We start from the raw sequence: 54,818 nt of genomic DNA, 5'->3' as shown, positions 1-54,818 counted from the left end.
CAATCTCCTCGCGGCGGTGATCGCCACCCCGGTCATCGGTAGGCTCGCCGACCTGCACGGTAAGCGTCCGGTGCTGATCGGTGTGCTCACCGTCGTCCTCGCCGGATCTCTGCTCGCGGCGCTGACCCACTCGTTGCTGTGGCTGATCGTCGGCCGGGTCCTGCAGGGCGTGTCCTACGCACTGTTCCCCATCGCGCTAGCCGTCCTTCGTGACGAGATGCCACCTCGCAAGCTCGTGGGGTCGATGGCCGTCCTGTCCGGCACACTCGGCGTCGGCGGTGGATTCGGACTGGTGTTGACCGGGCTGCTGACGGCCAACGGCGCCGACTACCACCGCGTGTTCTGGCTCACTGTTGCGATCGTCGTGGTCGCGCTCGCGATCGCCTGGTTCGGCGTACCGGCGCGCCCGAGAACCAGTGGCGGCACCGTCGACTGGTGGGGCGCTGCACTGCTCGCGGTGACGCTGCTTCTGCTGTTCCTCGCCCTGACCCAGGGCCGCACGTGGGGGTGGGGTTCGATTGCCACCATCGGCTGCGCGGTCGTCGGTGTATTCGCGGGGGCCATCTGGTGGAACTTCGAGAAGCGCGCCGGCGAGCCACTCGTCGCACCCCGCATGCTCACCCACGGACCGTTGCTCGCCACCAACGTCGCCACCCTGTTCGTCGGTATCGGGATGTTCGTCAATTTCCTCGCCTGCTCGTACTTCGTGCAGACACCGCGAGCCGTGGCCGGCTACGGCTTCACTGCGAATGTTCTCGAAGCGAGCGTCGTCTATCTGCTGCCCGGCGCGGCGGTCGGAGTAGTCGCAGCCGTCGTCAGTGGCCGCCTCATCCGGTCGTTCGGGCCGCGCCGCGTACTGATCGCAGGCGCCGTGATCGGACTGATCGGATTCGTCTTCGTCGCACTCGCCCACGATCACACCTGGCAGCTGATCACCGCAGGCATCGTCATCAACATGTTCGTCAGTCTTGCGTTCGCAGCCCTGCCGAACCTGCTCATGGCCGAGGTCAGCGCAGCGGACACCGGGGTGGCGAACAGCGTCAATTCGATCGTCCGGACAGTCGGTACCTCGATTGCCAGCGCGACGCTGTCGACTGTCCTGGCCATGTTCACGATCGACGGGACCGCCGTTGCCCGCGAAAGCGTCTACACCGCAGCCTTCGTCGCAGGCGCGGTGGCCTGCCTCGTCGTCGTACTCGCGGCCTTGGCCATCAGGAGCACCCCCGCTGCTCGGGAATCGGTGCGAGTTGCCGAGTCCGAACCGACCACCACGTCGAACATACCGGTATGACGCACTGCCGACCGCCTCACAGCAGCCTGACAGGTGACACCCTCCTCCGACCAGGACACGGACCGTCCATCCGCTGGTCGAGGCCCCTGGCAGAAAACTCGTAATCTACTGGGAGTCAACGAATCTGCCTTTCGGGTGACCTCATACGTACCTAGTGTCGTGGAGGTACGAACACCGACGAGAGGCACACCTGATGAACACCAAGAAGATTCTCACCCGCGCAGCAGTCACCGGAGCACTCGTGGCGGTTCCACTGGTCGCGGTAACAGGTACGGCGTCGGCCGATCCGCTGCGCTCGGACGGCGACGATCGCGGCCACAGCGATCAGCAATACCAACAACCCGATCAGTTCCGGTTGCCCGAACTCTTTCCGCAGGCACCCGCCCCACAGCTGCAGAACCCGGCACCGAACGTGGTCCCCTTCGACTTCTTTCAGGGCTTCGCACTACCGACCACGGGTTCGGCGTTCTGAGTGCTGCGCAGTGGTGTGGTTGAGTGCCGCCTGGGGCACTCAACCACACCACTGCCGTAGGCACTACAGCGTCAGGTTGGAACCCGAGGCCTGGTCGAACACCGAGATCTTCGCCGGGTCGAACCACAGTTCCACCTGACCGCCCTCGGCGGCCTTGGATTCGGCTGCCAGACGTGCAACGACCTGTGCGCCACCGAGATCGGCGATACCCGCATCGGCCGCAAGCTCCTGCAGCTCGCTGGACTCGACCTTGGCGCCCTTCAACGTGAAGTAGACGTACTTGTCGCTGCCCATCGACTCGAGTACGTCGACGGTGGCGGTGAAGGTGGCACCGCTCATCTTCTGGTAGCCGTCGATCAGCGCTGCGTCCTCGAAATGCTCGGGGCGAATGCCGACGACCACCTCGCGGCCCGGGTTCTTGGCCTTGATCGCATCCATCCGTTCGAGCGGGATGTCGATCTCACCGAGCGCGGTGGATACGCCGTTCGAGGTGAGCTGTCCGGGAACGAAATTCATCGAGGGCGATCCGATGAAGCCGCCCACGAACAGGTTTCGCGGCTTGTCGTACAGCTCCTGGGGAGAACCGATCTGCTGCACCAGCCCGCCGCGCAGCACCACGACGCGATCGCCGAGGGTCATGGCCTCGGTCTGATCGTGCGTCACGTAGACGGTGGTGGTGCCCAGTCTTTTCTGCAGCCGCGAGATCTCGGCGCGCGTCTGCACGCGTAGCTTCGCGTCGAGGTTGGACAGCGGCTCGTCCATCAGGAAGGCCTTGGGTGTGCGAACGATGGCGCGGCCCATGGCAACTCGCTGTCGCTGACCACCGGAGAGGTTCGCCGGCTTCCGGTCGAGGTGCTGACTGAGGTCGAGGATCTTGGCTGCCTCCTCGACCTTGGTGTTGATCTCGGACTTCGAGAGCTTCGCCAGCGTCAGAGGGAAGGCGATGTTCTGCCGCACCGTCATGTGCGGGTACAGCGCGTAGGACTGGAACACCATCGCGATGTCGCGATCCTTCGGTGCACGCTCGTTGACCCGCTCCCCCGCGATGCGCAGCTCGCCCGAGGAGATGTCCTCGAGTCCGGCGATCATGTTGAGGGTGGTGGACTTTCCGCAACCGGACGGCCCGACGAGAATGATGAATTCGCCGTCGGCGATGGTGATGTCGACGTCGCTCACCGCAGCTGCGCCGTCGGGGTAGAGCTTGGTGACTTTGTCGAGAACTATTTCGGCCATGACGGTTATCCCTTCACTGCGCCGGACGTCAAGCCCGCCACGATACGTCGTTGGAAGAAGAGCACAAAAATGATGATCGGGATCGTGATGACGACTGCTGCCGCTGCGATCGACCCCGTGGGCTCCTCGAACTGAGAGCTACCGGTGAACTGCGAGATGGCCGCCGGGACGGTGACCGAACGTTCCGTTGCCGTCAACGAGATGGCGAGCAGCAGGTCGTTCCAGGCGAAGATGAACACCAGAATCGCGGCGGTGACGATGCCGGGGGCGGCCAGCGGGGCGATGACCTTGCGGAACGCCTGTGCGGGCGTCGCGCCGTCCATCTTCGCCGCCTTTTCGAGCTCCCACGGAATCTCGCGGAAGAACGCCGAGAGGGTGTAGATCGCCAACGGCAACGCGAAGGTGATGTACGGGATGATCAGTCCCGGCCAGGTGTCGAACAGTCCCAGCGAGCGGGAGATGTCGAACAGCGGTGTCACCAGCGAGATCTGGGGGAACATCGCGATCAGCAGCGCCGCACCGACGAGCGCCTTCTTGCCTGGGAAGTCCAGGCGAGCAACGGCATACGCGGCCATCGTGCCGATCACCACGGCGATCACCGTGGTGATCAGTCCGATGCCGATGGAGTTGACCAGCGCCGAGGTGAACTGATTTGTCGAGAAGATGCCCTTGTAGTTCTCCAGCGTGAACGAGCGCGGGATGAAGTTGCCGTCCGCGATGGTGGCCGTCGACTTGAACGAGAGGCTGATGATCCACAGCAGCGGAACCAGTGCGTAGAGCAGGACGAGGACGTTGACTACCGTCCAACCGACCTTCTTGCGAGGCGTAACAGTGGTCATTACTTGCGGCCTCCGTCGTCGGATCCCGGTGCCGAGGCACCGAACAACTTGATGAACACGAACGCGATGATCGCGACGCAGAAGAAGATCAGGATGCTGATCGCCGACCCGAGTCCGAGGTTGAACGCACCGAACAGGTTGTCGTAGCCGAGAATCGAGACCGATCCGGTTTCGTTGCTACCTCGGGTCAGGACGTAGATGTTGTCGAAGATGCGGAATGCGTCCAGGGTGCGAAAGAGCACGGCGACGAGAATGGCCGGCTTCATCAGCGGGATCGTGATCCGCATCAGTCTGGTCCAACCACCGGCTCCGTCGACCTCGGCGGCCTTGAGCAGATCGTCGGGCACCAAAGCCAGACCGGCCAGCAGCAGCAGCGCCATGAACGGGGTCGTCTTCCAGACCTCGGCCAACACCACGATCGCCAGTGATGGGAACTGTTCGGTGAGCGGGGCACTACCGTCGGGCAGCAGATTGGCGAGGTAGCCCGTGCCGGGAGTCCACGCGTAATACCAGCTGTACGCGGCGGCGACGGTCACGATGCCGTACGGGATGAGCACCACGGTGCGCACCAGTCCGCGACCGAAGATGGTGCGGTGCATGACCAGAGCCACCGCTAGACCGAGGATGAACTCGATGATCACCGAGATGATCGTGATTCCTACGGTGACGCTGAATGCCGTCCACCAGTACCCGTCGGAGAGCACCGTGACGTAGTTGGAGATGCCGACGAACTCACGATCCTCGGGGAACGCGAGGTTGTACTTCTGCAGGCTGAGCCAGAACGCGTAGATGATCGGATAGCCGGTCACTGCGATCATCAGAATCGCTGCAGGTGCGATGAGCAACAGCCCCAGCCGCCGTTCGGCCTTCTTGCCGTCGGAGACGTTCTTCAGGGCTGCCTGCTTGTCCTGAGGCTGCGGCTGGGGCTCTGAATCGGTAGGAGCACTCATGGAATCAACCCTTCGGAATTGACGGCCTTGGTGACCAGATCTGCGAGCTTGTCCACGTCGGCTACCGGATCGATGTCCTGCGGCGGGTTGAGCGCATCGGTCAGCAGAATCGAAATGCTCTGGTAGGCAGGCGAAACGGGTCGGACTGCGGCCGACTCGATGGAACCGAGCACCCCTTCCCACGCGGGATAGACGGACTGGAACTCAGGATCGGAGTACAGCGACTTCAGCACCGGCGGTACACCGCCGTTGACGGCGTTGTTGCGCTGGTTCTCTTCGTTGGTGAGGCACTCGACGGCCTCCCACGCGAGATCCTGATGCTGGGTGGTCTTGGCGACGCCGATGTTGAACCCACCGATGGTGACCTTGGCGGGCTCGCCCGGATTCACCTCCGGGTACGGCGCGCTGCGGAAGACCTCGGCGATGCGGGCGTCCTGTTGATCAGCGGGCACGTTCGCGAGATCGAGGAACGAGACGGCACCGGCGATCGCGTTCTCCTTCAGACCGGGCAGCACGAACGGGTAGTTGACCTGGAAGGCCATCCGTCCCGATTCCATGCCGAGACGGGCCGTGGCCTCGTCGCTCTGGGAGACCGACGGGTCGTGGCCGTCGGCTGTGGCCACCCGCTTGATGATCTCGAGAGCCTTCTCGGTGGCGGCACGATGCTCGGGAGTGTCGTTGAGCGTCACCGTCGTTCCGTCCTCGGCGACGACCGAACCACCGGCGCTCTCGAGCAGCGAGTTGAACCAGACCATGAAGCCCTCGTACTGCTTGGCCTGGACGCCGATCTGGGCGGGCTTACCCGCGGCCGCGTTGGCTTCGGCCTCGTCGATCAACTCGTCCCACGTCTGTGGCGGGGTGCCGCCCGGCACCTCGTCCGGCCGGTACCAGAGCAACTGAGTGTTCGAGTTGAGCGGAACGGCGTACAGCTGGTCCTGCCATTCCGCGGTGGCCAGCGGTCCTTCGAGCGTGGAACCGTCGCGCAGCTTCGCGGACAGGTCCTCCGGGACGGGCAATGCCCATCCGGCTTCGGCGAATTCGGCCGTCCACACCACGTCGAGCGTCATCAGGTCCAGCGTCTTGTCGTTTCCGGCGAGACGTCGCGCGAGCTGCAGACGCTGATCGTTCGCACTCTTGGGAAGCGTCCGCTGCTCCACGCGGTATCGACCGTTCGAGGCATCCGAACACACCTGTGCCGCAGCGGCGTACTGCTCTGCGCCGTCTGCGGCGGTGTAGAAACTCAGAACCGGAACCGAACTGTCGGACGAACCACACGCTGCGAGCAACGGACTCGTGACCAGAGCCGCTGCCGCCAACACCCCTATTCTCGTCGCTCTTCCACGCCTACGACCACGATGTCTCGGCACTTTCCGCCTCCGTACGTTCAATTACTCGCGCAGCACACTGTGTGGGACTGCCGTGCACGAAAGAAACGTAACCGAACTCACTGGCATAGAGGGCGATTTGGGGCTATTCCGTTACCTGTCGGTTGCCTGGTCGTCCACCAGGTGTGATCAGATCGACAGTTTGGCGAGCAGGTCGCGTGCTTTCTCCGCCGTTCGAGGCTCGCAGAGGACGTCGTATCGACCCGCCACCAACTGCATGCTCGACGCGAAATCTCGCTGCCCCTTGGTGGCCGCGTACGGAATGGATGCCGAGATCAACCCGAAGATGATGCCGCCGCCGACGCCGATGAGCAGGGCTCCGAAGATGTTCTCGCTGAAGATGCCGAGCACCAGGCCGAGGAACACTCCCAGCCACGCACCCGAAACTATGCCTCCACCAATGACTTTGGGCCACGTGAGGCGGCCGAGGACGCGTTCGACCTGCATCAGGTCGACGCCGACGATCGTGACGTCCTGCACCGAGAACTCTTCGTCGGAGAGATAGTCGACGGCGCGCTGCGCCTCGGCATAGGTGGGGTACGAACCGATGGGCCAACCGGAGGGCGGCGTCGGCAGTCCCTGCCCTGGGCGACCGGACTGAGAGAGGGGATTGGTCATGGCTCCATTGTGCCCCGAAACGGACACCCGGCACACCCGTCGTGCAGGTTCACGGAGTTCGATGTGAGGTCAGGAGGTGGGCGGCTCGAACGTCGTCGTGCGCGTCAGGCCGGCCGCGCGACCCTTCGCCGAGACGACCAGCGCCATCTTGCGGCTCGCCTCGTCGATCATCTCGTCGCCCAACATCACCGCACCGCGAGCGCCGCCCGCAGCGGAGGTATGGAACTCGTACGCGTCGAGAATCATCTCGGCCTTGTCGTAGTCGGCCTGCCGCGGCGCGAAGATCTCGTTGGCGGCCTCGATCTGCGTCGGATGCAGTACCCATTTACCGTCGAAACCGAGGCCTGCCGTGCGGCCGGCCGCCCGACGAAAGGCGTCGAGATCGCGAATCTGCAGGTACGGGCCGTCGATCGCCTGCAGTCCGTGAGTTCGTGCGGCGAGCAGAATGGTCATCAGAATGTGGTGATAGGCGTCGCCGGTGTCGTATCCCACCGGCTGTTCGCCGACGACGAGGGTGCGCATGTTCACGCTGGCCATCAGATCCGCAGGCCCGAACACCAACGTCTGCACCCGGGGGCTCGCGGTCGCGATCTCGTCGATGTTGCGCAGGCTGCGTGCACTCTCGATCTGCGGCTCGATCCCGATCGCCCCGACGTCGAGGCCGTGTTCCTTCTCGAGCTGAGTGAGAAGAAGATCCAATGCCTGGACGTGCGCGGCGCACTCGACCTTCGGCAACAGGATGGCGTCGAGGTTGCGGCCTGCACCCGAGACGACGTCGATGACATCGCCGTACGTCCACTGCGTCGTCCAGTCGTTGACGCGCACGACCTTGATCTGATCGCCCCAGCCATCGGAATTCAGAGCATCGACGATGCGAACCCGAGCCTCGACCTTCGCGATGGGGGCGACCGCATCTTCGAGATCGAGGAAGATCGCGTCGGCAGGCAGACCCTTGGCCTTGGCGATCATCTTGTCCGAACTACCCGGAACGGCCAGTACCGATCGCCGTAGGCCCGACGCATTCACCGCAGCACAACCCCTGTCTGATTCATGTTCTGTATTGCCCAGCCTCTAACCTTGCCATCATGGCAGCACTGAGCAAGGTATTCGCGGCCAGGCTCGCGGGCCTGGGCGTCCTGGGCCCCGACGGCGAATCGATCGGCCGGGTTCGCGACGTGGTCATCTCGATGCGCGTCGGCAGAGCGCAACCGAGAGTTCTCGGCCTGGTGGTCGAATTGGCAACTCGCCGAAGAATTTTCGTGCCGATGCTCCGCGTGACCAGCATCGAGCCCAACTCCGTTCAACTCACGACCGGTAACGTCAGTCTGCGTCGATTCACCCAGCGCGCCAACGAGATCCTGGTGTTCGCGCAGATCCTCGACTCCAAGGTGCGCGTCGACGACCCCGAGCTGGACGAGCTGCACGACGCCGATTCGATCGTCGTCGACCTCGGTATCGAGCTCACCCGAACGCGGGACTGGGTGGTGGCCCGTGTTGCTGTGCGCAAGCAGCGTCAGCGGCTCGCGCGCCGCGGTGCGATCCACGTCGTGGACTGGCAGCACGTGCAGGGGCTCACGCAGAACGAGCTGTCGATGCCCGATCAGGGTGTGGCGCAGCTGCTCATGCAGTTCGAGGATCTTCGCGCAGCCGATGTGGCGAACGCGATGCGCGAGCTACCCGTCAAGCGCCGCATGGAGGTGGCGCGAGCTCTCGACGACGAGCGGCTCGCAGACGTCGTTCAGGAGCTGCCCGACGACGATCAGGTGGAGTTGATGCACTACCTCGGCGTCGACCGTGGTGCCGACGTGCTCGAGGCCATGGACCCGGACGACGCCGCCGACCTCCTGGGCGAGCTGCCCGAGACCGAAGCGGAATCGCTTCTGCGCCTGATGGATCCGGAGGACTCCGCGCCTGTCCGTCGCCTGCTCGAGCACTCCCCCGACACCGCAGGCGGTCTGATGACCCCCGAACCCGTCGTTCTCACCGCGTCGACGACGGTGGCCGAGGCTCTGGCTAGGGTGCGCAACCCCGACCTGACGCCTGCGCTGGCCTCCCTGGTGTTCGTCGTGCGTCCCCCGACCGCGACGCCGACCGGGCCTTACCTCGGCTGCGTCCATCTGCAGCAGCTACTACGAGAACCCCCGGCGAGCCTGGTCGGCGGAGTGGTGGACAGCGCTCTTCCGCGGTTGTCCCCCGACGACAGCCTCACCGCCGTGACGCGATACTTCGCAACGTACAACCTCGTCTGCGGCCCGGTGGTCGACGACGAGGACCACCTGGTCGGGGCCGTGACTGTGGACGACGTCCTCGATCACCTGCTGCCCGAGGACTGGCGAGATCAGGAAGTGGCCGGACAGTGAAAGAAACAGCACGCCAGAGAATGGACACTCCGCGCGGATCGCGGATGTTCAACGTCAATCTCGACTTCGATCTCGGCAAGTCGGGCGAGAAAGCCGCCAGATTCCTCGGTACCGGGCGCTATCTGGCTATTCAGACCGGCATCGTCATCGTCTGGATCTTTCTCAACGTCGTTGCGGTCAATCTGCAGTGGGATCCGTATCCGTTCATTCTGCTCAACCTCGCCTTCTCCACTCAGGCTGCGTACGCCGCGCCGCTGATTCTGCTGGCCCAGAATCGGCAGGACGACCGCGACCGCGTCTCCCTCGAGGAGGATCGCTCCCGCGCCCAACAGACCAAAGCCGACACCGAATTCCTGGCCCGTGAACTCGCTGCACTGCGCATCGCCGTCGGTGAGGTCGCCACCCGCGACTACCTCCGCCGCGAACTCGACGAGATCAAGGCTCTTCTCGAGCAGGCAACGGGTCAGCCGGTCACATCGCCGAAGAAAGCACGTAAGAAGGCAGCCGCGCGGGTGCAGGACGACGGCGGTCTGCCGGACGCGTCCGACAACGATCCGTTGCCCTGACCGCACGGCATCGCCGCTGATAACAGCCCGATAACAGAACAGTCTCGAATCAGGTACCCTCGATCCCGGTCATCAGCTCGGGCCCCGGACGTCGTCCGGGGAAATCAGGAGGTACAGCACGCGTGGGTCGTCACAGAAAAGCATCGACTTCCAAGGTTCGACGGAATTCGGTGATTGCTCTGGCAGGTCTCGCCCCCGCAGGACTCGTCACCGCCGCCACCAGCGCCGGAGCCACGGAATACATTCCTTTCGTCAGTGCGAAAACCTCGCCTGCTGCGCAGGAATCGAACTCGGTGGTCGAGACTCCGCAGCCGATCACCCAGGACCAGCAGGCGCAGCCGGTGGCTCAGGCCGAGCTTCCGGTACCGGCACCGGTCCCTGCACCCGCACCGGTCCCTGAGATCCCGCCCACACCGGAGCTCCCCACCAACCTGGCCGTCAGCCCCATCGCGATTCCGGTGGTCAACGTCGCCGCCTACAAGAACGCCGAGCGGATCCTGGCCCAGCAGCAGCCCGGCTGCGGCATCAGCTGGACCGTCATCGCCGGCATCGGCCGCGTCGAGTCAACCCACGCCAACAACGGCAAGGTCGACGACTCGGGCGAACTGCACGAGCCCATTCTCGGACCGGTTCTGAACGGCACCCTCGCCGGCAATCAGGTGATCCGTGACACCGACGGTGGCGCACTCGACGGCGACACCCAGTACGACCGCGCAGTGGGACCGATGCAGTTCCTGCCCTCGACGTGGAACCTCTATCACGCCGACGGTAACGGCGACGGAGTCTCCGACCCACAGAATCTGTACGACGCAGCCCTGGCCACCGGCATGTACCTGTGCGACGACGGCACCAACATGCGTGACCTGGGATCCACCACCAGAGCGATCCTGCGCTACAACAATTCGATGGCCTACGTGGCGAACGTGCTGGCATGGTCGGCCGGGTACGCCACCGGCATCGTCCCGTCGTCGGACCAGCTACCGCGCATTCACTGATCGGGTGTCCGCGCCTGCCCTGCTGTCCATCGACGCAGTGCCCACCGCTTAGCATGAGGCAATGGCTGTACTGACCGAATCCGACGTTCGGACCGCGCTGACGAAGGTCATCGACCCCGAGATCCGCAAACCCATCACCGACCTCGGGATGGTCAAGAGCATCGATGTATCCGCCGACGGTTCCGTCGGTGTCGGCATCTACCTCACCACCTCGGGCTGCCCGATGAAGACCGAGATCAGCGATCGCGTCAAGAATGCCGTCGCCGACGTCGAGGGTGTGGGCACCGTGACAGTCGAACTCGACGTCATGAACGACGAGCAGCGCACCGAACTACGCAAGTCCCTGCGCGGCGATTCGGCCGAGCCGATCATCCCGTTCGCGCAACCCGGGTCCCTGACCCGCGTCTACGCGGTGGCGTCGGGCAAGGGCGGCGTGGGCAAGTCGAGCGTGACGGTCAATCTCGCGGCATCACTGACTGCTCGTGGACTGTCGGTGGGTGTGCTCGACGCCGACATCTACGGCCATTCCGTGCCTCGCATGCTCGGAAACGACGCGCGGCCGACACAGGTCGAGAAGATGATCATGCCGCCGCAGGCGCACGGCGTGAAGTTCATTTCGATCGCTCAGTTCACCCAGGGCAACACTCCGGTCGTCTGGCGTGGACCGATGTTGCACCGCGCGCTACAGCAATTCCTGGCCGACGTCTTCTGGGGCGACCTGGACGTATTGCTGCTCGACCTTCCCCCCGGCACCGGAGACGTGGCAATCTCTGTTGCACAACTCATTCCGAGTGCCGAGATCCTCGTGGTCACCACACCACAGCAGGCCGCGGCCGAGGTTGCCGAGCGAGCCGGAGCCATTGCTCTGCAGACCCGCCAGCGCGTCGCAGGCGTCGTGGAGAACATGTCGTGGCTCGAACTGCCCGACGGCACCCGTATGGACATCTTCGGATCCGGTGGCGGACAGGACGTATCGGACAGGCTCACGAAAGCTGTCGGTGCCAGCGTTCCTCTGCTCGGCCAGATCCCCCTGGACACTGCCGTCCGCGAGGGTGGTGACGCCGGGATGCCGATCGTATTGAGCAACCCGGAATCGCCTGCGGCACAAGCCTTGGAGGCGGTAGCGGCGAAGTTGGCAGTCCGCGAACGTGGACTTGTCGGAATGTCGCTCGGAATCGACTCGGCTCGCAAGTAGTAGAAACGACGGTTATACCCGACAAACGACGTCGGGAACAGGGTCGAAGCCTTAGGATTTGCCTTCAATCCTACTGTCGATAGAGAGTGGCCTTCATGAAGAAGCCGCATCGGATCAGGCCGGTCGTCGTTCCGGTTCTGATCGCCCTGATGATGACCCTGCTCGGATCACTGCTCGGTCCTGGCCTGGCATCCGCACAACCCGCCCCGCCCGCGCAGAACTACTCGATCGCGACCGACACCACGTTCGCACCGTTCGAGTTCCAGGACGAGAGCGGCAAACTCGTCGGAATCGACATGGACCTGCTGGCCGCGATCTCGGTGGATCAAGGCTTCGACTACACCGTCGAGCAGGTCGGTTTCGATACCGCGCTCCAGGGCGTCACCAGCGGCCAGTTCAACGGAATGATCGCCGGCATGTCGATCACCGACGAGCGCAAGGCCACCTTCGACTTCTCCGAGCCGTACTTCGATTCCGGTGTCCAGATGGCGATTCTGGATTCCAACGACGAGATCACGGGCTACGAGGATCTGCGCGGTAAGTCCGTCGCAGTCAAGAACGGCACCGAGGGCGCGACCTTCGCCGCGTCGATCGCAGATCAGTACGGCTTCACCATCCGCAGTTTCGACGACTCGGCCACCATGTTCGAGGAGGTGCGCACCGGAAACTCGGCGGCCGCCTTCGAGGACTACCCGGTGCTCGCCTACGGCATCACCCAGGGCAACGGATTCAAGACCGTCACCGAGAAAGAAGCCGGTGCCAGTTACGGATTCGCCGTCGCCAAGGGCACCAACGCGCAGTTGCTGGAACAGTTCAACACCGGGTTGGAGAACCTACGCGCCAACGGCCAGTACGACCAGATCCTCGACACCTATCTCAATGCCGACGCCTCCACCGCAGACACGTCCATCCCCGGCCTGATCGCCAGCAGCTGGCAGTTGCTGCTCAAGGGCTTGTGGCTGACCATCGTGTTGACCGTCATCTCCATCGCCATCGCATTGGTACTCGGCGGAATCTTCGGCCTGTTCCGCGTCTCGACCAACATCGTGCTCCGCGGAATCGGCACCACCTACGTCGACATCTTCCGTGGCACACCGCTTCTGGTGCAGGCATTCTTCATCTACTTCGGTGTGCCCGCGGCACTGAACTTTCAGATGTCGGCGTTCACCGCGGGCATCATCACGCTCTCGCTCAACGCCGGTGCCTACATGGCCGAGATCGTCCGGGGCGGCATCCTCGCCGTCGACAAGGGACAGATGGAGGCCTCGCGCAGCCTCGGCATCAGTTACCTCAAGTCGATGCGAAAAGTGGTGATGCCACAGGCAATTCGCACGATGATCCCGTCGTACATCAACCAGTTCGTCATCACACTCAAGGACACCTCGCTGCTCTCGGTCATCGGCCTCGCCGAGCTGACGCAGACGGGTCGCCTGATCATCGCTCGTAACTTCGAGTCGTTCAACATGTGGCTCATCGTCGGCGTCCTGTACTTCATCATCATCATGGCTCTCACCAAGCTGTCGAACCGGCTCGAGAAGAGGATCAACAAATGAGCACCGAACTGACCAAGGACCTGCCGGTCGACAGCGGTTCCGGAACCAAGATCTCCATCAAGGGCCTGCAGAAGGCGTTCGGCGACAACACGGTTCTCAAGGGCATCGACGCCGAGATCGCCAACGGTGAAGTGGTGTGCGTGATCGGGCCATCCGGCTCCGGCAAGAGCACGTTCCTGCGCTGCCTCAACAAGCTCGAGGACATCACCGCCGGATCGGTCGTCGTCGACGGCACCGACCTCACTGCCAAGAACGTCGACCTGGACAAGGTCCGCCAGAACATCGGCATGGTGTTCCAGCACTTCAATCTGTTCCCGCACATGACCGCCCTCGAGAACGTCATGCTCGCGCCCGTCGAGACCAAGAAGATGTCGAAGTCGCAGGCGAAGGAGTCGGCTGCGAAGTTGCTCGAACAAGTCGGCCTGTCCGAGCGCGCCGACTACAAGCCGGCCAACCTCTCGGGCGGGCAGAAGCAGCGTGTCGCCATCGCGCGAGCATTGGCCATGAGCCCGTCGATCATGCTGTTCGACGAGGCCACCAGCGCACTCGACCCCGAGATGGTCGGCGAAGTACTGCAGGTGCTGCGCGACCTCGCCAAGGGCGGCATGACGATGGTCGTCGTGACCCACGAGATGGGCTTCGCGCGTGAAGTCGCCGATCGAGTGATCTTCATGGCCGAGGGCGTCATCGTCGAGGAGGGAACCCCCGACGAGTTGTTCGGGAACCCACAGAGCCCACGTACTCAGGACTTCCTGAACAAGGTGCTCTAGCCCGCTCGCTCTCCCGGATTGCCGCCGCCCGCCCCACCCGCTACCCCCGTCCCGGATCAATGCGCCTTTGTTGCACTCAGAGCGACTGAATCCCACATTCATCCCGGGGCGGGAGGGTGGTACCAGCAATCGGGGTGGCCCGAAGGCCGGCTGAGGGGTGCGTCTACGTGGCGTCGGCGTCGATCGGCGGAGTCTCGCCCGCCGCCAGTTTCGGCGCGTCCTTGCTCATCGACACCCCATTCTGCGGAGTACCGGTCTGCGGCGTCGGTCCGCCGAGGTTCTTCGGCTTGGTGTCGAAGGGCTTGCCCTTGAAGGTGTCGTCCAAGGGGTTCTTGAAGATCGAATCGTCGCCGTCGAGCAGGTGCTTGGTGATCACCGCACGCGGCGTCATTCCCCGGAGCTGGTTGAGGTCGGCGAGTGGTTTACGGAGGTCCTCGAAGTCGGTACCCAGCTCGTCCTTGAGCTGCTGACTCGCGCCGTTGGCGTAGTCCTTGACCTGGCGGATGGACTTGGTCACCCAGCTGATGGCACCGGGAAGGCGATCCGGGCCGAGGATGACCAGAGCTGCCACGAGGAGAATGAGGAACTCTGACCAACCGATGTTCGCGAACACGCCTGCCAGCCTACGTCGTCAGTCCGAAACCGGCGTGACGGAGACGTCCACCAGCCGTCCCGAACGCACGAGTTGCACCGGGACCGCTTGGCCGATCGTGGTCTCCTGCACCGCGACCACCAGTTCGTCCGCATCTCCCACGGTGCGGTCACCGACCTTGGTGATGACGTCCCCTTCGACGATTCCGGCCTGCTGCGCCGGGCCGTCGGTGCGTACGTTGGCGACTTCGGCACCGGCCGAGGTGTCGTTGATGACCGAGCGGGCGTTGATGCCGAAGTCCGGATGTCTCATGACGCCGTCCCGGATCAGGCTCTGAGCCACCTCGGTGACCTCGTCGACCGGAATCGCGAAGCCCAAGCCCACCGATCCGCCGCTTTCGCTTCGGATCGCCGAGTTGATGCCGATGACGCGGCCCTCGAAGTCGATGAGCGGGCCACCGGAGTTGCCGGGGTTGATGGCGGCGTCGGTCTGTACGGCATCGATGACGGCGTCGGTGTCGGTGCCCTCACCGGACAGCGCGACGGGACGGTCGAGGGCGCTCACGATGCCCGAGGTGACCGTCTTGTTCAATCCCAGGGGCGAGCCGACGGCGATGACGTCCTGGCCGACGCGAACGTCGCCGGAACTACCGAGCTGGGCTTCGGTGAGGTTGCCCACTTCGGTCTTGAGGACGGCGAGGTCGGTTTTGGTGTCGCGGCCGACGATGCGGCCGGGCACCTTGGTGCCGTCGGAGAAGGTGACTTCGAGTGTCGAGTTGTCCGGGTCGGACGCGGCAAGGGAGATCACGTGGTTGTTCGTCACGATGTAGCCGTCACCGCTGATCACGACGCCAGAGCCGGTGCCCCCGGTCTCCCCGAGCGTCACCTGGATCGACACGACGGACGGCAGGACCGCGTCGGCGACCTTGCTGATCTGACCGCGCGGGATGTCGTCACCGCTGGACTGGGTCAGAGTCACCTTCTGGCTGGTCAATGCGCCGGTCACCTCGGCGGTCAGGCGACCGAACAGACCGCCGACCAAGCCGATGACCAGTGCGAGGACACCCAGTACGACGAGAGCTCGGACCGATACCGACCGTCCGAACAACACGTCTCGCACACCGAGCTTGGTTCCGGGAGGAAGCACGGGAGGGGGTGGCGTGTCGACCGCTGCGTTGCCGAGAGACACCCGTGACGCGGGATCACGCCATGGATCGGCCGGCTCCGACGCAGCGGTGTCGCCGTCGTTGTCGGCGTCGGGATCACGCTGGAGCGATTCCTGAGCGTCTTCCGGACGTCCGAATGCCTCGGCGAGGATCGGATCGGGTGGTCGCACGGATACACGCGACGGCAATTGCTCGCCTGGGCGGCGCGGCGAGAACGAGCCATCGACGTCGTCGGGACGTCCGAACACAGAGGCCGACACCGGATCGACGGAGGGCCGGTACACCGGACGCGGTGGCAACCGTGGACCTTCCGGACCGTTCTGCGCGGCCTCGAAATCCGACGGGTCGGTGCCTGCGGTCTCGGTGCTGGTCGAATTCGATGTCACGCGTCCGGTTACCCCTCGCATACGTCGGTGTGAGAGTTCAGTATCACTCGAGCGGTCGGCTCGGCTCGATGCAGGTGAGTAGTCGTCGGGCAGATCTCGGTGTGGTCAGCGTCGGCGGCGACGCACAGCAGCGACGGACGACATGAAGGTTCGCTTGGTGTGGGCCGGCCGATCCTCGCCCGCGCAGGACGGTATCTGACTGAGTAGGCCGAGCAGCGAGTGCGGCATCGACATCTCGCCCGCCCCGCGCAACGCTTTGCGCGCCTGCTGCTGTGCCTCGACCTCGGCAGCGCATTCCGGGCATTCGGCGAGGTGGTGGGCAGCACGAAGGTATGCGGGCATCCGCAATTCGCCGTCGACGTACGCCGCAACGGCCTCACTGGCCAGATGTTCGGTGGAGCTGAACTGCCGGGGCTTGCGCGCCTGCGTCATCCAACCCTCCTCGTAGCTAGTGGACACTTGCGTGACCGGAGTCGACCTTCCCGTGCACTCGAAGGTACTCGCGTAGCGCCTGGCGTCCACGGTGAATGCGACTGCGGACCGTTCCGAGCTTGACGCCCAGTGTCGCGCCGATCTCTTCGTACGACAGTCCTTCGATGTCGCACAGCACGATTGCGGCGCGGAACTCCGGTGCCAGCGAATCGAGGGCAGACTGCAGGTCGGGGTCGAGCCGCGCGTCGTGGTAGATCTGCTCGGGGTTGGGCCGGTCGGAGGGGACGCGGTCGTAGTCCTCGGGCAGCGCCTCCATACGGATGCGGCTACGGCGACGGACCATGTCCAGGAACAGGTTCGTGGTGATGCGGTGCAGCCATCCCTCGAAGGTGCCGGGCTGGTAGTTGGACAGGGAGCGGAACACCCGGATGAACGTGTCCTGAGTCAGGTCTTCGGCATCCTGAGCGTTGCCGGACAGGCGGTATGCGAGTCGGTAGACGCGGTCGCCGTGCTCGCGCACCAACTCGTCCCATGACGGCATGGTGGAGTCCTCGCCGGTCGCATCGAACACTGCGGTTCCGCTGAGGTCCTCGGGCGCGGGTACGGACTCGGGTAGACGCGCGGTGTCGCGATCGCCGTTGATCTTGTAAATAGCTGGATCCTCCTGCTCAGGACTGCGTACGTCCTTCTGACTCAACCGACGACTACCCTCGGATGTTCCAGCTCACACTTCGCAATCGAGACGGACCTTCGATTCCTCCATAGCCTGACCGACCCGCGTGTGGGTCCGGTATGAATCAGCTGAGGCGCACCTGAGAATGTGTGCGTGAGATCGAGCCTCCGGCACGATAACCTCGGGGCGTGCCGACCAACGCCGAGAAGATGCTCGCCTACGCCGAAGACTCCGCTCAGGAGGACGAGGTTCTCATCGCAGCCAGAGAGCGCGCCATCGACCTCGGTGCCGCTCCGGTCCCGCCGTCGGTCGGGGCGATTCTGAGTATCTTCACCCAGATGCTCGGGGCCAAGACTGTCGTCGAAATCGGAACCGGCGCAGGAATCAGCGGCCTGTGGCTGCTCGACGGGATGCGTGCGGACGGCGTTCTCACCACGATCGATACCGAGCCGGAGCACCAGCGTGCGGCCCGAGAAGCGTTCCGCGCCGGAGGAATTGCACCCTCACGCACCCGGTTGATCAACGGCTGGGCACTGGACGTGCTCCCGCGATTGGCCGACGACACCTACGATCTGGTGTTCATCGACGCCAGTCCCGCCGACCATCCACACTTCGTCGCCGAGAGCGTTCGACTGCTCCGCCCCGGCGGAGTGCTGGTGCTGCACAACGCGTTGCTCGGTGGTCGAGTCGCCGATCCCACTCAGCGCGACGCCACCGCAGTGGCCGTTCGATCCGCAGCGCGGGCGATCGCCGAGGACGAACGACTCACGACGGTGCTGCTGCCCCTCGGCGACGGTTTGATCTGCGCGTCGAGAGCGTGAGTGCGCTCCGCGCAGTGGTGCGGTTAGGTGCCCTCTGCGGCACTTAAACCGCACCACATGCCGCAGGCACTCAGATCCAGACGCCCTTACCGACCGAGACCACTCCCCCGGCACTGACGTTGAAACGTTCACGATCGCGCTCGTGGTCCACGCCGATGATCTCGCCGTCACCCACGACGACGTTCTTGTCCAGGATCGCGTGCCGCACGACGGCACCCTTACCGATCTTGACGCCCGGCATCAGGACACTGCCCTCGACGGTCGCGCCACTGTCGATCATGACGTTGGAGCTGAGCACCGAATTGCGGACGGTGGCGGCCGACAGGATGCAGCCGGCACCGACCACCGACTCCTGAGCCAAGCCGCCCTGAACGAATTTCGCGGGTGGCAGGTTCTCGGCCGATCCACGGATGGGCCAGCGGCGGTTGTACAGATTGAAGATGGGGTGCACCGACACCAGGTCCATGTGGGCGTCGTAGAAGGCGTCGATGGTGCCCACGTCTCGCCAGTACCCACGATCGCGTTCGGTGGCACCGGGCACGACGTTGTCGTTGAAGTCGTAGACCGACGCGACGCCCGCTTCGACGAGCGCCGGAATGATGTCGCCGCCCATGTCGTGGTCGGAGTCGGTGTTCTCGGAGTCGGCCTTGATGGCGTCGACGAGCACCTTGGTGGTGAACACGTAGTTGCCCATGGAGGCGTACGTGACGTCGGGGTCGTCCGGAGTTCCCGGCGGCTGCGCAGGCTTCTCGAGAAACTGCGTGATCTTGCCATCGGAGTCGGAGTCGATGCACCCGAAGGCGAATGCCTCGCTGCGCGGCACCCGGATACCGGCGACGGTGACGCCTGCACCGGAGTCGATGTGCTGCTGCACCATCTGCTCGGGGTCCATCCGATAGATGTGGTCGGCACCGAACACCATGATGTATTCGGGGTCCTCGTCGTACACCAAGTTCAGTGACTGGAAGATGGCGTCCGCGCTGCCGGTGTACCACCGGGGCCCGAGACGCTGCTGCGCCGGCACCGGGGTGATGTACTCCCCGGCGAACCCGGACAGCCGCCACGTCTGCGAGATGTGGCGGTCCAGTGAATGGGACTTGTACTGGGTGAGCACGCAGAGCCGGAGGTAACCGGCGTTGACGAGATTGCTCAGCACGAAGTCGATGAGTCGGTAGGCGCCCCCGAAGGGAACGGCCGGCTTGGCTCGGTCGGCGGTCATCGGGTAAAGACGTTTACCCTCACCGCCGGCAAGCACGATCCCTAGTACGTGCGGTTGTGTCCTCACCCACTCAACCTATCCGCACCGAGAGAACCTTGCGAGCAGTACACGCACAACTGCTGGGGAATGTAGGTTCGTTCACGTGCGCGTAGCAATGATGACCAAGGAATATCCCCCGGAGATCTACGGTGGCGCTGGAGTTCATGTCACCGAGTTGTCCGCGCAGCTGAAGTCGCTGTGCGACGTGGACATCCACTGTATGGGCGCGCCACGCGACACTGCGCAGGTGCACGACCCGGATCCCGCTCTCGCCGGAGCCAACGCTGCGTTGACGACGTTGTCGGCCGAGCTGCGAATGGCGAACGCGGCCTCGAGCGCAGACGTGGTGCATTCACACACCTGGTACACCGGGCTCGCGGGCCACCTCGCAGCCGAACTGTACGACGTTCCCCACATCCTCACCGCCCACTCGCTCGAACCGCGCCGGCCGTGGAAGGCCGAACAACTCGGCGGCGGATACCGCATATCGTCATGGTCCGAGCGCAACGCCGTCGAATACGCCGACGCCGTCATTGCCGTCAGCGAGGGCATGGCCAAAGATGTGCTCGACGCCTATCCGAGACTCGACAAGAGCCGGGTTCACGTGGTGCGCAACGGAATCGACACCGAGCGCTGGTTTGCAGACCACGGCACCTCGACTCTGGACGAGATCGGCGTGGATCGAAGCAAGCCGATCGTCGCCTTCGTCGGGCGCATCACCCGGCAGAAGGGCGTCGGGCACCTGATCGCAGCCGCCCACCACTTCGATCCGTCCATCCAGCTCGTCCTGTGCGCAGGCGCGCCCGATACCCCGGAGATCGCTGCGGAAACCGAGCGCGCGGTGGCACTGCTCGCCGAACAGCGCGGCGGCGTGTTCTGGGTCAAGGACATGCTTCCCACCGACAAGATCCGCGAAATACTTACTGCAGCAGCAGTATTCGTATGCCCGTCGGTGTACGAGCCGCTCGGCATCGTCAATCTCGAAGCAATGGCCTGCGAAACCGCAGTCGTGGCATCGGACGTCGGCGGTATCCCCGAGGTGGTCGACGACGGCCGCACCGGACGCCTGGTGCACTACAACTCCTACGAACCCGACGCATTCGAGCGAAACCTGGCCGACACCGTCAACGCAGTGGCCCTCGACCCCACACTCGCGACGGCAATGGGCAAAGCAGGACGCGAGCGCGCCGTCGCCGAGTTCTCGTGGGCGTCGATCGCACAGCAGACCCTCGCCGTCTACGAGGCAGCGTTGGCGCGCCGGCGATAGGTCGACACGGTCACCGACGCGGTGACCTCGACGCCGTCCGGTAGCTGCGCCAGCGCTGCGGACCGCGATTCGGGGTCACCGTGCCGCGCCGACGGGCCCATTCCGATCAATGTCTCGATGTCCTGGTGCGAGAGCATCATCGAGTACTCGAGCGGAGACTCCGCCACCGGCTCGAACAGGCCGGACAGCGATTCGCCGAGCCTGCGAGTCTTGTTCTCCTCGACGCCGATGAGGCCGAGCGGGCCCCGCAACTCGTGCTGATGCCGCGCCGTGGGTGTCACGACCACCAGCACGCCATCGGCGACGAGGACTCTGCTGAACTCGGCGGCGTTGCGTGGAGCGAACACACACGTCACTGCGGACGCGCTCGCCGTCCGCACCGGTAGTCCACTCCAGATGTCCGCGACCACAGACCCCAGACGAACGTGTGATCGCGCTGCACGGCGCGCAGCGAACTTCGAGACGTCGACGCCTATGCCCCGGGCCTCGGGACGGTCGTCGAGCACAGCCGCGAGATAGTGACCGGTACCGACGCCGACGTCGAGCACCACCTCACTGTGCGACGGAACGGCAGCCGAGACCGCTGCCGCAATCGAGTCGAAGTGGCCCTTGCCCAGGAACGTCTCGCGAGCGGCGATCATCTCCGCCGAGTCACCGGGGAACTTGCCGCCGTCTCCGGTCGACAAACTGACGTAGCCCTGACGAGCTACGTCGAACGAATGCCCTCGATCGCACAACAGTGTCCGATCGGTGTCGCCGAAGTCCATGCCGGATTCGACGTCGCGGGCCCGGCATTGCGGACACAGCAGCAGATCGACGACATCGGTCAGCATCGAGCACCTCTCTCACACCGGAACGGACACTCGCCGACACAACACTCGTCGACACAACACAAAGCCCCGCTTGCCGGTACGGCGAGCGGGGCTGAGCGACGAGCGATCGACGTGACTATCAGCCGGTGACACCCTTCAATTCGTCTCCGAGTGCCGCGGCCTCGTCGGGGGTCAATTCGACGACCAACCGGCCGCCCCCCTCGAGCGGGACACGCATGACGATTCCTCGTCCCTCTTTGGTTGCTTCGAGGGGACCGTCCCCGGTCCGGGGCTTCATCGCCGCCATCCTCTGCTCCCTCCAGATCTGCGCCCATCAGCACGGCGCCTCGGCCTAAAAGATATATTTCGTCGCGGGGCGACGGGTGTTGAGTCCTATTCTTCCCTATCGACCTCGATACCGGGAATCGGAGTCGGTATTCGTGACCTGCACACAACACCCCGACAGGTGATCGTCGACCATTCCGGTGGCCTGCATCAAGGCGTAGGCCGTTGTCGGACCGACGAACCGCAGTCCCCGACGCTTTAGCTCCTTGGCCAGAGCCTTCGACTCGGAGGTCGAGGCAGGCACGTCGGAGGACTCCGTCAGCCGCCCGGGTCTGGGCTCGGGCGCAAAGGACCAGAGCAGAGTGTCGAGGTCGGTGTCGTTCAAATCGACAATGACCCGAGCATTGTTCACCGCAGCGTCGATCTTGAGCCGATTGCGCACGATCGACGCATCGTTCATCAACCGTTCGACATCGGCGGTGCCGAATCGGGCTACACGTTCCGGGTCGAAACCGGCGAACGCGCTCCGGAAACTATCGCGCTTGCGCAGGATCGTGATCCACGCCAGACCGGACTGGAACGCCTCGAGACACAGCCGTTCGTACAGTTCGTTGCGCCCGTGCAGAGGCTGTCCCCACTCTGTGTCGTGGTAGTCGCGATACAGCTCGTCGTCGGTGGCACCCCACGGGCAGCGCAGCCTGCCGTCCGGTCCGGCGACAGCACTCACCGCTCGCCCGGTTCGATCGTGCCCGGCTCGTGGTCGACAGAGGGCCTGAACCCCAACTGTGCGTCGGCCTCGGCTGCGGACAGCCGCGACCGAAGCATGTCGATTTCTCCGCCGAGCCGTTCGAGAGCCCAAGCGACCTCACTGGGCTTGTACCCCCGCAGGGTCTGCTGGAACTTCAGCGAGCGCACGTCGGCACCGGTGACGCCCTCCGCGGGCAGCACGGTCGCGGTGGTTCCCTCGGGCAGTGGGCCCAGTTCCTCACCGCGACCGAACACCGTCGACGCCACGAAGAACAATGCAGCAGCGACGACGGCAATGACGACGACGTAGATCAGCAGCGTCAACATGCCACGATCTTGTCACGCTCGCCCGACACGACTACTTCAGTGAGTTCATCGCCGGTCGATCCATCAGCGACACTTCGGTGGAGAACGGCTCGAAGGAATCACCGTCGACCCGGAACTGCATCAGCCCGGCACCGGAATCGACCATGCCGCACCGGTTGAGCATCGTTCCCACGATCTGCCGACTCATCGCTCCGAGTTCTACCAGCGGACGGTTGCGGTGCTTGCGCACACCGAGATTCACCTGACCGATGGCCTGCAGACCGAGCCTGTCGTACGTATCGAGCAACAGCCCGATCTCCACTCCGTAGCCGGGCGCGAACGGCACCGCGGACAGCAGCTCGCGAGTGCCCGCGTATTCCCCGCCGAGCGGCTGAATGACGCCCGTCAACTCCGGTCGCAGTGCAGCGAGCAGTGGCCTGGCCACCAGCTCGGTGACACGTCCACCGCCGTTGGCATCCTCGGTGCCGCTGACCCGCAGCGGACGGCGGTAGTAGCCCTTGACGAGGTGGATACCGTCGCCCATCAGCAGAGGTCCGAGCAATTTCGGTACGAAAGCCGGATCGGGATTGATCAGATCGGAGTCGACGAAGGCGATGAGATCACCGGTCGACGCGGCGACCGATCGCCACAGCACCTCGCCCTTGCCGGGCACCGGGTCGATCCCGGGGACCGCTTCTTCGCGGCTGATGACTCGCGCGCCTGCCGCCGTCGCGCGGACGGCTGTTTCGTCGGTCGAACCGGAGTCCAACACGATCAGCTCGTCGACGAGTCCCCCGAGCAGGGGATGAATAGTGTCGATGACCGCGGCAACGGTCTGTTCCTCGTTCAATGCCGGAAGTACCACCGACACCGTCCGGCCCGCCTTCGCGGCTTCCAGTTCGGCGATGGTCCAGTCGGGTACGTCCCAGCTGTTGGTCTCGGACCACGCCATGGTCACGTCCGTTCGATCTGCGAGTGTCATGCCAGACCCCTGACCGTCCGCGCCGGGGTTCGGAGCCCCTGGATCGCTGCCACCATGTCTACGACTCTTCTGGTCGACGCAACCTCGTGCACCCGGAACATTCGGGCTCCGCCTGCTGCGGCCAATGCTGTCGCTGCCAATGTTCCCTCCAACCGGTCGACGAGCTCTACCCCTAGAGTCTCGCCTACGAAGTCCTTGTTGCTCAGCGCCATGAGCACAGGCCACCCGGTGTTTACAAGATCGTCCACGCGCCGCAACAACTCGAGCCCGTGATAGGTGTTTTTCCCGAAATCGTGCGTCGGATCGATCAATATCGAATCCTTCTTCACCCCCTCGGCGACAGCATTCTCGGCGGCTGCGGTGACTTCCGCGATCACGTCCGCCACCACATCGGCGTACCGAACCCGATACGGACGCGTACGCGGCACAGCTCCACCTGTGTGCGAACAGACGATGCCGACACCCTCGGCGGCCGCGACACGCACCAACTCGGGGTCTGCCCCGGCCCAGGTGTCGTTGATCAGATCCGCGCCCACTCCGCAGGCCAATCTGGCGACTTCGCTGCGCCAGGTGTCGACACTGATCAGCAGCTCGGGATAGGCACCGCGGATGGCCTCGACGAACGGAACGACACGCCGGATCTCCTCGTCGGCGTCGACGGTGTCGCCCGGACCGGCCTTCACCCCGCCGATGTCGACCATGTCGGCACCCTCGGCCACGGCCCGGTGCACCGAAGCCATAGCTGCATCGTCGGTGAAATTCGCACCCCCGTCGTAGAACGAATCGGGGGTGCGATTGACGATCGCCATCACCAATGCGCGGTCGTCGGCGACGGGTTTGCCGCAGAGGGTGCTCATGAAATCAATAGTGACACGCGCGCATCTTTCGAGTGCTCAGCCTTTGGGGGCCTTACCTGCGGCCACCTCGTCGACGTATCCGTCGTACGCCTTTTCGTAGCCACCGGACTTACCGCGCAGCACGTACAGATCGCTGGCACTGTCTTCCTCGTACCCGAGCTTGCGCAGGGCCACTTTCTGGCTCTTGAACGTCGACGTCTGCTCCAGGCTGTCCACGACGCGGACGAACAGCGGCACCGCGTAGCTCGGCAGCTTGTCGTAGAGGTGCTCGGCGACCGATTTGCCGTCGAAGGTCTCGCCTTCGCGCAACGTGACCGCCGCCATTCCGGCCTTGCCGTCGGTTCCGTCGATATCGACGCCGTACACGACGGCACCGTCGACCGAGGAGTGCCCGCCGAGGGCACCCTCGACCTGGGTGGTCGCCACGTTCTCGCCCTTCCAGCGGAAGGTGTCACCGAGGCGGTCCACGAACGCGACATGCATCCAGCCCTGCTTGCGGACCAGGTCGCCGGTGTCGAACCAGGCGTCACCGTCCTTGAAGCCGTCGCGCACCATCTTCTTCTCGGTGGCCTTGTCGTCGGAGTATCCGTCGAACGGTGCTCGGTCGGTGATCTTGGACAGCAGCAGTCCGATCTCGCCGTTGCCGACCTTGCGAAGCTTGCCGTCCTGACCGCGCTTGGCCTTGCCGGATTCCTCGTCGTATTGCACGACGGCGTACGGAAGTGGGCAGATGCCTGCGGTCTTCTTCATGTTCAAAGCGTTGATGAACGCGATGTTGCACTCGCTCGCACCGTAGAACTCGGCGACCCGGGAGATACCGAATCGCTCGGTGAACTCCTCCCAGATTTCCGGACGCAGGCCGTTGCCGACGATCAACTTCACCGAGTTGTCGCGATCCGAACTCTTCTTCGGCTGCGTCAGAAGGTAGCGGCACAGTTCGCCGATGTAGGTGAAGGCGGTCGCCTTGTTGACCCGGATGTCGTCCCAGAAATTGCTCACCGAGAACTGCTTGCCGATGGCCATCGTCGCTCCGCCGGCGAGCACCGAAGACAGCGTCACCGTCAGTGCGTTGTTGTGGTAGAGCGGCAGGCAGCAGTAGATGACGTCGTTGCTGCGCAGCCGGACACCCATGTTGCCCAGACCCGACATCGACTTGAGCCAGCGGAAATGGCTCATCAGGCTGGCCTTCGGCATGCCGGTGGTGCCCGAGGTGAAGATGTAGAACGCCTTCTCCTTGGCCTGGATCTCCGCGGTGACCTTCGGGTTGGCCGTGGACGCCGCTGCGGCGAGCTCGGACAGCTTCTTCAGCGGCAGCACCGCTCCCACCTTCGGCTCCCCGTCGAGCGAATCGAGAGCTTCCTGCGCGTTCTCGTCCAGGACCAGGACTTTCGCGTCGAGAATCCCGAGGCTGTGCTCGAGCACATCGCCGCGCTGGTTGTAGTTCAGCATGCCCGCCGTGGCACCGAGCTTGACGGCAGCAAGCGCGGCGAACAAAGCCTCCGGACGGTTCTTGCTCAGTACGCCGACGACGTCACCGCGCTCGACACCGTGGTCGGCGAACACAGCTGCATACTGGTTGACCAGCTTGTTGGCGTCCTTGTACGAGGTCGACTCACCCTCGAACCGTACGAACGGGCGGCTGCTGTTCTTGGCAGCGGCCTCCTGAAAGATGAGGCCGATCGACACCTTGTGATCGGGCTTGCGGGTGAATCCCGCCAGGCCCTTGAGCAGGCTCGGCACCTCCGTCACCATTTTCGGCAACGCGACCGCGAGGTCGGTCACTCCAATTTTCTGACGGGCATCGACAGCCATGAACTCCCCTTCGAAGACAGTGTGAGATTTCTTACCCTACTTGAGAGTAACAACTTTGAGCAGCTCACTCCGCGGGCACGGTTCGTGACCTTTCACAACGATGCGCACGCATCCAATGCCGAATCGACGGTCGTCGTCCTGACCAGTGCGTCGAGGGCTCGCTGTTGCACGAACCCGCCCGACCGGAGACCGTCGATCCACTGCATCATTCCGTCGAAATGTCCGAACGGGTCGAGCATCACCATCGGTTTGCTGTGCATGCCCAGGTAGCCCGCAGTCCACGTCTCGAACAGTTCCTCGAGTGTGCCGATACCGCCGGGCAGCGTGATGAACGCGTCGGCGCGGTCCTCCATGATCTTCTTGCGCTCACGCATCGTGTCCGTGACGATCAGCTCGTCCGCGTCGACGTCGGCGACCTCACGGTGTACGAGCGCCTTCGGAATGACGCCGACGGTGTTCCCGCCTGCCGCTCGCGTCGCCGCGGCCACCGCACCCATCATCGAGACGTTGCCACCGCCCGAGACGAGTTGCCATCCACGTCGGCCTATCTCGGTTCCGACGTCGCGAGCGAGTTCGATGAACGAGGAGTCGACGGGACCCGACGCGCAATAGACGCAGACACTGAGCGCGCGTTCGGTCGATGCACGCTCGCTCACTGCTGGGCCTCGCGGACGATGCGCACGGCCTCGTCGACGCTGTCGGTGCAGTGGATGAGGTCGAGGTCCTTCTCGGACACCTTGCCTTCTTTCACGAGAGTCGTCTTGATCCAATCGAGCAGTCCCGACCAGAAGTCTTTGCCCAACAACACGATCGGGAACTTCGTGACCTTGGCTGTTTGCACCAGGGTCAACGCCTCGAACAGTTCGTCGAGGGTACCGAAGCCGCCGGGCAGGCAGACGAACGCCTGGGAGTACTTGACGAACATGGTCTTGCGAACGAAGAAGTATCGAAAGTTGACGCCCAGATCGACCCACTCGTTGAGTCCTTGCTCGAACGGCAATTCGATGCCCAGTCCGATCGAGTAGCCGTCGGCCTCGCTCGCACCGCGATTGGCACCCTCCATCACGCCCGGACCGCCGCCGGTGATGACGGCGAAGCCCTCCTCGGCGAGGGCGGCTCCGAGCTGCCGGGCTCGGGCGTACTCGGGATGGTCGACGGGCGTGCGGGCCGACCCGAACACCGTCACAGCTTTCGGTACCTCGGCGAGCGCGCCGAATCCCTCGACGAACTCGCTCTGGATGCGCAGCACGCGCCAGGTATCGGAGTGAATCCAGTTTCCCGAGCCTCGCTGGTCGAGCAGGCGCTGATCCGAGGTGGACGTCTCGGTGTTTCGGCCACGCCGCAGTACGACGGATCCCTTGTGTCTGGCCGGCTTCTCGCTGCTGTGTCCCTCGAAACTGCTGTGTCCCTCGGAACTGCTGTGTCCCTCGACGCTGTTCATGCCGTTCAGGCTATCCGGCAGAGAGGTAGCTCCGGAGAACCTGTGTGACATGGCTGATCTGCTCGACGGGCACGCGTTCGTCCCGCTTGTGGGCGAGATTGGGATCGCCGGGCCCGTAATTGACCGCCGGGATGCCGAGGGCCGAGAACCGAGATACGTCGGTCCAGCCGTATTTCGCCCGAAACTGCCCGCCCGCGGCCTCGATCAGCGCAGCCGCCGCAGGCTGGTTCAGACCGGGGAGGGCACCCGGCGACGAATCGGTGACCTCGAAGCCGAGATCGAGCCCTTCGACCACTTCACGAACGTGCTCGACGGCCTCGGTGACACTGCGATCCGGTGCGAACCGAAAATTCACGTCGAGTTCGGCGGCGTCGGGAACGACGTTTCCCGCAACCCCGCCGGAGATCCGAACTGCTTGCAACCCTTCGCGATACACACAGCCGTCGATATCGACGGTGCGAGCTCGGTAGGCAGCGAGCCGGTTGAGTACGGCACCGAATTTGTGAATTGCGTTGTCTCCCAGCCAGGAACGGGCACTGTGTGCCCGCGTTCCCGATGCCGTCAGCCGAACCCGCAGCGTCCCTTGGCACCCGGCCTCGATGAAACCGCCGGACGGTTCGCCGAGAATGGCGACATCGGCTTCGAGCCACTCGGGCAGTTCCCGTTCGATGCGGCCGAGTCCGTTTCGCGAGGCCGCGATCTCCTCGCAGTCGTAGAACACCAGAGTCAGATCGTGCGCGGGGTTGTCGACCGTCGCGGCGAGATGAAGAAAGACGGCGTCTCCCGACTTCATGTCGACGGTTCCGCACCCATGCAGGATGTCGCCCTCGGCACTGTCGTGTTCCCGCCTCGACGGCACGTTGTCGGCGATGGGAACCGTGTCGAGATGGCCGGCCAGCATCACCCGCGATCCGAGCCCGCGGTTGGTTCTGGCCAGAACGGCGTTACCGCTCCGGATGATCTCGAAGCCCGTGGTCTGCTCGCGGAGCGCCTGCTCCACCTCGTCGGCGATGCGCGATTCGTCCTCACTGACACTGGGGATATCCACCAGTGCAGCGGTCAGATCAATCGGGTCGGCATGTAGTTCGAGCGTCACGCCGACAACCCTAGGCTTTGGGTCCTGGAATCTCGCGGACCACGCCGTCGAAGCCTGCGCCGAACAATCGGCCGCTCGAAAAACCCTGTTCGGAGCGACCGTAGGCGACAACACTCGTCAACCGGGTACCGGTGCCGATAACGCAGGTGGCCCCCGGCGCATCGATGCGGACGACGGATCCGCCGGCATTGAGCGGTACCACAGGGTGTCCGGCGGCATCGAGGGTCAGGCCGTCCGGGGCTCCGAAGGAGCCCAGTCCCGACAGGTCGAGCAAGCTTTCCGGTGCCGACGGGTTGGCGATCGGAATTCGGCTGACCCCTGGGTTCACGAATGTTCGCGATACGTACAGAAACTGATCGGCCGCGTCGAGAACAGCGCCGTTGGCGCTCGGAAAGCGAGCCCAGTCCGGGTCGACGGAACCGTCGGGACCGATCCGACCGATGAGCGAGCCGAAGTCGTTGGTGGCGTACACAGTTCCGTCGGCAGCGACAGCAAGCCCGTTGGCGGCACTGAGACCGGTCGCAAACGGGGTGACGGCAAGCGTGTTCACGTCGAGTCGAACGATGCCGGCCGCCTTGACGAGGTCGCCGACGAAAACACGAGGGTCGGCTCCGTAGCCGACCAGGAGTGTGCCGTCGGGCATCCAGGCCAGGGCTCCGCCGCCGCCGCTCGGAACCTTCGCGATGGGGTACGCGGGCCGGCCCGGCGCGTCGATTCGGAACACCCGACCGGAGACGATGTCGGTGACGTAGGCGCGGCCCGACGCGTCGACGGCCAGGCCTTCGAGGGCTGCTCCGGGGATTCGCGCGACCACGGCCGACGGACCGCCGGCTCCGGCGCAGGTGGGATCGGCAACGGCAGTGCCGGAACCGATGACGGCACTGCTCACGCCGATGAGCGCAGCAGCGATCGCTGTTACTGCCGAACGCGTACGTGTGGACTTGCTCGAACCCATGACGTCCCCCCAGACTCGGCGACCCCCTGTCAGCCGATGCGCATGTCTACCACGCGCCCGCGACAACCAAACCCAGGGCGACTCCGAGGACGATCGTCGTGGCCAGCGTCGTCACCAATCCGGTGAACGAGACGCCGTCCGCCACCACCGTGGCGGCTCCTCGGCTGCGCGAGCCGATGCGGGTGGTCATCGGTGAAACTCTGTCAGCTCCCCCGCCCTCTACCCGTCCACCTGCATCCCGATGCGATCACACTCGACAGTCGAATCGGTAACGAACCGACGCGGCATCGGGATCGGATTCCGGAAACAGCCCGCGTACCCGCGATGACGGGTGAACCCGCGCGCGAAGCCCACCGCGTATTCTTCCTGCCGTGAGCGCACAGGGAGCATCAGCAGTAGGTATTGCCAACATCACGACGACAGGTGTCGTTCTCGACACCTGGTTTCCGAGCCCTGAGCTCGGGTCGGGCTTCGAGACCGGCACCACTCGACTCGAGGGATCCGACATCCCCGAGGAGTTCGCGTCTCTCGTCGGACCGGACGACGCGCGCGGGGTCGAGGTCGTTGCGGTTCGCACCAGCATCGCCTCCCTCGACGACGCGCCGATCGACGCGCACGATGCGTATCTGCGACTGCATCTGCTCTCGCACCGGCTGGTTCAGCCGCACGGGCAAAACCTCGACGGAGTGTTCGGCCTGCTCGCCAACGTCGTGTGGACCAACTTCGGCCCCGCGGCGGTCGACGGCTTCGAGACGGTGCGCGCGAAGCTTCGCGCCCGCGGGCACGTGACGGTCTACGGCGTCGACAAGTTTCCGCGTCTGGTCGACTACGTCGTTCCCTCCGGAGTTCGCATCGCCGACGCCGACCGTGTACGCCTCGGTGCCCATCTGGCCAGTGGAACGACGGTCATGCACGAGGGCTTCGTCAACTTCAACGCAGGCACGCTCGGCAACTCGATGGTCGAGGGGCGCATCTCGGCAGGCGTCGTGGTGGGCGACGGTTCCGACGTCGGCGGCGGCGCGTCGATCATGGGCACACTCTCCGGCGGTGGCAAGAACGTCATCTCCGTCGGGAAGAGCTGCCTGCTCGGCGCCAACTCCGGACTCGGTATCTCTCTCGGTGACGATTGCGTCGTCGAGGCGGGGCTGTACATCACCGCGGGAACGAAGGTCAGCGGACCGGATGGAACTGTGGTGAAGGCGGCGACGCTGACCGGAAAGTCCAACCTGCTGTTCCGTCGCAACTCGCTTTCGGGCGCGGTCGAGGTGGTGCCGTGGAAGGGCACGGGAGTCGAACTCAACGCGGTGTTGCACGCCAACGACTGAGAGCTATGTTCTCGAAATAGATTTACGGCCAACCTCTTCCAGCCCCGCACCGTGTTCTCGGTGCGGGGCTGGATTGTTTGCATGGGCTTACGCGATGTGGGGGCCGGCTCGGGCGTGGGATTGTCGGGGTTCTCGATACGGGTCGACGGTGGCGGGTGGTACGAACCACGGGTGGTTGTCTGCGGCGATGAACACTTCCCAGTCACTGTGGTGGATGAGTCGGTGGTGGAATCCGCACAGCAGAACCAGGTTGTTCATGTCTGTGGGGCCACCGTCGGTCCAGTGCCAGATGTGGTGGCCTTCGGTCCAGGCGGCGGGTTTGCCGCAGCCGGGGAACGCGCACCCGTGGTCGCGGGCTGTCAACGCGCGTTTCTGTTTCGCGGTGACGGTGCGGGCGGTGCGAGCGAGGTTGATCGGGGAACCGTGTTCGTCCATGACGATCGCGGTGAGAATGCAGTCGCACGCCAGTTGCCGAGACGTCTCACGGGAGAGTGGCCCCATCCACGGTAGCCACCCGACGGTGGTGCCGTCACCGAATAGATCCCGATACGCGCCACGATCGGCGGTAGGTCCGGTAGCAGTGTCGCAACCATTGCCGCAGTCGGATTCGGTTGCGGTACTGCCGTTCTCGTAGTTCGAGTCGGTGTTGCTGTCGCTGTCGGCGTTCATGGTGCGGCGCAGGTTTGTGAGGTCGCGGAGGGTGATGTGCAGGTTGACGTGCGGTTTTTCTCCGCCTTCGGTGGGGCGGTCACTGGAGGCGAGGTAGCGGTCGAGGATGTGTCCGAAGGCGTCGGCTCTTCGCCTCGCGGGGCTGCGTTCGTCGGGGGTGCCGTCGGCGGCGGGGCGGGGTTCGGTCAACGGTGAGAGTGCGGTGAGCAGCTTTTCGCCGGTGATCGCATCGAAATCCATCTTCGCCACCAGACGTCCGTTGAGGGTGGTGGAGGCGAAGAGTTCGTTGCGGTCCGTGTCCTCGGCGGGCGGTGTCTTGCCGCCGTAGGTGTCGTGGAGGCGGGTGATCGCTGCACGCAGTGGGCCGGTGCGGGCGTCGGGTCCGGTGGCGGCGGTCAGCAATGCTGCTCTGGCGACGTCCTGGCCTTCCGGGGGAAGGTTCTTCGGTGGGGTTTCGGCGAAGGTGAGGATCAGGGCGGCATGGTCGACGGAGATGCTGCCGGTGTTGACGGCGTCGGCGATGTCGGGGAAGTTCTTCAGTCCGCGGGCGAGGGCGACGATCTTGGTGGCTTTGCCCGGGGAGAGCAGGGTGGTGGAGGTGAGCCACCCAGCAGGTCCGGGGAAGCCGAGCTTCTCGCGGGAGACGCGAGTATCGATCTCGGCGACGAGCGCGATCCGGCGGGCTTCGAGGAGTTGGATCTGATGTGAGACCGCGGTGGCGTCGGCGAGGAGTTCTGCCTCGCTCAGTTGCCAGATCGCGGTGGTCATGGGGTCAAGTGTATCGAACGTGCGTTCGACTGGCAATGATAGTCGAATCGAAAACTATTGCCCTGCTTCACTATTCACGAAACGCAACCTGTCGGTAGCTCGTGATACAGGTCGCGCCTCCGTCACACTTCACGATTCTTGATCTGCAATCACAGTTCCTTGGTGATAGAGGATTTTCCAGTCACTATCCCGTTGCTGCCACAGCGTAGTTCTGCGGGTATGCCTGCCGTCGAGCCGCAGCGTGTAGGTCAGCAGGTAGGTGGCCGGGGCAATTTCCCGGACTTCGAACCCGCTGGTTTCCCAATCACCGTCGAGCCGACCGCCGGAATCGGACGAGTATCGATCTTCGAGGACCGACCAAACGTGTTCGCGACTGTAGAGCCGGCCCGAAGCTCCGATCTCCCAGAAACTTGGATCGGTGAGGCGCTCGAAGTCTTCCCGCGTGGTGCCGTACTCGCGGCGATGGAAGATCGGTTCTCGCCGTTCGAGTTCCGCGAGTGCTTCGTGAAGCTCAGGCCCAGCGTGGCAATCGGGCCCGCGCACAGAATCGGCCACGACGTCAGCCCCAGCGTCAGCCGATGGTTCCCAGCGACGCCAGAGTTTTGACGACAGCTCGCGCCGCCTCGGCACCCTTGGTTTCGAGATGCGCTGTGAAGAAGGCCTTGTGGTCGGCGTGCTCGTGGAAATGGTGGGGAGTGAGCACCACCGAGAACACCGGGACGTCGGTATCCAGCTGCACCCGCATGAGACCGTCGATGACCGCGGTCTCGACGAAGTCGTGTCGATAGATCCCGCCGTCCACCACCAATGCGGCGGCAACGATCGCCGAGTACTTCCCGGTCTTGGCCAGCCGCTGGGCGTGCAGCGGGATCTCGAATGCTCCCGGGACCTCGAAGACGTCGATGGCCGTCCCCGCATGACCGAGCCGCTCGAGTTCGGCTGCGAAACCCACTCGCGCACGGTCGACGATGTCCAGGTGCCAGCTGGCGTGAACGAAGGCAATGGATCCGGCGAGTGGAGTCGTCATGGGTGCGATGCTAGCGGTATCGCTCGTCGAGCAAGTCGAGTGTTCCGCCATCGGATTCACCGTCGAAATACTTTTGCAACACTTCGTCGAAAACGGACGAGCCCTTGGTAGCTTCGGCGAAAAGCGTCATGGACGAGTGCAGTTTCAGATTGTCCGGATATCCGAAGATCTCGTCGACCGTCCGGCCCTCTATTGCAACGGTCAGCCGAGCTGCCTTGTTCAGGCGCGGCCCCAGCACCTCGTGCGACAAATACAGTTCTGCCTCGGTCAGGTCGGCGATGCCGAAGTGCTGAGCAGTTGCACTGCGGCCCAGCCCTGCCAACTGCGGGAACACGAACCACATCCAGTGCGTCTGCTTGAGTCCCGCCTTCAGCTCCTTCGTCACTGCATTCCAGACGGGGTCCTGGGCGTCCACGAAGCGTTGCAGGTCGTATTCGGTCATGCCCCTCAACCTAGCCAGGAGTGGAGCCTGCGGAGGGACCAGATCAGGTGAACCCGCGCATCAGGGTGTCGACGGTTGCATCCAGCAGGTCCTCGACGGGAACGCCGTCGAGGAGATCACCGGTGGCGAGCACCGCGAGGCCGTGCACACTCGCGAATGCCACGCGGGCGAGTATCTCGGTGGGCGCCTCGGTGATCATGCCGGCGTCGATGGCGTCCTTCAGCAACGACTCGGTTGACGTCATACTCTGGCCCGCAGCAGCTTTCAGATCTTCGCTGGCATCGGGATGATGTTTTGTGCTGTACATGACGTCCAGTAGTTCGGGATGCTCGACGGCGAATCCGAGGTACGCACGTGCGACGCCACGAAATCGTGACATCAGCTCACCGGGTCCGGTCGCGGCGGCGGCCATCCGGCGGTTCATCTCGTGAAACCCATGCAGTGCCAGCGCATCCAGCAATGCCTGTTTGTCTCGGAAATGGCGAGCCGGGGCGGCATGGCTGACTCCGACATCTCTGGCCAGCTGCCGCAGCGAGAGTGCGTCGACTCCACCCTGCGCAATGCTCCGTTCCGCCGCGTCGAGCAGTACCGCCCGCAAATCACCATGGTGGTAGCGCCGCGTTGCCATGCACTCACCCTAGGGGATGTTGGCATTGACAACAATGATGACACTGCCTACATTTGCGTTCATGACTTCCACAGTGCTCATCACCGGAGCAAGCTCAGGCCTCGGCGAGGAATTCGCCACCCGATTCGCCGCACGCGGCGAGAACGTCGTCCTCGTGGCCCGGCGGGCCGATCGACTCGAGGCGCTCGGTCGCCGCATCGAGGCCAACCACGGCGTCGCTGCCACCGTCGTGGCGATGGACCTGGGCGTACCTGGAGTCGGCGCGGCACTGCGAACCACGTTGGCCGAGAAAGGGATCACCCCCACTTCTCTGGTCAACAACGCAGGCTTCGGAACGCACGGCCGGTTCGCCGACGAGGATCCGGAGCGCGTCGCCGCAGAGATCGCCCTCAACGTCAGTGCGCTGGTCGACCTCACACACGCATTCCTGCCGAACCTGACCGGCGCGCTGATCAACGTGGCGAGTACCGCTGCGTATCAACCGACGCCGAACATGGCCGTGTACGGGGCGACAAAAGCGTTCGTCTTGAACTTCACCGAAGCTCTGGCGTTCGAGTACCGCACCTCGTCTCTGAAAGTACTCGCACTCTCCCCCGGTCCGACGCGCACCGAGTTCTTCGACGTCGTGGGATCGAAAGACGCCGCCGTCGGCAATTTTCAGACGTCCGAGCAGGTGGTCTCGACGGCATTGCGCGCGTTGGACTCTCGTCGCACTCCGGCCAGTGTCGTGTCCGGTCTGTCCAACAAGATCAGCGCGGGCAGCGTACGCCTCGCCCCGCGCGGCCTGGCAACAGTGATCAGCGGTCGCCTGCTGAAAGCGTGAGGCCGGCAAGGATGCGCTCGAACACCACTCGCTCGGAAGCCGGGATCGCATCGAGCAGATACCGTCTGACCGCCTCCGCGTGAACGGGCCGTGCGCGCACGACGGCGTCGCGCCCCACCTCGGTGAGAACTACCTCCACTCCCCCGTCCACCGGACGTCGAGTGATGAGTTCGCGGTCGGCCATTCGGGTCAGATGGTGCGACAGCCGACTGCGATGCCACTCGAGCAACGCCGCCAAGGCGCTCTGCCGCAGCACCCCCTGCCCTATCTCGTGCACTCGGGTCAGAACCGCGAAGTCCTGGTCCGACAAGCCCGTCTGCTCGGCGATCTCCGCGGTGACGCGGGTCCACACGCTCTCCTGCGCGCGTTTCCATGAGTGCCACAGGGCCATCTCGGATTCGTTCAACAGCGTCATTGCGCCAGCCTATCCACCCGCCTGTTGACATGACAACACAAACAGGTGCATTGTGTTGACATGACAACACAATGCGCTCTCGTCACGGGTGCCAACAGAGGAATCGGCCTTGCCATCGTCCGCGGCCTCGCCGCCCAGGGCTTTGTCGTCTATTTGGGCTCTCGAGATCTTGCCGCGGGCGTCACCGCGGCCACCGGGATCGACGGAGACATACGCGCGATTCGGCTGGACGTCACCTCGACCGACGACATCGACGAGGCCACCCGACACATCGACACCGAGGTGGGCCACCTCGACGCTCTGATCAACAACGCCGGCGTCAACGTCGGCTATCACCGACCGATCGAGGAGAACTCGTCGGATCTTCGAAAGATGTACGCAGTCAACGTCTTTGCCGTCGTCGATGTGACCAACGCATTCCTACCGCTACTGAGAAAGTCACCGGCCGGTCGGATCGTCAACGTCACCAGCAAACGCGGTTCCATCGGCGAGGACGGTGCATGGGTGGGCACGCCGTCGATGGCGTATTCGAGCTCGAAGACCGCGCTGAACGCCCTCACCGTTCACTACGCGCGAGACCTTGCCGATACCCCGATCAAGGTCAACGGAGCAGCCCCCGGGCACGTCGCCACCGACTTCAACGGATTCCGCGGAACGCGATCGCCGGACGAGGGTGCGGCCGTGGCGATTCGACTCGCCACCCTCGACGTCGACGGACCCACCGGACTGGTGTTCGAGGACGACACCGTCCTGACGTGGTGAGGCATGCGCCGCGCCTACCCCCGTGTACGACGCGAATCGATCACTCCCGTATCGAATCCGGCCAGATGCAATCCACCGTGGAATCGCGCGTGTTCGATCTTGAGGCAACGGTCCATGACGACGTTCAATCCGGCGGCTTCGGCGTCGTGGGCCACCTGCTCGTGCCACAATCCCAGCTGCAGCCAGATCGTCTTCGCTTGCACTGCAATGGTTTCGGTGAGCACAGCAGGAAGGTCGTCGTACTTGCGAAAGACGTCGACCAGATCCGGCGGCTTCGGCAGGTCCGCGAGCGTCGGATAGACCGTCGTTCCTTCGATCTCGGTGATCGTCGGATTGACGAGAAAGATCTCGTAGTTGCTCGTCGACGACAGGTAGCGGTTGACGAAATAGGATGCCCGCGAGGGGTTCTTGGACGCACCGACTATCGCAACCGTCCTGGTTTCCCGCAGAATCCGCTGACGCTCTTGGGCGGACGGGCCCTGCCAAGTGCTTGTCCTCACGAGCGTGCCTTTCCGGTTGCCAGCGTCAGGGCCTGATCCAGATCCCAGAGAATGTCCTCGACGTCTTCGAGTCCGACGCTGATACGGATCAATTCCGGGCCGACGCCCGCGTCGCGTAGTTGATCGTCGGTCAGCTGACGGTGGGTGGTGCTGGCCGGATGAATCACGAGGGTACGCACGTCGCCGATGTTGGCCACATGGCTCGCGACCCGAACACTCTCGACGAATGTCTGACCGGCATCGCGACCCCCGTCGATTCCGAACGCGAACACCGCACCTGGTCCGGCGGGCAGATATTTCGCGGACCGATCATGATGCGGGTGGCTCTCCAGCCCAGCCCATCTCACGTAGTCGATGCGCGAATCCTGTTCGAGCCACTCGGCGACGACGCGGGCATTGGCGACGTGCGCGTCCATGCGCTGCGGCAACGTCTCGACACCCTGGATCAGGGTGAAGGCCGACTGCGGCGCCAACGCACCACCGATGTCGCGCAGTTGCTCACTGCGCAGCTTGGTCAGAAAGCCGTACTCGCCGAAGTTTCCCCACCACGACAGGCCCCCGTACGAGGCCACCGGCTCGGTCATCTGCGGGAATTTGCCCGAGCCCCAGTCGAATCGACCGGATTCGACCACCACTCCACCCAGCGTCGAACCGTGCCCGCCGAGAAACTTCGTCGCCGAATGGATCACGATGTCGGCACCGAACTCGATGGGCCTGCTGAGCCACGGGGTCGCCATCGTCGCGTCGATCACCAACGGGATTCCGTGCTCGTGCGCAACGGCGGCGAGACCCTCGAGGTCGGCGATCTCCCCCGACGGGTTGCCGATGATCTCGGCGTAGATGAGTTTGGTCGAATGTGTGACCGCACCAGCATAATCCGCCGGATCGGTGCCCGGAACGAACGTGGTCTCGACTCCGAAGCGACGGAGTGTGACGTCGAGTTGGGTCACCGTGCCGCCGTAGAGACCAGCCGCGGCAACGATGTGGTCCCCGGTGCCCGCTAGAGCGGCGAACACGGCGAACTCTGCCGCCAACCCACTGGCGAACGCGACTGCTCCGATGCCGCCTTCGAGGCTCGCTATGCGCTCCTCGAAGGCGGCGACGGTCGGGTTACCGATACGGCTGTAGACGTTGCCGTACTTCTGCAGAGCGAACAGATCGCCTGCGTCCGAAGAATTCTCGAACACGTAGCTCGCCGTCTGATAGATCGGCACAGCACGCGAACCGGTGGAAGGATCAGGCCTTGCTCCGGCATGAATTGCTCTGGTACGCAGGCCGAAAGTCCGTTCGCTCATGACGTCAGGCCGTCTCGAGAACGGTGTGGATCGGGGTGGGATTGCGAGTCAGATCCAGTACGGGGCAGTGATCGTCGACGGCCTGCTGCAGCTCCTCGTACCGTTCCCGGGTCTCCGGCCCCGTTACCGTGACGACAACGCGAACCTCGCCGAACCCTGGGCGCACAGCGTCGTCGAACCCGAAGAATCCGCGAACGTCGAGATCACCCTCGGCCTTGGCCTTGATGTCGTCCACGACAATGCCCAGCTTCTCGGCCCAAACACGGTAGGTGACCACCTGGCAGGACAGCAGCGACGCCAGGTAGTACTCGACGGGATTGGCGGCCTTGTTCTCGCCGCCGAGGGCCGGCGGCTCGTCGACCTCGACGCTGTACTTGCCGAGTGTGACGGTGCTGGCGACGGCGTCGTGAGCGGTGGCCGAACCACGAAAGACGACCTGGGCGTTCTTCGCGTCGGCCTGAACGGCGTCATCGGTGGCAGCGATGACGCCGCCGAGATGAGAAACAGATGTGGTCATGGAAAGTCCTGTTCGATTCGAGGGTTGCCGGAACTACCCGAGGAGCGCGAAAAGCCCGTCGGGAATGGGTTCGATCGACTGTTACGAACAGGAGGAAGTGCAGACGAGACCGAAGTCGATGGTGCGACGACGAACGAGCCTTCTGCCCGCGTCGGTCACGTGTGTCTCGGTCACGAAGCCGACAATAGCCTAGGAACGTCTCGCCTACGAGAACTGGTCCGCGCCGACGTCGGTCTCGTCGTCGGTGATGGCCGCGACGATGCGTGCTGCCACCGCCTCCGGGGTCAGCCCCTGTGGCAGTTTCGGTGCCTGCCCGGCGATCGGCCGAGTGGCCAAGCCGGTCTCGGTGTGCGGCGGCCGCACATCGACGATCCTGATCTTCGACTTACGGGCTTCTGTCCGAACACTTTTCAGCAGCGCACTCACCGCGGCCTTGCTCGCAGAATAGGCACCCATGTTCGGCATCGGCTTGTCGGCCACCACCGCACTGATGTTGAGGACGAAGCCACCCTGATCCAGAGTGGTCATCGCTTCCCGCAGCACACGCAGCGGTGCCAGGTAGTTCAGCAGCAGCAAGTCGTCGACGGTGTCGTCGTCCACGTCGCTGACTGCGCCGAACGCCACGACGCCGGCCGCGATCACGATCCCGTCCAGCCCGCCGTGATGTTCGACGGCCTCCGCGATCACCGAACGAGCCGAATCCGGAAGCGTCAGGTCGGCATTCACCGTGTGATGCTCCGAGGACTCGAGGCTGCGACCGCTGACGGTCAGCCGAGCACCGGCTTCGGCGAGCTGATCGACCATCGGGGACCCCAGCCCACCACTGGCACCGAAAACGAGGATGCGTGCGCCGTCGAGTGAGGTCATACCCCGAACTTAATCGCCGCCTCGTACCCCGCGCTGACGACTAGCTCAACAACTTCTTCTGCACCTTGCCCATGGCGTTGCGCGGGAGCGAGTCGACCACGCGAATCTCGCGCGGCCGCTTGTGAATCGACAGCTCGGTGGCCACCAGATCGATGAGCACCCGATCGTCGACATCGGTACCCACGACGAAGGCCACGATGCGCTGGCCCAGGTCTTCGTCCGGTAAGCCGACGACAGCGACCTCGTCCACGCTCGAGTGCCCCAACAGCACCGTCTCGATCTCCCCCGCGCCGACGCGATAGCCGCCAGTCTTGATCAGGTCCGTCGACGCTCGCCCGACGATCCGATGGAAGCCGTCCGGCTCGATGAGGGCGACATCGCCGGTATCGAACCAGCCGTCCTCGGTGAAGGTTTTCGCGGTCGCGTCGGGGTTGTTCAGGTAGCCGTCGAACAGCATGGGGCAACGGATCTGGAGTGCACCGATCGATTCACCGTCGTGGGGCACGTTTTCGCCCTTCTCGCCCAGCAGTCGGGTTTCGACGCCTGCGACGGGCAGTCCCACCGAGCCTGGTCGACGCTCGCCGTCGGCGCGGGTGCTGATGGTGATGAGGGTTTCGCTCATGCCGTACCGCTCGATCGGGGCCTGGCCGGTGAGCTCGCGCAGCCTCTCGAACACCGGTACGGGGAGCGGCGCACTGCCGGATACCAGCAATCGGGCGTCCGCGAGAGCTCGAGCGGACGTCTCGTCTGCGGCGACCCGCGACCACACCGTCGGCACCCCGAAGTAGAGGGATCCACGCGCTGCCGCGTAGAGCTCCGGAGTCGGCTTACCGGTGTGAATCAGTGGGCTGCCGACCCGCAGCGGCCCGAGCATTCCGAGTATCAATCCGTGTACGTGGAACAGCGGAAGCCCATGCACCACAGTGTCTTTCCACGTCCAGCTCCACGCTTCCGCCAATGCGTCGAGGCCGGCCGCAATGGCACTGCGGGAGATCAGGACGCCCTTCGGCGGGCCAGTGGTACCGGAGGTGTAGAGCACGAACGCAACGGAAGACGGCTGCGGTTCGGCATAGCTGTGCCACGACCGCGCATGTTGACGCACCGGCAGAACCTCGAGCCCGGCGGTATCGGGCGGAGCTTCACCGAGCCATGCCTGGGCACCCGAGTCGCGGAGGATGTGCTCACGTTCGGCCACCCCCGCGTCCGGCGGCACCGGCACCACGGTGACACCGGCAATCAGGGCACCGACGACCGCGAGCACCGTCTTGACCGACGGCGTTGCGTAGATCGCGAGCCGGTCGGCCCGGGCGATGCGCTCGGCAACCGAGGTCGCCGCACCCAGGATGTCGGCGCGAGAGAGCGAGACTCCGTCGATGGTGATGGCGTCGGGAATATCGTCTCCCCGCGCAACGGCGAGTGGGTTCAGTGAACGAAGCAGCACATGGCTACCGTACATACATGGACGTGGACGGAATCGACACCGGCGACTACGCCGAGTACATGACGGTGGCCGCCGGTGACCTGCAGGCGGGCGTCTATCTGATCGGAACCGACGCCGAGCAGGACACCGATTCCGAGGACGACCTCGACCTGGATCTCGACGACGATGATTCGGACGACGACGCCATCGACGTCGCGCATGTCACCGACGGCGCGCCGAGGCTGGTCTACTCGGTGCAGTCGGACGACTTCTGGACGCGGGTAGAACTGGCCGATCTCCGAGCCACCCAGCTCTACGAGGAAGCCCACGCACGCAATCCCGAGGTCAACACCGAGCCGAAGCGCTTCACCACCGTCGAAGCGTTCGGCAGCAATGAACTGGTCTACATCCTGCGCATCAGACGCGGCGGCTGGGACGTGGGCGAACCGGACCTGGAATGAACGACGCTAGACCGAGGTCGCGACTGTGCCGACGCCGAGAGCGACCAGGAATCCGGCACTGATGCGGTCCAACCAGTCGGTCACCGCGGGCTTGCGCAGTAGAGCGACCGCGCGTGAGGCGACGACGGAGAACACTCCCATCACCAGGGCGGCCACCACTACCTCGACCAGCCCGAGCGTCATCGCTCCGGTGAACGTGACCACGGTGAGGAACTGCGGAACCACGGCCAGGTAGAACAGTCCCACCTTTGGATTGAGCGCGCACGAGAGAACTCCGGCACCGAACGCGGACCATGCGGCCGCAGCAACCGGCACCAGCGGCTCACCGGCCACCTTGTTCTTCCGGCGTGCCCGAAACGCCTTCACGCCGAGGTACAGCAGATACAGCCCGCCGAGGATCTTGACCACGCGATACGCCGTCGCGGACTGCTCGACGATCGCCGCCAGCCCAACGGCTACCAACACGGCCCAGAACAGTCCACCGATCGCGACGCCCATCGCCGCCGCGATCCCCGGCTTGAGGCCACCGATGCTGTACCGCAGCACCAGAAATGAATCCGGCCCGGGCAGGATCGCCAGCAGAAAACATACGCCGGCGAAGCTGAGCAGCAGGGTGACGGTCATGCGTACATGAGAACACCCAGTCCCAGGTCGAGACAACTGACTTCTTCGCCCACAATTCGCACCGAGCGACGGGATCCCGTTTGCTGAGCCGAATTGTGGACGCTCAGCGCGCTGGAGAAACCCGACTACCCGCGCAGGCGAGCAGCCGCAGCCTCGATGCGCTCGTCCGTGGCCGTCAGAGCGATACGCACATGCTGTCCGCCGTTCGGCCCGTAGAACTCTCCCGGGGCGGCGAGGATGCCACGTTCGGCGAGCCAGTCGACGGTGTCGCGGCACGGTTCGCCCCGCGTAGCCCACAGGTAGAGCCCGGCCTCGGAGTGGTCGACGGTGAATCCGGCTTCTTCGACGGCAGCCTTCAATATCGTCCGCCGGGCGCGATAACGCTCACGTTGGACACTCTCGTGCTCGTCGTCGGCCAGAGCCGCGGTCATGGCGGCCTGGATCGGCAGCGGCACCATCATGCCCGCGTGCTTGCGTACTTCGAGCAACTCGGCCACGAGGGACGCGTCGCCCGTGACGAAGCCGGCGCGGTAGCTCGCGAGGTTCGAGGTCTTCGAGAGTGAGTGCACGGCAAGCAGATTGGTGTGATCACCGTCGCACACGCGCGGATCCAGTACCGACACGGCATCGGCGTCCCAGGTCAGTCCCAGATAGCACTCGTCGGAGACGACGATGGCATCGCGTTCGCGGGCCCAGTCGACGACCTTGCGCAGGTGGTCGACACCGAGCACCTTGCCCGTCGGGTTGGACGGAGAGTTGACGAAGATCAACGACGCCCGCTCCGGCCCGAGCCGCGACAGACCATCCGCTCGCAGAATCCGCGCGCCGGCAAGCAGAGCACCCACTTCGTAAGTGGGATATGCCAACTCGGGGATGACGACCAGGTCGTCGGCTCCCAGACCCAACAGCGTCGGCAGCCAGGCGATCATTTCCTTGGTGCCGATGGCCGGCAGCACCGCGTCGACCCCGATGCCGGTGATCGAGTAGCGGCGCTCGAGCGCCGCCACCGCGGCCTCCCGCAGCGCAACGGTGCCGGCGGTCGTCGGGTACCCGGGTTCGCCGGCAACCGAATTCAGCGCGGTGCGAATGACGTCGGCGACCGGATCGACCGGCGTACCGACCGACAGGTTGACGATGCCGTCCGGGTGCGCCGATGCCTTCTCTTTGGCAGCGGTCAACGAGTCCCAAGGAAAATCGGGCAGCGCCGCTGCCACCGCTCTACGTGCCAAGGCGTCAGTTCTCGCCCATGGGAGGCAGAGCCTTGATGAACGGCGGGTCGTAGTCGGTCTTGCCGAGCTTCGCAGCACCGCCGGGAGATCCCAGGTCGTCGAAGAAGTCGACATTGGCACCGACGTACGCGCTCCACTGCTCGGGAACGTCGTCCTCGTAGAAAATGGCCTCGACGGGGCACACGGGCTCACAGGCTCCGCAGTCGACGCATTCGTCGGGGTGGATGTACAGCATTCGGTTACCCTCGTAGATGCAATCCACCGGGCACTCTTCGATGCACGCTTTGTCCAGTACATCTACGCACGGTTCTGCAATCGAGTAGGTCACTGCTGCTCTCCCCTCCTGTATCGATCGTGGGCGCTCGCGCGCCCTGAGCATCCTAGTATCGCCGTCCGAACATGGGGCAAACCGACCAGGGTGGCCTCACCTGCCCCGGACGGCTATCGCCGCAGCTGCTTCGCGGGCACGTCGGCACCGAGGGCGGACGCCTTCTTGTGCGCCGCGAGCCACCTGCGGCCCTGCTTGGCGGCGCGCGAGAGCGCGCCGCGTTCACCGAGGTACCCGGCGACGCCACCGACGAGCGGAATGGCACCGAGGACGCGGTAGAAACCACGTGGATGCGGGCGCTTCTCCAGCTCGCCTGTGACGTCACGCAGCACGTTGGCGATTTGCCACATTCCGCGCAGCAGCGCGAACGGGCCGGACTTCGGAGATTCTTCTTTCTTCTCGACCGGAGCACTGTCGGCCAAGGACGTCAGGTCGCGCTTGCACAGCACCGACCCGAGCAGCGCCACGTGCGTCTCGCGGTCGGTCACTCCGGATTCGCGGGCCACTGCCACGAGCACCATCGCCTGGTTGGCGAACCCGAGCAGATCCTGGATCGGCAGACGGTTGACCAGGATGCCGAACACACCGGGGAATGCGACGGCAACGGTGTTGAGAGCTCCGATGCGATTGACCCACCACTGCGAACGAGCATCACTGTCGAGCTTCTCCCAGCCGGCGGTGCCCGGGAAGTCGGTGGTGTCGAACGCCTTGGCCATGAAATCGATGACGTTGTCGAGCGTCGAATCGTCCGCCGAGGACTTGCGGAAAGTTCGACCCTTGAGCCCGATCGGGTCGCGGGTGGCCAGGATGTCGAGCACGGGATGGATGATGGCGACGGCGCTGCTCAGCACCGCGGCGACTCGACGGTCGTCCATGTCAGACAAGCTCCATTTCAGAAATTCAGGACCCAGGGTCAGATCAGGCCGGCGACCGATACCTCCGGTGCCGGGCCGTACGTGGTGGTGCGCTGACGAACCGGTCGTCCGATGCCGTCGGCGATCTCGTGCAGTTCCGCGACGGTCTTCTCCGAACCGTTCTGCGAACCTGCCATCCGCGAGATCGTCTCTTCCATCAGGGTCCCGCCCAGATCGTTCGCGCCTCCGTTCAGCATCGCCTGTGTACCCGTGATTCCCAATTTCACCCATGACGTCTGAATGTTGTCGATGCGGCCGTGCAGCATGATCCTGCCCAGAGCATGCACCGCGCGGTTGTCCCGGTTGGTCGGTCCGGGCCGTGATGCACCGGCCAGATACAACGGCGAGGACTGGTGCACGAACGGCAGCGGCACGAACTCGGTGAATCCGCCCGTCTTGTCCTGGATCTTCTTGAGCACGTTCAGATGTCCGACCCAATGCGACGGATTGTCGACGTGTCCGTACATCATCGTCGAACTCGACCGCAGCCCCACCTCGTGCGCGGTGGTGATCACTTCGATCCACTCCGCGGCAGGGAGCTTGCCCTTGGTGAGCACCCATCGGACCTCGTCGTCGAGGATCTCCGCGGCGGTACCCGGAATCGAGTCCAGGCCGGCCGCTCGCAGTTCGGTGAGCCATTCGCGGATCGACTGGCCTCCGCGCGAGGCCCCGTTGACGATCTCCATCGGCGAGAACGCATGCACGTGCATCGAGGGCACCTTGGCCTTGACCGCCCGCACCAGATCGGCGTACCCGGTCACGGGGAGTTCGGGGTCGATCCCGCCCTGCATGCATACCTCGGTAGCTCCGACGACATGCGCTTCCCACGCCCGATCGGCGACCTCGGTGGTGGACAGGGTGAACGCATCGGCGTCGCCCTTGCGCTGGGCGAACGCGCAGAATCGGCATCCGGTGTAGCAGATGTTGGTGAAGTTGATGTTCCGGTTCACTACGTAGGTGACGGTGTCTCCGTTGACCTGCTTACGCAGATCGTCGGCGAGCGCAGCGACGGCATCCATGCCCGGGCCCTCGGCTGTGGCCAGCGCGAGGTACTGCTCGTCGGACAACCCGGCCGGGTCCTTCTCCGCTGCCGTCAATGCCGACACCAGGTCGCGATCCACCCGCTCGAGCCCGGCGAGATCGCGTACCTGCTCACGGATCGATTCCCAGTCGCCGAACGCATTCGCCAGATCCGAGCGGGTCTCGGTGTTGCGGCCCTGGGTGTCGATCTCGGTGTTCAGATCCACCCGGCCCGAGGACTCCCACTCCTCGTCCGGTTCCTGCCACGGCAGACCCGTCGGGTTCACGCCCTCGCGTGCCATTCCGGTCTCCGGATCGGCCACCGCCCGCACGTGCGCCGAGATCCGTGGGTCGATCCACGGCGCACCGGCGAGAACGTACTGCGGCTGCGCGGCAGTACGTTCCACGAGCGTGTAACCGGCGGCCGCCGACAACTCGGCGAGGGTGTCGAGGTTCGGCCACGGCCGCTCGGGATTGACATGGTCGGGAGTCAGCGGCGAGACCCCGCCCCAATCGTCGACGCCTGCGCCCAGCAACGCGGCAGTCTCCTCCGGTGCGACCAGATTCGGCGGAGCCTGAATCCGCATCGACGGGCCGAGCACCATGCGCGTCACCGCGATGGTCGCCAGGAATTCTTCGAGACCGGCGTCGGGTACCGACCGCATCGCGGTATCGGACTTGGCCAGGAAGTTCTGCACGATGATTTCTTGCACGTGCCCGAAAGACTTGTGCACCTTGCGAATTGCCATGATCGACTCGGCACGGTCGCGCAGGGTCTCGCCGATCCCGACGAGGATGCCGGTGGTGAACGGGATGTTGAGCCGGCCCGCGTCGGTCAGCGTGCGCAGCCGAACCTCGGGATCCTTGTCAGGGCTGCCGTAGTGCGCCTGGCCCTTCTCCTCGAACAACCGACGCGAGGTGGTCTCGAGCATCATGCCCATCGACGGGGCAACCGGCTTGAGTCGCGAAAGTTCCTGCCACGACATCACTCCCGGATTGAGGTGCGGCAGCAAGCCGGTCTCTTCGAGTACCCGGATCGACATGGCGCGCACGTAGTCCAAGGTCGAATCGTAGCCGCGTGAATCGAGCCACGCCTTGGCCTCGGGCCAACGCTCCTCCGGTCGGTCGCCGAGCGTGAACAGCGCTTCCTTGCACCCGAGCGCGGCACCCTTACGAGCGACGTCGATGATCTCGTCGGGATCCATGAACATCCCGTGCCCGGCCGCATTGAGCTTGCCCGGCACCGTGACGAACGTGCAGTAGTGGCACTTGTCGCGGCACAACCGCGTGATGGGTACGAACACCTTGCGGGAGTACGACACCGTCTTCGGCCGGCCTGCGGATTCGAGTCCGGCGTCGCGTACCCGGGACGCCGACGTCATCAGATCGGTCAGATCCTCGCCGCGAGCGTGCAGCAACACCGTGGCTTCGTCGACGTTGAGAGACACGCCGTCGCGGGCACGGCGCAACACTCGTCGCATCGCAGAGGGGGCTGGTACGGGATCCGGTAGAGAAGTCACCCGTCGATCATGCGCCTTCCCGGTACGCCCGTGCCACTGCAGGGCCTCGGGGCTGCCGCCGCCGCTCCGACTCGGGGTGGTGGATACCAAAAGACACCTCTAGGTTTGTACCTGTGACAACGATGACCGACCCCCGATGGCAGCCGTCTCCACGTGCACGACTTCTCTGGGCTCTGAGTGCCGGTCTGCTGTGGCTGCCGGTCTTCGTCGCCCAGCTCGTCTGGGCCGTCGTCGACTCGACGTGGACGTCATGGCCGCATGGTGCCGTCCTTGTGGCATCGATAGTGCTGGCGGCCCTGCACATTGCGATCGTGCCGCAGTGGCGGTACCGCGTCCATCGTTGGGAGATCAGCGACACGGCGGTCTACACCCGCACCGGCTGGCTCAGTCAGGAGCGCCGCATCGCGCCGATCTCGCGGGTGCAAACGGTCGACACCGAGCGCGGACCACTCGATCGGCTGCTCGGATTGGCCACGGTCACCGTCACGACGGCGTCGTCGGCCGGAGCGGTGAAGATCACGGCACTCGATCGAGACGTGGCGGACAAGACCGTCGCCCGACTGACCGATATCGCCGGCCGCACCATCGGAGACGCAACGTGACCGCCGGTAACACCGACCAAGCCGAGCTGCTCGCCGTCGAGGAGGAGCAGCCGTGGCTACGCCTGGACAAGCGAATGTTGTTGGTGCACCCGGTCAACGAGGGCATCAAGATCCTGCCTGTGCTGCTGGTCTCGTTCTTCGTCGGCAGCCAGAGCGGTAACCACTACTGGAGTCTCGGCATCCTCGCGGTCGTCGTGGTGTTCGCAATTCTGCGGTGGTTCACCACCAGCTACAGGATCGGCCCGGTACATGTGCAACTGCGCACCGGAGTGCTGCAGAAAAAAGTTCTGTCCATCCCGCGCAACAGGATTCGTTCGGTCGACGTGGAAGCGAACGTGCTGCACCGGGTGCTCGGATTGTCGATCTTGCGGATCGGCACCGGCCAGCAGGCGGGCAAGGGCGAGGCCTTCGAGCTCAACGCCCTGGACACCTCTCTGGTCCCCGCACTGCGCGTCGATCTGTTGCAGCGAGTGTCGGGACAGATCCCGGCAGGCGACGGTATCCCCACCGCAGCACCGAATCCCGAAGTGGAAATTGCGCACTGGCAGTTCTCCTGGGTGCGATTCGCCCCGTTCTCGATCACCGGCATCGTCACCATCGCCGCTGCCGTGGGCGTGCTGTTCCAGTACGGACTGGGGCAGACGCTGGCCGAGTCGTCGGTGGTCTCGAACAGCATCGACTCCGCCGAGCAATTCGGAATCGCCATGTTCGTCGTCGTGGCCCTCATCGCCCTGCTCGTCGTGTCGAGCATCTTCGCGTGCGTCCGCTACCTGTTGACCTACGCCAATCTCACCGTCACCGACCAGGGTCGAACCCTGCACGTCAGCCACGGACTGCTACGTACCCGACAGTCGACACTCGACCGCAAGAGGCTGCGCGGCACCTCACTGTCCCAACCGCTGCTGCTGCGCGCGGTCAGCGGTGCCCGCCTGGACGCCATCATGACCGGCGTCAGCGCCGAGAAGAAGGAATCCTCACTGCTGCTCCCCCAGGCCCCGCAGGCCGAGGCGCTACGCATGATGAACACGGTGCTCGGCGACGCCGGTCTGCACGGTGGTGCCGACCGGCCACTGCTACAGCACGGCCCTGCGGCGCGACGTCGCCGTTACACCCGGGCAGTGCTCCCCCTGCTGGTCATCGCCGCCGGCCTGGGAGTTGCACAGTATTTCGGCGCGCCGATTCCGATCGTCGCGTGGGCAGCGATCGCGGTGTTGTTCATCGCTGCCTTCGGCCTGGCTCACGATCGCTACCGCGGCCTGGGCCATGCAGTGCTGCCCGGCTGGCTCATCACCCAGCACGGCTCGCTGGACAGAACTCGGCACAGCCTCGAGGCCGCGGGCATCATCGGCTGGACGGTGCGGCAGACGTTCTTCCAGCGTCGCGCCGGGGTGGCCACCATCGTGGCGGCAACTCCGGCAGGCGTCGGCCACTACGAGGTGATCGACATCCCCATCGAGAACGCGTGGGCCATGATCGACGCCGTCACCCCTGGAGCCGGAGACATCTGGCTGCAGCGCACCTGACATGACGCGGCCGCAGAGCATCGACGAACTGGATCTCGCGGTGGCCGAATGCCGCGCCTGTCCTCGCCTGGTGCGGTGGCGCGAACAGGTCGCCAGCGAGAAGCGTGCGGCATTCGCAGACGAAAGCTATTGGGGCAAGGCAGTTCCCGGATTCGGACCGGCCGACGCGGCGATGCTGATCGTGGGTCTCGCTCCGGCGGCACACGGCGCGAACCGCACCGGCCGAATGTTCACCGGCGATCGAAGTGGTGACGTGCTGTACCGAGCCATGCATGCTGTCGGGCTGGCGAGCCAACCCACCGCGACACATATCGGCGACGGGTTGACGCTCAACGGAGTTCGCATCACGGCCCCGGTGCATTGCGCGCCGCCGCAGAACAAACCGACTCCGGCCGAAAGAGACAGGTGCAAGCCCTGGTTGGACGACGAATTGCGGTTGCTGCGTCCGACGTTGCGATCGGTGCTCGTTCTCGGAGCGTTCGGCTGGCAGTCCCTGCTTCCGATACTGGCCGCCAGCGGATGGGAAATACCCAGGCCTGCAACGAAGTTCGGCCATGGAGTTCGACTTGAGCTGGGATCGATCACCGTATTCGCCAGCTACCACGTCAGCCAGCGAAACACCTTCACCGGACTGTTGACGCCGACGATGATCGAGGATGTGCTTCTGGATGCGGGCCGGCATGCACGCTTGCTGTGATCGCCTTCATCCGGAACATGAACAGCAGAACGCCGGCCGGGCCCGCCCCTGCGATGATGAGCAGCATCGTGCGCCAGTCGGCGAGCAGTAGAACATCGTTGCCCGGGCCGCCCAGCATGCACAGCACCACCGCGACGAACCAACCGATCAGGGGGGACGCCACCCAGATCGACCGCTCGGCAACCTTACGTGCGGCCAGGATCAGCGCCACGTTGGCGATGCCGCCGAGTAGTGCGCTGATGGGGAATTGCACCGAACCGAGGTAGGTCGGCAGAAAGAAGACCGACAGAATTCCGGAGAGAAAGCCGTCGAACACCAGTACTGCGACGGTCGCCCAGGACACCAGGGCGACAGTATTGGATGCGGCCTTCGAGATCATGCGCCCAATACTGCCTTGCCCCGGGTTGTTTCAGTGCATCGCATTCGAAAAATCGAGCACCGGCACTCAGGAAACCGGCGGATAGCCCAAGGAGGTGAGCAAGTTGCTCGCACCCATGGCGATCTGGCCCAGAACGTACTGGTACAGATCTGCCTGTGCGCCGAACTGCGGCTTGAGAGAATCGACGAACGCGACGATGGCGTCCTGCACTACCCAGTTGTACATGTGTGTTCCGCCCCTGCTGTGATGAGATCGACCCTGCGGTCATTCAGTGATGCGAAGCACAGCCTAGTACGCCGGCGAACAGGTCGGTCTCCCTGCCCGTCCCATCGGCGCCGAGAGTGCCCCGAACCAGCACGTACTGCTCGTCCAGCAGGATCGGCTGGGCGATGTCGTTGGAGAGTGCGTACTCACGTCCCGACGGTGAGACGGTGACCTGTGTGGCATGTGCGCGCAACGCGTCCCGCTTGGCGTCGAGGACACCGCGAACGTCGATGCTGGTGGTGATCGTGCTCTCGGGCACGCTCGGGAGCTCACCGTCGACGGGCAGTCGCCATCCGGTCGGAATGTCGTCGATCGCGGCGAGTCCCGACTGCAATTGGTCGTGACCGGTGACGGTCCAGTAGAACTTCGACACCTCCCAGGGCGACCCGGCCCGGGGGTAGGAATCCGTGCCGCAGACCTCGACGGCCTCGCTCACCAACGAGTGAACCTGCTGATGATCGGGGTGGCCGTAGCCGCCTTCGGGGTCGTATCCGATGACGACTTGTGGCCGAAGCTCACGCATCACCGTCACGAGCGCTCCCACAGCCTCGTCGCGGTCCGCGTTGACGAACGCGCGCGGCTTGCGGGCAGCCGATGTCCCGGCCATTCCGGAATCCCGCCAGCGGCCGGCTCCGCCGAGAAAGCGCGGCGGATTGCAGCCCAGAGCCGCGAGGGCACGGTGCAATTCCAGAATCCGGTAGCCGCCCAGCTGATCGGCACGATCGACGACCAGATCGGCCCACGTCTCGCCGATCACCTCACCCTCCTCGCCGAGCGAGCAGGTGAGCACGGTGACGTCGGCCCCGGCACGAACGTAGTGGGCGATGGTGCCGCCGGTGGTGATGGTCTCGTCGTCCGGATGCGCGTGCACGAGAAGCAACCGCTGCGGCTCCGTCATCGCCTGCTCCGTCACTGCCTCTGTCATCGATCCTGTGCTCACTTCGTCATTCGTTGCGGTGTTGCCGCGGCGATCGGTCACGAGGGCGTCCGCATCCACTGCGCGGCGTCGGCGAAGATGCCGACCTCGACCGGGCCGGTCAAGGAGACGCCGGTGATGCCGGGAACTGCGGCCACCACCGACGCGTCTTGCATGATCGGCAACGTCGACGCCAGCGACCACAGCTTGGGCTCGACGTCGTTGGTGGCCACGGACGGATCGAGACCGTTCAGGAGAGCCCTGTCGATGGTCGGCTCGAGTTCGGGAACGCACAGGCCGGACAGATTTCGCGGGGCCGCCGCGCGGTCGCCGCTGTCTGCGAGGGCCTCCTGGACGCAGCCGAACCGTGATGCGAGCGCCGTCGCGGGGTCGACTCCTGCACTGTTCCAGCCCACCACCGCGTCGACGGTTCCGTCGGTCAGCGCCGTCGAGTACAGCTCGTCGGCCGGCAGTGGGGTGACGGTCGCATCGACGCCTGCGCCGACGAGCTCGTCCGCGGCCGTCCCCGCGACAGCGAGCGCGATATCGTCGTTCTCGACTGCACCGATCACGAACCGCAGCGCGGTACCGGTTGCGTCGGCGAGACGAGTGACCCCCGGAACCGCAGCACTCGTGGTGGCCGCTTCGGTGGTCGTAGGCGCGGCAGACGTCGGTACAGCTGCAGTCGTCGGAGCGGTGGCATTCGGTGTCGATGTGACCATCGCATCGGCCGTCGGAACGAAGCCCGCGCGTTCCAGCAGATCCAGGGCTGCGGTTCTGCCGATGGGAGCGGGCGACGTCGCGGTGTATCCGGGGTCGGAGGGTGAGAGGAGCAGCGCTGCAGCTCGACGATCCGTCGCGCCACCGCCTGCCCCGACCGTGGCGAGCAGATTCGGATCGAGCAGACCGAAAATACCCTGCCGCACAATGGAATTCGACATGTTGGGCGCTCGCCCGTTCACTGTCATCGACAGCACCCGAGATTGCCGGATCGTGTCGGTTCGGACGCCCGGAATTGCCGAGAGCTGAGCCCGCAGGGCCGCGTCACCACGAACCTGGGCGATCTGAGCGTCGGCCGATCGCAGAGAATCGGCCAGTTGCGCGGAGGTACCGCCTCGGCGAATGAGAATTTGATCGGGCGATGCGGGCTCGTCCCAGAAGCGGTCGTTGCGCTCGAGCAGAATCTCGTCACGCCCCTGGTCGACGGTCTTGATGTTGAACCGGGATCCGGAGACCGGCACGTTGTCGGTGAGACCACCTTGGAAACCGCCGGGCGAGTCCTTGAGCAGGTGCGAGGGCACCAGGTCCGTGAACAAGCGCTGCCACGCGGGGTACGGCGATTCGAGAGTCACGTCGACCGTCTTGCCACCGCCCGAGGACGCGATGTCGCTGATCAAGGCGTACCCGGCGGAATCGACCACGCCGGGTTGGGTGATCATCTGCTGCCACAGGTAGCGGAAGTCCTCGGCGGCGATCGGTGCGCTGTCGGACCACTGCGCCTCGTTGCGCAGCTGATAACGAATGGTGAACGGGGATTGCGAGGTGACCTCGGCCGAGATCATCAGCGACAGGTCGGGCTCCCAGACGGTCACCCCGGTGCCTGCGTTCCGAGTGGGACGGAACGGACTGGGTAGCACCAGGGAACTCACCGCGGCAGTTGCGGGCGACTGGTCTGCCAACAGGTGCGGGTTGAAACCGATTCCGACGTCGTCGATGGCGACGACCACCGGATCACCGGTCTTGGCCGGGACCATCGTCGTGCTGACCGGCGTCTCCACGCTCTCGATGGGAGGCGGCGGATCTGCGGTGCACGCAGTGAGTACCAGAGCGATGGCAGAAACCAGAACCGCCGGCATCAGCACGTTGCGCAACGAGGATCTCCTTCGTGGTCGGCTACCGGTACAGGAGAAGCGACGCCCCACGAAAGTGACACGTCGCTTCTCATGCACGAGGTGAGTCTTACAGAGCAGCCTTGTCGCGAGTCTTGCTGCGCGAACGCTCACGGGCGCGCTCGTTGGAATCGAGGTGCACCTTGCGGACGCGAACGACCTCGGGGGTCACCTCGACGCACTCGTCGCCTGCACAGAACTCCATGGCCATTTCCAGGTCCAGCTTCTTGGGCTTGGCCAGGGTCTCCATGACGTCTGCAGAGGACTGACGCATGTTGGTCAGCTTCTTCTCGCGGGTGACGTTGATGTCGAGGTCTTCCTGACGCGGGTTGATGCCCACGACCATGCCCTCGTAGGTGTCTGCGCCCGGCTCGACGAAGAACGTGCCGCGGTCTGCCAGCTGGATCATCGCGAACGGGGTGACGGTGCCGTGACGGTCCGAGACGAGTGAGCCGGTGTGGCGGGCGCGGATCTCGCCGGCCCACGGCGCGTAGCCGTGGAAGACGGCGTTGGCGATGCCGGTACCGCGAGTGTCCGTGAGGAACTCGGTGCGGAAACCGATCAGGCCGCGCGAAGGAACGATGAATTCCATGCGAACCCAGCCTGCGCCGTGGTTCGTCATCTGGACCATCTTGCCCTTGCGTGCGGCGAGCAGCTGAGTGACGGCACCGAGGTACTCCTCCGGTGTGTCGACCATGAGCTCTTCGAAGGGCTCGTGCAGCTTGCCGTCGACCTGCTGGGTGACCACCTGTGGCTTGCCGACGGTGAGCTCGAAGCCTTCACGACGCATCTGCTCGACGAGGATAGCGAGCGCGAGCTCTCCACGACCCTGTACTTCCCAGGCATCGGGACGACCGATGTCGAGGACCTTGAGCGAGAC

The 54,818-nt window shown here is 64.6% G+C and carries 61 protein-coding genes (2 of these 61 running past the window's edge); 17 read left to right on the top strand and 44 right to left on the bottom strand.

The genetic code is table 11. The features are described 5' to 3' along the window. Window positions 1-1,291: the 3' portion of an MFS transporter gene (locus O4220_RS20080; RefSeq protein ID WP_269607225.1), read on the top strand. It extends 146 nt beyond the left edge of the window; 1,291 of the gene's 1,437 nt are visible here — the last part of the coding sequence; its start codon lies off the left edge, out of view; the stop codon is at window positions 1,289-1,291. Window positions 1,292-1,484: 193 nt separating this feature from the next. After that, entirely contained in the window at window positions 1,485-1,763 is a 279-nt protein-coding gene (locus tag O4220_RS20075; RefSeq protein ID WP_269607224.1) for a hypothetical protein, read from the top strand. Between the two features lie 63 nt (window positions 1,764-1,826). Here O4220_RS20075 and O4220_RS20070 read toward each other — a convergent pair whose 3' ends face one another. The 6 genes from O4220_RS20070 to O4220_RS20045 form a co-directional block, all read right to left on the bottom strand. Further along, a complete protein-coding gene (locus O4220_RS20070; protein ID WP_269607223.1) occupies window positions 1,827-2,996 on the bottom strand; it encodes an ABC transporter ATP-binding protein in 1,170 nt (389 codons plus the stop codon). Window positions 2,997-3,001: 5 nt separating this feature from the next. Continuing rightward, on the bottom strand, window positions 3,002-3,835 hold the full coding sequence (locus tag O4220_RS20065) for a carbohydrate ABC transporter permease (protein WP_269607222.1): 834 nt from the start codon (window positions 3,833-3,835) through the stop codon (window positions 3,002-3,004). Next, entirely contained in the window at window positions 3,835-4,785 is a 951-nt protein-coding gene (locus O4220_RS20060) for a carbohydrate ABC transporter permease (protein WP_269607221.1), read from the bottom strand. The genes O4220_RS20065 and O4220_RS20060 overlap by 1 nt, the downstream gene beginning before the upstream one ends. Then, window positions 4,782-6,104, bottom strand: a complete 1,323-nt coding sequence (locus O4220_RS20055) for an ABC transporter substrate-binding protein (RefSeq protein ID WP_332112851.1) — start codon at window positions 6,102-6,104, stop codon at window positions 4,782-4,784. Before O4220_RS20055 ends, O4220_RS20060 begins: the two co-directional genes overlap by 4 nt. Before the next feature lie 195 nt (window positions 6,105-6,299). After that, window positions 6,300-6,788 (bottom strand): general stress protein, encoded by a 489-nt coding sequence (locus O4220_RS20050; RefSeq protein ID WP_008714301.1) that lies wholly within the window; start codon window positions 6,786-6,788, stop codon window positions 6,300-6,302. Window positions 6,789-6,857: 69 nt separating this feature from the next. Further along, window positions 6,858-7,814: an HpcH/HpaI aldolase/citrate lyase family protein gene (locus O4220_RS20045; RefSeq protein ID WP_269607219.1), complete on the bottom strand. Its 957-nt coding sequence runs from the start codon at window positions 7,812-7,814 to the stop codon at window positions 6,858-6,860. Window positions 7,815-7,873: 59 nt separating this feature from the next. Here O4220_RS20045 and O4220_RS20040 point away from each other — a divergent pair, with 59 nt between their 5' ends. The 6 genes from O4220_RS20040 (at window position 7,874) to O4220_RS20015 (ending at window position 14,227) form a co-directional block, all read left to right on the top strand. Further along, on the top strand, window positions 7,874-9,148 hold the full coding sequence (locus tag O4220_RS20040; RefSeq protein WP_032375920.1) for a magnesium transporter MgtE N-terminal domain-containing protein: 1,275 nt from the start codon (window positions 7,874-7,876) through the stop codon (window positions 9,146-9,148). 20 nt (window positions 9,149-9,168) lie between these two features. Further along, on the top strand, window positions 9,169-9,714 hold the full coding sequence (locus O4220_RS20035) for a DUF1003 domain-containing protein (RefSeq protein ID WP_269607280.1): 546 nt from the start codon (window positions 9,169-9,171) through the stop codon (window positions 9,712-9,714). Window positions 9,715-9,836: 122 nt separating this feature from the next. Next, entirely contained in the window at window positions 9,837-10,709 is an 873-nt protein-coding gene (locus O4220_RS20030) for a lytic transglycosylase domain-containing protein (RefSeq protein WP_269607218.1), read from the top strand. Between the two features lie 61 nt (window positions 10,710-10,770). Beyond that, window positions 10,771-11,904 (top strand): Mrp/NBP35 family ATP-binding protein, encoded by a 1,134-nt coding sequence (locus O4220_RS20025; RefSeq protein ID WP_269607217.1) that lies wholly within the window; start codon window positions 10,771-10,773, stop codon window positions 11,902-11,904. Window positions 11,905-11,999: 95 nt separating this feature from the next. Beyond that, window positions 12,000-13,457, top strand: coding sequence for an amino acid ABC transporter substrate-binding protein/permease (locus tag O4220_RS20020; RefSeq protein WP_037153377.1), 1,458 nt, complete (start codon window positions 12,000-12,002; stop codon window positions 13,455-13,457). Beyond that, a complete protein-coding gene (locus O4220_RS20015) occupies window positions 13,454-14,227 on the top strand; it encodes an amino acid ABC transporter ATP-binding protein (RefSeq protein ID WP_269607216.1) in 774 nt (257 codons plus the stop codon). The genes O4220_RS20020 and O4220_RS20015 overlap by 4 nt, the downstream gene beginning before the upstream one ends. A gap of 163 nt (window positions 14,228-14,390) precedes the next feature. On the opposite strand, the gene tatB is transcribed toward O4220_RS20015, so the two are convergent. The 4 genes from tatB to sigE form a co-directional block, all read right to left on the bottom strand. Continuing rightward, window positions 14,391-14,840: a Sec-independent protein translocase protein TatB gene (gene tatB / locus O4220_RS20010; RefSeq protein WP_269607215.1), complete on the bottom strand. Its 450-nt coding sequence runs from the start codon at window positions 14,838-14,840 to the stop codon at window positions 14,391-14,393. An 18-nt stretch (window positions 14,841-14,858) separates the two neighbouring features. Next, window positions 14,859-16,391: a S1C family serine protease gene (locus O4220_RS20005; protein WP_420030436.1), complete on the bottom strand. Its 1,533-nt coding sequence runs from the start codon at window positions 16,389-16,391 to the stop codon at window positions 14,859-14,861. Between the two features lie 84 nt (window positions 16,392-16,475). Next, on the bottom strand, window positions 16,476-16,802 hold the full coding sequence (locus O4220_RS20000) for a zf-HC2 domain-containing protein (protein WP_032375948.1): 327 nt from the start codon (window positions 16,800-16,802) through the stop codon (window positions 16,476-16,478). Between the two features lie 16 nt (window positions 16,803-16,818). Continuing rightward, complete coding sequence (gene sigE / locus O4220_RS19995; RefSeq protein ID WP_052058682.1) at window positions 16,819-17,445, bottom strand: RNA polymerase sigma factor SigE; 627 nt, start codon at window positions 17,443-17,445, stop codon at window positions 16,819-16,821. Between the two features lie 239 nt (window positions 17,446-17,684). Between sigE and O4220_RS19990 the strand changes: the two genes are divergently transcribed. Further along, complete coding sequence (locus O4220_RS19990; protein WP_032375949.1) at window positions 17,685-18,296, top strand: O-methyltransferase; 612 nt, start codon at window positions 17,685-17,687, stop codon at window positions 18,294-18,296. Window positions 18,297-18,366: 70 nt separating this feature from the next. On the opposite strand, the gene glgC is transcribed toward O4220_RS19990, so the two are convergent. Next, window positions 18,367-19,581: a glucose-1-phosphate adenylyltransferase gene (glgC, locus tag O4220_RS19985; protein WP_032403021.1), complete on the bottom strand. Its 1,215-nt coding sequence runs from the start codon at window positions 19,579-19,581 to the stop codon at window positions 18,367-18,369. A 76-nt stretch (window positions 19,582-19,657) separates the two neighbouring features. On the opposite strand from glgC, the gene glgA reads away from it, so the two are divergent. Then, the gene (glgA, locus tag O4220_RS19980; protein WP_269607213.1) at window positions 19,658-20,821 is read left to right on the top strand and encodes a glycogen synthase; all 1,164 of its coding nucleotides are present in this window, start codon (window positions 19,658-19,660) and stop codon (window positions 20,819-20,821) included. Here glgA and O4220_RS19975 read toward each other — a convergent pair. From O4220_RS19975 to O4220_RS19920, 12 genes are all read right to left on the bottom strand, one after another. Beyond that, complete coding sequence (locus O4220_RS19975; RefSeq protein WP_269607212.1) at window positions 20,791-21,654, bottom strand: methyltransferase domain-containing protein; 864 nt, start codon at window positions 21,652-21,654, stop codon at window positions 20,791-20,793. The genes glgA and O4220_RS19975 overlap by 31 nt on opposite strands. Before the next feature lie 118 nt (window positions 21,655-21,772). Then, complete coding sequence (locus O4220_RS19970) at window positions 21,773-21,940, bottom strand: DUF3117 domain-containing protein (RefSeq protein ID WP_008714277.1); 168 nt, start codon at window positions 21,938-21,940, stop codon at window positions 21,773-21,775. A gap of 96 nt (window positions 21,941-22,036) precedes the next feature. After that, window positions 22,037-22,645 (bottom strand): DNA-3-methyladenine glycosylase I, encoded by a 609-nt coding sequence (locus tag O4220_RS19965; protein WP_420030435.1) that lies wholly within the window; start codon window positions 22,643-22,645, stop codon window positions 22,037-22,039. Next, a complete protein-coding gene (locus O4220_RS19960) occupies window positions 22,642-22,992 on the bottom strand; it encodes a DivIVA domain-containing protein (protein WP_269607211.1) in 351 nt (116 codons plus the stop codon). Before O4220_RS19960 ends, O4220_RS19965 begins: the two co-directional genes overlap by 4 nt. A gap of 31 nt (window positions 22,993-23,023) precedes the next feature. After that, a complete protein-coding gene (locus O4220_RS19955; protein WP_032375932.1) occupies window positions 23,024-23,953 on the bottom strand; it encodes a glucosyl-3-phosphoglycerate synthase in 930 nt (309 codons plus the stop codon). After that, window positions 23,950-24,810 carry a dihydropteroate synthase gene (gene folP, locus O4220_RS19950; RefSeq protein WP_269607210.1) on the bottom strand — a complete coding sequence of 287 codons (861 nt, stop codon included), beginning with the start codon at window positions 24,808-24,810 and terminating at the stop codon, window positions 23,950-23,952. Before folP ends, O4220_RS19955 begins: the two co-directional genes overlap by 4 nt. Before the next feature lie 36 nt (window positions 24,811-24,846). Next, a complete protein-coding gene (locus O4220_RS19945; protein ID WP_269607209.1) occupies window positions 24,847-26,622 on the bottom strand; it encodes a long-chain-acyl-CoA synthetase in 1,776 nt (591 codons plus the stop codon). A 92-nt stretch (window positions 26,623-26,714) separates the two neighbouring features. Further along, window positions 26,715-27,278 carry a TIGR00730 family Rossman fold protein gene (locus tag O4220_RS19940; RefSeq protein WP_269607207.1) on the bottom strand — a complete coding sequence of 188 codons (564 nt, stop codon included), beginning with the start codon at window positions 27,276-27,278 and terminating at the stop codon, window positions 26,715-26,717. Next, a complete protein-coding gene (locus tag O4220_RS19935) occupies window positions 27,275-28,063 on the bottom strand; it encodes a TIGR00730 family Rossman fold protein (RefSeq protein WP_269607206.1) in 789 nt (262 codons plus the stop codon). Before O4220_RS19935 ends, O4220_RS19940 begins: the two co-directional genes overlap by 4 nt. Window positions 28,064-28,073: 10 nt before the next feature. Then, on the bottom strand, window positions 28,074-29,159 hold the full coding sequence (dapE, locus tag O4220_RS19930) for a succinyl-diaminopimelate desuccinylase (RefSeq protein WP_269607205.1): 1,086 nt from the start codon (window positions 29,157-29,159) through the stop codon (window positions 28,074-28,076). Between the two features lie 10 nt (window positions 29,160-29,169). Next, entirely contained in the window at window positions 29,170-30,114 is a 945-nt protein-coding gene (locus O4220_RS19925; RefSeq protein ID WP_269607204.1) for an SMP-30/gluconolactonase/LRE family protein, read from the bottom strand. 46 nt (window positions 30,115-30,160) lie between these two features. After that, a complete protein-coding gene (locus tag O4220_RS19920; RefSeq protein ID WP_155290847.1) occupies window positions 30,161-30,304 on the bottom strand; it encodes a hypothetical protein in 144 nt (47 codons plus the stop codon). Between the two features lie 181 nt (window positions 30,305-30,485). On the opposite strand from O4220_RS19920, the gene dapD reads away from it, so the two are divergent. Then, window positions 30,486-31,439, top strand: coding sequence for a 2,3,4,5-tetrahydropyridine-2,6-dicarboxylate N-succinyltransferase (gene dapD / locus O4220_RS19915; RefSeq protein WP_269607203.1), 954 nt, complete (start codon window positions 30,486-30,488; stop codon window positions 31,437-31,439). A gap of 87 nt (window positions 31,440-31,526) precedes the next feature. Here dapD and O4220_RS19910 read toward each other — a convergent pair whose 3' ends face one another. The 5 genes from O4220_RS19910 to O4220_RS19890 all read right to left on the bottom strand — a co-directional run bounded on the left by O4220_RS19910 (window position 31,527) and on the right by O4220_RS19890 (window position 34,973). Further along, entirely contained in the window at window positions 31,527-32,876 is a 1,350-nt protein-coding gene (locus tag O4220_RS19910) for an HNH endonuclease signature motif containing protein (RefSeq protein ID WP_269607201.1), read from the bottom strand. Between the two features lie 129 nt (window positions 32,877-33,005). Beyond that, window positions 33,006-33,506 (bottom strand): DUF4440 domain-containing protein, encoded by a 501-nt coding sequence (locus O4220_RS19905; protein WP_269607200.1) that lies wholly within the window; start codon window positions 33,504-33,506, stop codon window positions 33,006-33,008. Next, entirely contained in the window at window positions 33,448-33,903 is a 456-nt protein-coding gene (locus tag O4220_RS19900) for a 6,7-dimethyl-8-ribityllumazine synthase (protein WP_269607199.1), read from the bottom strand. The genes O4220_RS19905 and O4220_RS19900 overlap by 59 nt, the downstream gene beginning before the upstream one ends. 10 nt (window positions 33,904-33,913) lie before the next feature. Beyond that, complete coding sequence (locus O4220_RS19895; RefSeq protein WP_269607198.1) at window positions 33,914-34,345, bottom strand: DUF1810 domain-containing protein; 432 nt, start codon at window positions 34,343-34,345, stop codon at window positions 33,914-33,916. Window positions 34,346-34,388: 43 nt separating this feature from the next. Beyond that, on the bottom strand, window positions 34,389-34,973 hold the full coding sequence (locus O4220_RS19890) for a TetR/AcrR family transcriptional regulator (protein ID WP_269607197.1): 585 nt from the start codon (window positions 34,971-34,973) through the stop codon (window positions 34,389-34,391). A gap of 61 nt (window positions 34,974-35,034) precedes the next feature. Here O4220_RS19890 and O4220_RS19885 point away from each other — a divergent pair, with 61 nt between their 5' ends. Next, window positions 35,035-35,796 carry an SDR family NAD(P)-dependent oxidoreductase gene (locus O4220_RS19885; protein WP_269607196.1) on the top strand — a complete coding sequence of 254 codons (762 nt, stop codon included), beginning with the start codon at window positions 35,035-35,037 and terminating at the stop codon, window positions 35,794-35,796. On the opposite strand, the gene O4220_RS19880 is transcribed toward O4220_RS19885, so the two are convergent. Continuing rightward, on the bottom strand, window positions 35,771-36,211 hold the full coding sequence (locus tag O4220_RS19880; RefSeq protein WP_269607195.1) for a MarR family winged helix-turn-helix transcriptional regulator: 441 nt from the start codon (window positions 36,209-36,211) through the stop codon (window positions 35,771-35,773). The two genes, O4220_RS19885 and O4220_RS19880, sit on opposite strands and share 26 nt — an antisense overlap. Window positions 36,212-36,271: 60 nt before the next feature. On the opposite strand from O4220_RS19880, the gene O4220_RS19875 reads away from it, so the two are divergent. Next, window positions 36,272-36,973 carry an SDR family oxidoreductase gene (locus tag O4220_RS19875; protein ID WP_269607194.1) on the top strand — a complete coding sequence of 234 codons (702 nt, stop codon included), beginning with the start codon at window positions 36,272-36,274 and terminating at the stop codon, window positions 36,971-36,973. 14 nt (window positions 36,974-36,987) lie between these two features. On the opposite strand, the gene O4220_RS19870 is transcribed toward O4220_RS19875, so the two are convergent. The 5 genes from O4220_RS19870 to O4220_RS19850 form a co-directional block, all read right to left on the bottom strand. After that, window positions 36,988-37,473, bottom strand: coding sequence for a CoA-binding protein (locus O4220_RS19870; RefSeq protein WP_269607193.1), 486 nt, complete (start codon window positions 37,471-37,473; stop codon window positions 36,988-36,990). Continuing rightward, entirely contained in the window at window positions 37,470-38,768 is a 1,299-nt protein-coding gene (locus O4220_RS19865) for an O-acetylhomoserine aminocarboxypropyltransferase/cysteine synthase family protein (RefSeq protein ID WP_269607192.1), read from the bottom strand. The genes O4220_RS19870 and O4220_RS19865 overlap by 4 nt, the downstream gene beginning before the upstream one ends. Before the next feature lie 4 nt (window positions 38,769-38,772). Next, the gene (locus O4220_RS19860; protein WP_269607191.1) at window positions 38,773-39,285 is read right to left on the bottom strand and encodes an OsmC family protein; all 513 of its coding nucleotides are present in this window, start codon (window positions 39,283-39,285) and stop codon (window positions 38,773-38,775) included. 204 nt (window positions 39,286-39,489) lie between these two features. After that, entirely contained in the window at window positions 39,490-40,152 is a 663-nt protein-coding gene (locus O4220_RS19855) for an SDR family NAD(P)-dependent oxidoreductase (RefSeq protein WP_269607190.1), read from the bottom strand. A 40-nt stretch (window positions 40,153-40,192) separates the two neighbouring features. After that, window positions 40,193-41,608, bottom strand: a complete 1,416-nt coding sequence (locus O4220_RS19850) for an acyl-CoA synthetase (protein WP_269607189.1) — start codon at window positions 41,606-41,608, stop codon at window positions 40,193-40,195. A gap of 2 nt (window positions 41,609-41,610) precedes the next feature. Between O4220_RS19850 and O4220_RS19845 the strand changes: the two genes are divergently transcribed. After that, window positions 41,611-42,033 carry a hypothetical protein gene (locus O4220_RS19845; RefSeq protein WP_269607188.1) on the top strand — a complete coding sequence of 141 codons (423 nt, stop codon included), beginning with the start codon at window positions 41,611-41,613 and terminating at the stop codon, window positions 42,031-42,033. A 6-nt stretch (window positions 42,034-42,039) separates the two neighbouring features. Here the strand turns inward: O4220_RS19845 and O4220_RS19840 are convergent, their stop codons facing one another. The 5 genes from O4220_RS19840 to O4220_RS19820 form a co-directional block, all read right to left on the bottom strand. Beyond that, window positions 42,040-42,657, bottom strand: a complete 618-nt coding sequence (locus tag O4220_RS19840) for a LysE family translocator (RefSeq protein ID WP_269607187.1) — start codon at window positions 42,655-42,657, stop codon at window positions 42,040-42,042. Between the two features lie 125 nt (window positions 42,658-42,782). Beyond that, window positions 42,783-43,886 (bottom strand): succinyldiaminopimelate transaminase, encoded by a 1,104-nt coding sequence (gene dapC, locus O4220_RS19835; RefSeq protein WP_269607186.1) that lies wholly within the window; start codon window positions 43,884-43,886, stop codon window positions 42,783-42,785. Between the two features lie 4 nt (window positions 43,887-43,890). Then, window positions 43,891-44,214, bottom strand: a complete 324-nt coding sequence (gene fdxA / locus O4220_RS19830; RefSeq protein ID WP_008714223.1) for a ferredoxin — start codon at window positions 44,212-44,214, stop codon at window positions 43,891-43,893. A 113-nt stretch (window positions 44,215-44,327) separates the two neighbouring features. Further along, on the bottom strand, window positions 44,328-45,089 hold the full coding sequence (locus O4220_RS19825) for a hypothetical protein (RefSeq protein WP_269607185.1): 762 nt from the start codon (window positions 45,087-45,089) through the stop codon (window positions 44,328-44,330). A 38-nt stretch (window positions 45,090-45,127) separates the two neighbouring features. Further along, entirely contained in the window at window positions 45,128-47,668 is a 2,541-nt protein-coding gene (locus O4220_RS19820) for a bifunctional FO biosynthesis protein CofGH (protein ID WP_269607184.1), read from the bottom strand. A 122-nt stretch (window positions 47,669-47,790) separates the two neighbouring features. On the opposite strand from O4220_RS19820, the gene O4220_RS19815 reads away from it, so the two are divergent. The 3 genes from O4220_RS19815 (at window position 47,791) to O4220_RS19805 (ending at window position 50,490) form a co-directional block, all read left to right on the top strand. Further along, window positions 47,791-48,270 carry a PH domain-containing protein gene (locus O4220_RS19815; protein WP_269607278.1) on the top strand — a complete coding sequence of 160 codons (480 nt, stop codon included), beginning with the start codon at window positions 47,791-47,793 and terminating at the stop codon, window positions 48,268-48,270. 74 nt (window positions 48,271-48,344) lie between these two features. After that, window positions 48,345-49,793 (top strand): PH domain-containing protein, encoded by a 1,449-nt coding sequence (locus O4220_RS19810; protein WP_269607277.1) that lies wholly within the window; start codon window positions 48,345-48,347, stop codon window positions 49,791-49,793. 1 nt (window position 49,794) lies between these two features. Beyond that, window positions 49,795-50,490: a uracil-DNA glycosylase gene (locus O4220_RS19805; RefSeq protein ID WP_269607182.1), complete on the top strand. Its 696-nt coding sequence runs from the start codon at window positions 49,795-49,797 to the stop codon at window positions 50,488-50,490. On the opposite strand, the gene O4220_RS19800 is transcribed toward O4220_RS19805, so the two are convergent. From O4220_RS19800 to typA, 5 genes are all read right to left on the bottom strand, one after another. Beyond that, window positions 50,417-50,869, bottom strand: coding sequence for a hypothetical protein (locus O4220_RS19800; protein WP_269607181.1), 453 nt, complete (start codon window positions 50,867-50,869; stop codon window positions 50,417-50,419). The genes O4220_RS19805 and O4220_RS19800 overlap by 74 nt on opposite strands. 66 nt (window positions 50,870-50,935) lie before the next feature. Next, the gene (locus O4220_RS19795; protein WP_008714214.1) at window positions 50,936-51,094 is read right to left on the bottom strand and encodes a hypothetical protein; all 159 of its coding nucleotides are present in this window, start codon (window positions 51,092-51,094) and stop codon (window positions 50,936-50,938) included. Between the two features lie 43 nt (window positions 51,095-51,137). Then, complete coding sequence (gene mshB, locus O4220_RS19790; RefSeq protein ID WP_420030434.1) at window positions 51,138-52,058, bottom strand: N-acetyl-1-D-myo-inositol-2-amino-2-deoxy-alpha-D-glucopyranoside deacetylase; 921 nt, start codon at window positions 52,056-52,058, stop codon at window positions 51,138-51,140. 50 nt (window positions 52,059-52,108) lie between these two features. Beyond that, entirely contained in the window at window positions 52,109-53,905 is a 1,797-nt protein-coding gene (locus tag O4220_RS19785; RefSeq protein WP_269607275.1) for an ABC transporter family substrate-binding protein, read from the bottom strand. Window positions 53,906-54,008: 103 nt separating this feature from the next. After that, window positions 54,009-54,818 carry the final stretch of a translational GTPase TypA gene (gene typA / locus O4220_RS19780; protein WP_032365354.1) on the bottom strand. It continues 1,128 nt past the right edge of the window, so only the last 810 of its 1,938 coding nucleotides appear in the window; the start codon falls outside the window, past its right edge; the stop codon is at window positions 54,009-54,011.

It is taken from the genome of Rhodococcus ruber (assembly GCF_027270735.1).
Lineage (GTDB): Bacteria > Actinomycetota > Actinomycetes > Mycobacteriales > Mycobacteriaceae > Rhodococcoides > Rhodococcoides rubrum_A.
Note: the sequence above shows the minus strand (reverse complement) of the source record. Positions and strands in the feature narration are given on the sequence as shown.

What these genes read in the sequence shown, in the direction of transcription:
- O4220_RS19810 (WP_269607277.1), top strand. Translation starts at nt 48,345, where the DNA reads ATGTTGTTGGTGCACCCGGTCAACGAGGGCATCAAGATCCTGCCTGTG.
- O4220_RS19800 (WP_269607181.1), bottom strand. Translation starts at nt 50,869, where the DNA reads ATGATCTCGAAGGCCGCATCCAATACTGTCGCCCTGGTGTCCTGGGCG.
- O4220_RS19865 (WP_269607192.1), bottom strand. Translation starts at nt 38,768, where the DNA reads ATGAGCGAACGGACTTTCGGCCTGCGTACCAGAGCAATTCATGCCGGA.
- O4220_RS20035 (WP_269607280.1), top strand. Translation starts at nt 9,169, where the DNA reads ATGGACACTCCGCGCGGATCGCGGATGTTCAACGTCAATCTCGACTTC.
- O4220_RS19935 (WP_269607206.1), bottom strand. Translation starts at nt 28,063, where the DNA reads ATGAACAGCGTCGAGGGACACAGCAGTTCCGAGGGACACAGCAGTTTC.
- O4220_RS20050 (WP_008714301.1), bottom strand. Translation starts at nt 6,788, where the DNA reads ATGACCAATCCCCTCTCTCAGTCCGGTCGCCCAGGGCAGGGACTGCCG.
- O4220_RS20000 (WP_032375948.1), bottom strand. Translation starts at nt 16,802, where the DNA reads ATGACGCAGGCGCGCAAGCCCCGGCAGTTCAGCTCCACCGAACATCTG.
- O4220_RS20015 (WP_269607216.1), top strand. Translation starts at nt 13,454, where the DNA reads ATGAGCACCGAACTGACCAAGGACCTGCCGGTCGACAGCGGTTCCGGA.
- O4220_RS19960 (WP_269607211.1), bottom strand. Translation starts at nt 22,992, where the DNA reads ATGTTGACGCTGCTGATCTACGTCGTCGTCATTGCCGTCGTCGCTGCT.
- O4220_RS19885 (WP_269607196.1), top strand. Translation starts at nt 35,035, where the DNA reads ATGACTTCCACAGTGCTCATCACCGGAGCAAGCTCAGGCCTCGGCGAG.
- O4220_RS19970 (WP_008714277.1), bottom strand. Translation starts at nt 21,940, where the DNA reads ATGGCGGCGATGAAGCCCCGGACCGGGGACGGTCCCCTCGAAGCAACC.
- O4220_RS19875 (WP_269607194.1), top strand. Translation starts at nt 36,272, where the DNA reads ATGACAACACAATGCGCTCTCGTCACGGGTGCCAACAGAGGAATCGGC.
- O4220_RS19850 (WP_269607189.1), bottom strand. Translation starts at nt 41,608, where the DNA reads ATGTACGGTAGCCATGTGCTGCTTCGTTCACTGAACCCACTCGCCGTT.
- O4220_RS20060 (WP_269607221.1), bottom strand. Translation starts at nt 4,785, where the DNA reads ATGAGTGCTCCTACCGATTCAGAGCCCCAGCCGCAGCCTCAGGACAAG.
- O4220_RS19845 (WP_269607188.1), top strand. Translation starts at nt 41,611, where the DNA reads ATGGACGTGGACGGAATCGACACCGGCGACTACGCCGAGTACATGACG.
- O4220_RS19855 (WP_269607190.1), bottom strand. Translation starts at nt 40,152, where the DNA reads ATGACCTCACTCGACGGCGCACGCATCCTCGTTTTCGGTGCCAGTGGT.
- O4220_RS19815 (WP_269607278.1), top strand. Translation starts at nt 47,791, where the DNA reads ATGACCGACCCCCGATGGCAGCCGTCTCCACGTGCACGACTTCTCTGG.
- O4220_RS19825 (WP_269607185.1), bottom strand. Translation starts at nt 45,089, where the DNA reads ATGGACGACCGTCGAGTCGCCGCGGTGCTGAGCAGCGCCGTCGCCATC.
- O4220_RS19795 (WP_008714214.1), bottom strand. Translation starts at nt 51,094, where the DNA reads ATGTACAACTGGGTAGTGCAGGACGCCATCGTCGCGTTCGTCGATTCT.
- O4220_RS19895 (WP_269607198.1), bottom strand. Translation starts at nt 34,345, where the DNA reads ATGACCGAATACGACCTGCAACGCTTCGTGGACGCCCAGGACCCCGTC.
- O4220_RS20005 (WP_420030436.1), bottom strand. Translation starts at nt 16,391, where the DNA reads ATGCGAGGGGTAACCGGACGCGTGACATCGAATTCGACCAGCACCGAG.
- O4220_RS19805 (WP_269607182.1), top strand. Translation starts at nt 49,795, where the DNA reads ATGACGCGGCCGCAGAGCATCGACGAACTGGATCTCGCGGTGGCCGAA.
- O4220_RS20040 (WP_032375920.1), top strand. Translation starts at nt 7,874, where the DNA reads ATGGCAGCACTGAGCAAGGTATTCGCGGCCAGGCTCGCGGGCCTGGGC.
- O4220_RS19860 (WP_269607191.1), bottom strand. Translation starts at nt 39,285, where the DNA reads ATGACCACATCTGTTTCTCATCTCGGCGGCGTCATCGCTGCCACCGAT.
- O4220_RS19925 (WP_269607204.1), bottom strand. Translation starts at nt 30,114, where the DNA reads ATGGGTTCGAGCAAGTCCACACGTACGCGTTCGGCAGTAACAGCGATC.
- O4220_RS19900 (WP_269607199.1), bottom strand. Translation starts at nt 33,903, where the DNA reads ATGACGACTCCACTCGCCGGATCCATTGCCTTCGTTCACGCCAGCTGG.
- O4220_RS20020 (WP_037153377.1), top strand. Translation starts at nt 12,000, where the DNA reads ATGAAGAAGCCGCATCGGATCAGGCCGGTCGTCGTTCCGGTTCTGATC.
- O4220_RS19840 (WP_269607187.1), bottom strand. Translation starts at nt 42,657, where the DNA reads ATGACCGTCACCCTGCTGCTCAGCTTCGCCGGCGTATGTTTTCTGCTG.
- O4220_RS19890 (WP_269607197.1), bottom strand. Translation starts at nt 34,973, where the DNA reads ATGGCAACGCGGCGCTACCACCATGGTGATTTGCGGGCGGTACTGCTC.
- O4220_RS20075 (WP_269607224.1), top strand. Translation starts at nt 1,485, where the DNA reads ATGAACACCAAGAAGATTCTCACCCGCGCAGCAGTCACCGGAGCACTC.
- folP (WP_269607210.1), bottom strand. Translation starts at nt 24,810, where the DNA reads ATGAGCACCCTCTGCGGCAAACCCGTCGCCGACGACCGCGCATTGGTG.
- O4220_RS20025 (WP_269607217.1), top strand. Translation starts at nt 10,771, where the DNA reads ATGGCTGTACTGACCGAATCCGACGTTCGGACCGCGCTGACGAAGGTC.
- O4220_RS20070 (WP_269607223.1), bottom strand. Translation starts at nt 2,996, where the DNA reads ATGGCCGAAATAGTTCTCGACAAAGTCACCAAGCTCTACCCCGACGGC.
- O4220_RS20065 (WP_269607222.1), bottom strand. Translation starts at nt 3,835, where the DNA reads ATGACCACTGTTACGCCTCGCAAGAAGGTCGGTTGGACGGTAGTCAAC.
- O4220_RS19785 (WP_269607275.1), bottom strand. Translation starts at nt 53,905, where the DNA reads ATGCCGGCGGTTCTGGTTTCTGCCATCGCTCTGGTACTCACTGCGTGC.
- O4220_RS19975 (WP_269607212.1), bottom strand. Translation starts at nt 21,654, where the DNA reads ATGCTGACCGATGTCGTCGATCTGCTGCTGTGTCCGCAATGCCGGGCC.
- O4220_RS19880 (WP_269607195.1), bottom strand. Translation starts at nt 36,211, where the DNA reads ATGACGCTGTTGAACGAATCCGAGATGGCCCTGTGGCACTCATGGAAA.
- O4220_RS19945 (WP_269607209.1), bottom strand. Translation starts at nt 26,622, where the DNA reads ATGGCTGTCGATGCCCGTCAGAAAATTGGAGTGACCGACCTCGCGGTC.
- O4220_RS19910 (WP_269607201.1), bottom strand. Translation starts at nt 32,876, where the DNA reads ATGACCACCGCGATCTGGCAACTGAGCGAGGCAGAACTCCTCGCCGAC.
- O4220_RS19990 (WP_032375949.1), top strand. Translation starts at nt 17,685, where the DNA reads ATGCTCGCCTACGCCGAAGACTCCGCTCAGGAGGACGAGGTTCTCATC.
- O4220_RS19920 (WP_155290847.1), bottom strand. Translation starts at nt 30,304, where the DNA reads ATGACCACCCGCATCGGCTCGCGCAGCCGAGGAGCCGCCACGGTGGTG.
- mshB (WP_420030434.1), bottom strand. Translation starts at nt 52,058, where the DNA reads ATGACAGAGGCAGTGACGGAGCAGGCGATGACGGAGCCGCAGCGGTTG.
- O4220_RS19955 (WP_032375932.1), bottom strand. Translation starts at nt 23,953, where the DNA reads ATGACACTCGCAGATCGAACGGACGTGACCATGGCGTGGTCCGAGACC.